51 protein-coding genes, 1 tRNA gene and 2 pseudogenes (2 of these 54 cut by a window edge) are annotated in these 57671 nt (G+C 48.7%); 45 read left to right on the top strand and 9 right to left on the bottom strand.

Annotated elements, in window-relative coordinates:
- From C0977_RS03160 to dnaB, 6 genes are all read left to right on the top strand, one after another.
- A protein-coding gene (locus C0977_RS03160) for a ribonuclease J (RefSeq protein ID WP_101912421.1) crosses the window boundary here: on the top strand, nucleotides 1–108 show its 3' portion. It extends 1554 nt beyond the left edge of the window; 108 of the gene's 1662 nt are visible here — the last part of the coding sequence; the start codon falls outside the window, past its left edge; it ends in the stop codon at nucleotides 106–108.
- 79 nt (nucleotides 109–187) lie between these two features.
- Nucleotides 188–1147 (top strand): DUF2232 domain-containing protein, encoded by a 960-nt coding sequence (locus tag C0977_RS03165; RefSeq protein ID WP_101912422.1) that lies wholly within the window; start codon nucleotides 188–190, stop codon nucleotides 1145–1147.
- 17 nt (nucleotides 1148–1164) lie between these two features.
- Complete coding sequence (locus tag C0977_RS03170; protein ID WP_101912423.1) at nucleotides 1165–3174, top strand: DHH family phosphoesterase; 2010 nt, start codon at nucleotides 1165–1167, stop codon at nucleotides 3172–3174.
- The gene (gene rplI / locus C0977_RS03175) at nucleotides 3171–3617 is read left to right on the top strand and encodes a 50S ribosomal protein L9 (RefSeq protein WP_101912424.1); all 447 of its coding nucleotides are present in this window, start codon (nucleotides 3171–3173) and stop codon (nucleotides 3615–3617) included. The genes C0977_RS03170 and rplI overlap by 4 nt, the downstream gene beginning before the upstream one ends.
- A 3-nt stretch (nucleotides 3618–3620) precedes the next feature.
- Nucleotides 3621–5537 carry a Lon family ATP-dependent protease gene (gene lonC, locus C0977_RS03180; RefSeq protein WP_101912425.1) on the top strand — a complete coding sequence of 639 codons (1917 nt, stop codon included), beginning with the start codon at nucleotides 3621–3623 and terminating at the stop codon, nucleotides 5535–5537.
- A gap of 1 nt (nucleotide 5538) precedes the next feature.
- A complete protein-coding gene (dnaB, locus tag C0977_RS03185; protein ID WP_101912426.1) occupies nucleotides 5539–6873 on the top strand; it encodes a replicative DNA helicase in 1335 nt (444 codons plus the stop codon).
- 72 nt (nucleotides 6874–6945) lie between these two features.
- Here dnaB and queG read toward each other — a convergent pair whose 3' ends face one another.
- A complete protein-coding gene (queG, locus tag C0977_RS03190; RefSeq protein ID WP_101912427.1) occupies nucleotides 6946–7857 on the bottom strand; it encodes a tRNA epoxyqueuosine(34) reductase QueG in 912 nt (303 codons plus the stop codon).
- The gene (locus tag C0977_RS03195) at nucleotides 7850–8542 is read right to left on the bottom strand and encodes a GntR family transcriptional regulator (RefSeq protein WP_101912428.1); all 693 of its coding nucleotides are present in this window, start codon (nucleotides 8540–8542) and stop codon (nucleotides 7850–7852) included. Before C0977_RS03195 ends, queG begins: the two co-directional genes overlap by 8 nt.
- A 157-nt stretch (nucleotides 8543–8699) precedes the next feature.
- Here C0977_RS03195 and C0977_RS03200 point away from each other — a divergent pair, with 157 nt between their 5' ends.
- The 9 genes from C0977_RS03200 (at nucleotide 8700) to C0977_RS03240 (ending at nucleotide 16476) form a co-directional block, all read left to right on the top strand.
- Nucleotides 8700–9197: a hypothetical protein gene (locus C0977_RS03200; RefSeq protein WP_101912429.1), complete on the top strand. Its 498-nt coding sequence runs from the start codon at nucleotides 8700–8702 to the stop codon at nucleotides 9195–9197.
- A gap of 140 nt (nucleotides 9198–9337) precedes the next feature.
- Complete coding sequence (locus C0977_RS03205) at nucleotides 9338–10132, top strand: amino acid ABC transporter substrate-binding protein (protein ID WP_023052738.1); 795 nt, start codon at nucleotides 9338–9340, stop codon at nucleotides 10130–10132.
- Nucleotides 10133–10142: 10 nt separating this feature from the next.
- Nucleotides 10143–10940 (top strand): amino acid ABC transporter substrate-binding protein, encoded by a 798-nt coding sequence (locus tag C0977_RS03210; RefSeq protein ID WP_101912430.1) that lies wholly within the window; start codon nucleotides 10143–10145, stop codon nucleotides 10938–10940.
- Nucleotides 10941–11024: 84 nt separating this feature from the next.
- On the top strand, nucleotides 11025–11675 hold the full coding sequence (locus tag C0977_RS03215; RefSeq protein WP_023052741.1) for an amino acid ABC transporter permease: 651 nt from the start codon (nucleotides 11025–11027) through the stop codon (nucleotides 11673–11675).
- Between the two features lie 14 nt (nucleotides 11676–11689).
- The gene (locus C0977_RS03220) at nucleotides 11690–12457 is read left to right on the top strand and encodes an amino acid ABC transporter ATP-binding protein (RefSeq protein WP_023052733.1); all 768 of its coding nucleotides are present in this window, start codon (nucleotides 11690–11692) and stop codon (nucleotides 12455–12457) included.
- A 140-nt stretch (nucleotides 12458–12597) separates the two neighbouring features.
- Nucleotides 12598–14037, top strand: coding sequence for a glucose-6-phosphate isomerase (locus C0977_RS03225; protein ID WP_101912431.1), 1440 nt, complete (start codon nucleotides 12598–12600; stop codon nucleotides 14035–14037).
- A 209-nt stretch (nucleotides 14038–14246) separates the two neighbouring features.
- On the top strand, nucleotides 14247–14762 hold the full coding sequence (locus tag C0977_RS03230; RefSeq protein WP_145995061.1) for a hypothetical protein: 516 nt from the start codon (nucleotides 14247–14249) through the stop codon (nucleotides 14760–14762).
- Nucleotides 14746–15933, top strand: coding sequence for a secretin and TonB N-terminal domain-containing protein (locus tag C0977_RS03235; RefSeq protein ID WP_234987554.1), 1188 nt, complete (start codon nucleotides 14746–14748; stop codon nucleotides 15931–15933). The genes C0977_RS03230 and C0977_RS03235 overlap by 17 nt, the downstream gene beginning before the upstream one ends.
- 54 nt (nucleotides 15934–15987) lie before the next feature.
- The gene (locus C0977_RS03240) at nucleotides 15988–16476 is read left to right on the top strand and encodes a QueT transporter family protein (protein WP_023052736.1); all 489 of its coding nucleotides are present in this window, start codon (nucleotides 15988–15990) and stop codon (nucleotides 16474–16476) included.
- A gap of 41 nt (nucleotides 16477–16517) precedes the next feature.
- Here the strand turns inward: C0977_RS03240 and C0977_RS03245 are convergent, their stop codons facing one another.
- The gene (locus tag C0977_RS03245; RefSeq protein ID WP_159459020.1) at nucleotides 16518–17432 is read right to left on the bottom strand and encodes a ketopantoate reductase family protein; all 915 of its coding nucleotides are present in this window, start codon (nucleotides 17430–17432) and stop codon (nucleotides 16518–16520) included.
- Between the two features lie 155 nt (nucleotides 17433–17587).
- Here C0977_RS03245 and C0977_RS03250 point away from each other — a divergent pair, with 155 nt between their 5' ends.
- The 23 genes and pseudogenes from C0977_RS03250 (at nucleotide 17588) to C0977_RS03355 (ending at nucleotide 38890) form a co-directional block, all read left to right on the top strand.
- On the top strand, nucleotides 17588–19498 hold the full coding sequence (locus C0977_RS03250; RefSeq protein WP_101912434.1) for a heavy metal translocating P-type ATPase: 1911 nt from the start codon (nucleotides 17588–17590) through the stop codon (nucleotides 19496–19498).
- A 115-nt stretch (nucleotides 19499–19613) separates the two neighbouring features.
- Nucleotides 19614–20930: a hypothetical protein gene (locus tag C0977_RS03255; RefSeq protein WP_145995062.1), complete on the top strand. Its 1317-nt coding sequence runs from the start codon at nucleotides 19614–19616 to the stop codon at nucleotides 20928–20930.
- A gap of 117 nt (nucleotides 20931–21047) precedes the next feature.
- A pseudogene (locus tag C0977_RS11335) lies at nucleotides 21048–21430 on the top strand (polysaccharide biosynthesis protein).
- Nucleotides 21394–21609 (top strand): annotated as a pseudogene (locus C0977_RS11340) (polysaccharide biosynthesis protein); the annotation flags it as partial. The pseudogenes C0977_RS11335 and C0977_RS11340, both read left to right, overlap by 37 nt.
- 54 nt (nucleotides 21610–21663) lie before the next feature.
- On the top strand, nucleotides 21664–22896 hold the full coding sequence (locus tag C0977_RS03265; RefSeq protein ID WP_101912436.1) for a DegT/DnrJ/EryC1/StrS family aminotransferase: 1233 nt from the start codon (nucleotides 21664–21666) through the stop codon (nucleotides 22894–22896).
- A 53-nt stretch (nucleotides 22897–22949) separates the two neighbouring features.
- Entirely contained in the window at nucleotides 22950–23627 is a 678-nt protein-coding gene (locus tag C0977_RS03270) for a sugar transferase (protein WP_101912551.1), read from the top strand.
- Nucleotides 23624–24379 (top strand): glycosyltransferase family 2 protein, encoded by a 756-nt coding sequence (locus tag C0977_RS03275; RefSeq protein WP_101912437.1) that lies wholly within the window; start codon nucleotides 23624–23626, stop codon nucleotides 24377–24379. The genes C0977_RS03270 and C0977_RS03275 overlap by 4 nt, the downstream gene beginning before the upstream one ends.
- 11 nt (nucleotides 24380–24390) lie before the next feature.
- Nucleotides 24391–25152 carry a glycosyltransferase family 2 protein gene (locus tag C0977_RS03280; RefSeq protein ID WP_159459021.1) on the top strand — a complete coding sequence of 254 codons (762 nt, stop codon included), beginning with the start codon at nucleotides 24391–24393 and terminating at the stop codon, nucleotides 25150–25152.
- 14 nt (nucleotides 25153–25166) lie between these two features.
- Complete coding sequence (locus C0977_RS03285; RefSeq protein ID WP_101912438.1) at nucleotides 25167–26381, top strand: O-antigen ligase family protein; 1215 nt, start codon at nucleotides 25167–25169, stop codon at nucleotides 26379–26381.
- Nucleotides 26378–27241 carry a glycosyltransferase family 2 protein gene (locus C0977_RS03290; protein WP_023052729.1) on the top strand — a complete coding sequence of 288 codons (864 nt, stop codon included), beginning with the start codon at nucleotides 26378–26380 and terminating at the stop codon, nucleotides 27239–27241. Before C0977_RS03285 ends, C0977_RS03290 begins: the two co-directional genes overlap by 4 nt.
- Nucleotides 27241–27975 carry a 4Fe-4S binding protein gene (locus tag C0977_RS11200; RefSeq protein ID WP_101912439.1) on the top strand — a complete coding sequence of 245 codons (735 nt, stop codon included), beginning with the start codon at nucleotides 27241–27243 and terminating at the stop codon, nucleotides 27973–27975. The genes C0977_RS03290 and C0977_RS11200 overlap by 1 nt, the downstream gene beginning before the upstream one ends.
- 35 nt (nucleotides 27976–28010) lie before the next feature.
- Nucleotides 28011–28442, top strand: coding sequence for a Coenzyme F420 hydrogenase/dehydrogenase, beta subunit C-terminal domain (locus C0977_RS11345; RefSeq protein ID WP_101912440.1), 432 nt, complete (start codon nucleotides 28011–28013; stop codon nucleotides 28440–28442).
- A gap of 1 nt (nucleotide 28443) precedes the next feature.
- Nucleotides 28444–29496, top strand: coding sequence for a polysaccharide pyruvyl transferase family protein (locus tag C0977_RS03305; protein WP_023052745.1), 1053 nt, complete (start codon nucleotides 28444–28446; stop codon nucleotides 29494–29496).
- Between the two features lie 155 nt (nucleotides 29497–29651).
- The gene (locus C0977_RS03310; protein WP_101912441.1) at nucleotides 29652–30284 is read left to right on the top strand and encodes a CatB-related O-acetyltransferase; all 633 of its coding nucleotides are present in this window, start codon (nucleotides 29652–29654) and stop codon (nucleotides 30282–30284) included.
- Nucleotides 30285–30296: 12 nt separating this feature from the next.
- Nucleotides 30297–31700: a lipopolysaccharide biosynthesis protein gene (locus C0977_RS03315; protein WP_023052726.1), complete on the top strand. Its 1404-nt coding sequence runs from the start codon at nucleotides 30297–30299 to the stop codon at nucleotides 31698–31700.
- Between the two features lie 26 nt (nucleotides 31701–31726).
- Nucleotides 31727–32956 (top strand): nucleotide sugar dehydrogenase, encoded by a 1230-nt coding sequence (locus tag C0977_RS03320; RefSeq protein WP_023052766.1) that lies wholly within the window; start codon nucleotides 31727–31729, stop codon nucleotides 32954–32956.
- A gap of 21 nt (nucleotides 32957–32977) precedes the next feature.
- Nucleotides 32978–33871 (top strand): glucose-1-phosphate thymidylyltransferase RfbA, encoded by an 894-nt coding sequence (gene rfbA / locus C0977_RS03325; protein ID WP_023052748.1) that lies wholly within the window; start codon nucleotides 32978–32980, stop codon nucleotides 33869–33871.
- Between the two features lie 154 nt (nucleotides 33872–34025).
- The gene (locus C0977_RS03330; protein ID WP_234987556.1) at nucleotides 34026–34379 is read left to right on the top strand and encodes a four helix bundle protein; all 354 of its coding nucleotides are present in this window, start codon (nucleotides 34026–34028) and stop codon (nucleotides 34377–34379) included.
- Between the two features lie 107 nt (nucleotides 34380–34486).
- Nucleotides 34487–35509 (top strand): dTDP-glucose 4,6-dehydratase, encoded by a 1023-nt coding sequence (rfbB, locus tag C0977_RS03335; protein ID WP_101912443.1) that lies wholly within the window; start codon nucleotides 34487–34489, stop codon nucleotides 35507–35509.
- A gap of 54 nt (nucleotides 35510–35563) precedes the next feature.
- A complete protein-coding gene (gene rfbD, locus C0977_RS03340) occupies nucleotides 35564–36499 on the top strand; it encodes a dTDP-4-dehydrorhamnose reductase (RefSeq protein ID WP_101912444.1) in 936 nt (311 codons plus the stop codon).
- Nucleotides 36500–36502: 3 nt separating this feature from the next.
- Nucleotides 36503–37111, top strand: a complete 609-nt coding sequence (rfbC, locus tag C0977_RS03345; RefSeq protein ID WP_023052753.1) for a dTDP-4-dehydrorhamnose 3,5-epimerase — start codon at nucleotides 36503–36505, stop codon at nucleotides 37109–37111.
- A gap of 59 nt (nucleotides 37112–37170) precedes the next feature.
- Nucleotides 37171–38091: an NAD-dependent epimerase/dehydratase family protein gene (locus C0977_RS03350; RefSeq protein ID WP_101912445.1), complete on the top strand. Its 921-nt coding sequence runs from the start codon at nucleotides 37171–37173 to the stop codon at nucleotides 38089–38091.
- A gap of 34 nt (nucleotides 38092–38125) precedes the next feature.
- On the top strand, nucleotides 38126–38890 hold the full coding sequence (locus C0977_RS03355; RefSeq protein ID WP_234987557.1) for an HD domain-containing protein: 765 nt from the start codon (nucleotides 38126–38128) through the stop codon (nucleotides 38888–38890).
- Between the two features lie 202 nt (nucleotides 38891–39092).
- On the opposite strand, the gene C0977_RS03360 is transcribed toward C0977_RS03355, so the two are convergent.
- Nucleotides 39093–39803, bottom strand: coding sequence for a hypothetical protein (locus tag C0977_RS03360; protein ID WP_145995066.1), 711 nt, complete (start codon nucleotides 39801–39803; stop codon nucleotides 39093–39095).
- A 689-nt stretch (nucleotides 39804–40492) separates the two neighbouring features.
- On the opposite strand from C0977_RS03360, the gene C0977_RS03365 reads away from it, so the two are divergent.
- The gene (locus C0977_RS03365; protein WP_101912447.1) at nucleotides 40493–41803 is read left to right on the top strand and encodes an MFS transporter; all 1311 of its coding nucleotides are present in this window, start codon (nucleotides 40493–40495) and stop codon (nucleotides 41801–41803) included.
- 88 nt (nucleotides 41804–41891) lie between these two features.
- Here the strand turns inward: C0977_RS03365 and glmS are convergent, their stop codons facing one another.
- The gene (glmS, locus tag C0977_RS03370; protein ID WP_101912448.1) at nucleotides 41892–43721 is read right to left on the bottom strand and encodes a glutamine--fructose-6-phosphate transaminase (isomerizing); all 1830 of its coding nucleotides are present in this window, start codon (nucleotides 43719–43721) and stop codon (nucleotides 41892–41894) included.
- A gap of 587 nt (nucleotides 43722–44308) precedes the next feature.
- Between glmS and C0977_RS03375 the strand changes: the two genes are divergently transcribed.
- The 4 genes from C0977_RS03375 (at nucleotide 44309) to C0977_RS03390 (ending at nucleotide 46326) form a co-directional block, all read left to right on the top strand.
- Nucleotides 44309–45175, top strand: coding sequence for a vWA domain-containing protein (locus C0977_RS03375; RefSeq protein ID WP_023052735.1), 867 nt, complete (start codon nucleotides 44309–44311; stop codon nucleotides 45173–45175).
- 144 nt (nucleotides 45176–45319) lie between these two features.
- The gene (locus C0977_RS03380; protein ID WP_023052746.1) at nucleotides 45320–45781 is read left to right on the top strand and encodes a ribonuclease domain-containing protein; all 462 of its coding nucleotides are present in this window, start codon (nucleotides 45320–45322) and stop codon (nucleotides 45779–45781) included.
- Between the two features lie 12 nt (nucleotides 45782–45793).
- Nucleotides 45794–46063 carry a barstar family protein gene (locus tag C0977_RS03385; RefSeq protein ID WP_023052734.1) on the top strand — a complete coding sequence of 90 codons (270 nt, stop codon included), beginning with the start codon at nucleotides 45794–45796 and terminating at the stop codon, nucleotides 46061–46063.
- 65 nt (nucleotides 46064–46128) lie between these two features.
- Nucleotides 46129–46326, top strand: coding sequence for a zinc-ribbon domain-containing protein (locus C0977_RS03390; RefSeq protein ID WP_023052759.1), 198 nt, complete (start codon nucleotides 46129–46131; stop codon nucleotides 46324–46326).
- Between the two features lie 34 nt (nucleotides 46327–46360).
- Here the strand turns inward: C0977_RS03390 and C0977_RS03395 are convergent, their stop codons facing one another.
- Entirely contained in the window at nucleotides 46361–46966 is a 606-nt protein-coding gene (locus tag C0977_RS03395) for a hypothetical protein (RefSeq protein ID WP_023054542.1), read from the bottom strand.
- Between the two features lie 247 nt (nucleotides 46967–47213).
- Nucleotides 47214–47702 carry a hypothetical protein gene (locus tag C0977_RS03400; protein WP_101912449.1) on the bottom strand — a complete coding sequence of 163 codons (489 nt, stop codon included), beginning with the start codon at nucleotides 47700–47702 and terminating at the stop codon, nucleotides 47214–47216.
- Nucleotides 47703–47976: 274 nt separating this feature from the next.
- Here C0977_RS03400 and C0977_RS03405 point away from each other — a divergent pair, with 274 nt between their 5' ends.
- Nucleotides 47977–49143, top strand: coding sequence for an iron-containing alcohol dehydrogenase (locus C0977_RS03405; RefSeq protein ID WP_023054539.1), 1167 nt, complete (start codon nucleotides 47977–47979; stop codon nucleotides 49141–49143).
- 644 nt (nucleotides 49144–49787) lie between these two features.
- Nucleotides 49788–57023 (top strand): S-layer homology domain-containing protein, encoded by a 7236-nt coding sequence (locus C0977_RS11080; RefSeq protein WP_159459022.1) that lies wholly within the window; start codon nucleotides 49788–49790, stop codon nucleotides 57021–57023.
- Between the two features lie 149 nt (nucleotides 57024–57172).
- Here the strand turns inward: C0977_RS11080 and C0977_RS03450 are convergent.
- Both C0977_RS03450 and C0977_RS03455 read right to left on the bottom strand, forming a co-directional pair.
- A tRNA-Gly gene (locus C0977_RS03450) sits at nucleotides 57173–57246 on the bottom strand.
- 79 nt (nucleotides 57247–57325) lie between these two features.
- Nucleotides 57326–57671, bottom strand: the 3' portion of a protein-coding gene (locus tag C0977_RS03455; RefSeq protein ID WP_101912450.1) for a uracil-DNA glycosylase. Its footprint extends 311 nt past the window's final position; 346 of the gene's 657 nt are visible here — the last part of the coding sequence; its start codon lies off the right edge, out of view — the gene reads right to left on this strand; the stop codon is at nucleotides 57326–57328.

A 57671-nucleotide genomic window follows, 5' to 3' on the forward strand; every position in this document is an offset into this window, starting at 1 on the left:
CGCGAATGGGCCGTGATCAAGTCCCAAGTCCGCGATACGCTGAGCCGATATCTCTTTGAAAAAACGAGACGCCGCCCCATGATCTTACCGATCATCATGGAAGTTTAAAATATGATAGCATGACAGCATACAGCGGGGGTTTTTGCCTCCGCTGTTCTGAATGTAGAGAGAAAGACAGGATGAGACGATGGACGATATGAATGTAAAAGCAATGACGACAGCCGGGCTTTTGGCTGTCATAATGGTATTTTTAGGCGTACTGGGCTACGTGTCGCCTTTATTCGCGCTGATCGGTTATTTTGTGTTTCCCGTACCGATGATCATCGTTTTCCTGAAATTCGGCGCCAAGTGGGCAGCACTGTTCGCTCTTGCGGCAGGCCTTTTGCTGGCCTTATTTATTTCACCGCTTTTCGCGCTGATCATGTTTCTCTCCTTCGGAATCATGGGAACGGCCATCGGTTGCGGTCTGCGGCGGCAATGGCCGCTGGGGCGGCTGATCGCTCTTGCGGCAGGCGCTTTGTTGGTATTGACCGTTTTGTTGTCCCTGTTGACGTATGCCGTTAACGGCGTTAATGTGATTGCCGTTACGACGGATGCCTGGCGGCAGACCTTCGATTTGGCCTTGGCGTCGTACAGCAGCCGGGGGCTCTCGCCGGAGGAAGCGTTGGCATTGCAGGAACAGGTCGATGCGATCAAAGAAACCTCGGCCGTTCTTCTGCCGGCGGCGGCAGTAGTCAGCATGTTTATCTTGGCTTACGTATATATCAAGGCGGCCGTCATTATCCTGCAGCGGCTCCATCTTCCCGTTCGTCCGCTGCTGCCTATTCGTTATTGGGAAATACCGCGCATTATGGTATACTTATATGTACTGGCACAGGTCATGCGCTACTGGGGATCGACAAGATCCGTTGAGTGGCTCAACCTGACCGGTGTCGGTTTGAGTTTGGTTTCTTTTTTCTTTATTTCCATCGAAGGTATCGCTTTCTTTCTGTTTTTGGCAGAGCGCAAGTTTCACCTGAAGTCGACGGGGCAGGGAATGATCCTTGCCGCTTACTGTCTTTTTCTGCCTCTTTTGCAGAATGCGGCCTTCATCGGCGGGATTGTCGAGATGCTGCTGCAATACCGCAAGAAACACGGGGGTCTTTGACCCCGGGGAGCCGACGCATGTTTAAAAAACTATTGGGCAGTCCATTTGAAAGGTATTATCTGCTTGTCATTTCCCTTCTCCTGATGATCATTGCCGTGTATAACTGGGTAGTCGCCGCTTTGGCGGTAATCCTGATCATCGGCGCATTTTTCTTAAGCCGCAAAGATTCCAATGAGCGCAATCGCGAGATCAGCCGCTTTTTCGATGCCATTTCGCGCAGTGTCGATCAGGCGACGACATATGCCGTTCAAAATCTTCCCATCGGCATTGCCATCATTGACTCGGAATCGGCGCTTTGCTGGTCGAACAGTGTTTTCATGGACTGGTTGGCGGCTGTCGACGACGGACAGAAAATGAGTCAGATCATGCCGAATTTGAATCTCGATAAGGTTTGGGGAAAGTCGGGGTATTTTTTTGAAACGATCAATGACCGGTACTATCGCGTGGTTTACAAGTATCTGCAAACTGATGCATCGGAAGACGATAATTATTTGATCCTGTACTTCGAGGACATTACCGATACGGAACGACAGAAAGAAAATGCCCTGCAGACTATGCCCGTTTTTGCGGAAATTGTCATTGACAACATGGAAGAAGTGGGCAAGGGGATGTCGGCTGTACAACAGGCGACACTTTGGACCGACGTCAACAACTGCATTGTCGGAGAAATGACGGCGCTGGGCTGTTATATCCATGTATACGGCAATGAAAACTATTTTGTCTGCTTAACGAGGAAGGCCTTCGAAGGGTTGAAGAAAAATCATTTCGCCATCCTTGACAAGATCAGAGCCATTCACACCGTGAACCGCATTCCCGTTACTGTCAGCATGGGTGTGGCGGCAGTACCGGAAGAAACCTTTACCCGAGGCTTATCCGATTTCAACGAGCTGGCCGACAAGGCTCATGCCGGCGTTGACTTGGCTTTGGGACGCGGCGGCGATCAGGTCGTCGTTTATGAAGAATCGGGAGAGGTTCATTTTTTCGGCGGCAAGACGCAGTCCCTAGAAAAGAACACCCGCGTTCGCGCCCGTATTGTTGCCCAGGCCCTGCATGAATTGATCGATACGAGTGAAAACGTGCTGGTTATGGGACACGAACGGGAAGATTACGACTGCATCGGTTCCGCCATCGGCGTGGCTCATATGGCGCGTATTGCCGGTAAGTCCGTGCATATCGTCGCCAGTAAAGAAACAGATGCGATTCAGCCGCTGCTGGATAAAGTCAGCGAAGTGGAACTTTTCCGCAATCTGCTGATTACGCCGGAAACGGCGGAAATGATGTGCACCGAAAAAACGCTTCTTTTTATTACCGATACGCATCGGGCTGATATGACGGCGGCGCCGAAGCTTTTGGAAAAAACGAAACGCCGCGTCGTAATCGACCATCATCGGCGCAGCAGCGATTTCATCAAGAAGCCCCTTTTAACGTATACGGAGACGTCGAGCTCCTCGACGAGCGAACTCGTTACGGAGCTGATCCAGTATTTCAGGGATGATGTGGAGCTTGAGAAGGTCGAAGCAACGGCCTTATATGCCGGTATCGTCGTCGATACGAAGAGCTTTGCCGTGCAGACCGGCGTGCGCACTTTTGACGCCGCCGCGTATTTGCGGCGCAGCGGCGCCGATCCGACGATCGTGCGCAGTCTTTTCAGCTCGGATTTCGCCCTGGTCAAGACGAAGGCGCAAATGCTGGCCGACGCGGTTATTATGGACAGTATTGCCATGACGAATTGTCCGCCCGGCGTGGAGAACGCGCCTGTCGTATCGGCACAGGTGGCGGATATGCTGTTAGGAATCAATACGGTCGAGGCGAGCTTTGCTTTTTATGCGCTTTCTGACGGCAATCTCGGCGTCAGCGCCCGCTCTCAGGGCAATATCAACGTGCAGCTGGTCATGGAAGAACTCGGCGGCGGCGGTCACCGCACCGTCGCCGGTGCGCAGCTGAAAGGACTGTCTCCGGCAGAGGGACAGGCTGCCGTGCGGAAAGCATTGCAGCAAGTTGCAGAAAAGGAGAGTACAACGATATGAAAGTAATCTTATTGCAAGACGTAAAAAAATTAGGAAAAAAAGGGGAAATCGTCGAAGTTTCCGACGGATATGGCCGTAATTATCTGTTGGCGCGTAAGTTGGCGGCACCCGGTACGGCTGAAAATATCAACGATGCCAAACAGAAAAGCGCGGCGGCGCAGCATAAGGCGAAGGTGGCTTCCGACGAAGCGGTCATCCTGGCCAGTCAGCTGAAGAAAGTCGAATTGACGATTCCCGTGCGTACCGGTGAAGGCGGCAAGGTCTTCGGCGCCATTACGGGAAAGAACATTAGCGATGCCGCAAAGGAACAATACAACCTTGATCTGGACAAGAAAAAAGTAGAGATCAAAGAGCCGATCAAGGCCGTCGGGACGTATGATGTCATCATCCGTGTTCATCCGACGATTACGAGCGTGATCAAAGTTCATGTCACCGAAGGATAAGGTATGAAAGAGTTATTAGATAAATTACTGCAGCGCCATAAGTATCTGGAACCGACGGCGGAAGAGGAACTGCGCCGGCAGGTGAACGTATTGTACGGCGCTTTTACAGGTCTCATCGGTCCGGAAAAAATGGTTCTTCGCGCCAGCAAATATTCCGCTTTGGCCTACGTTCACTCCGAAGATCCCCGGCAGCGCCTGACAGGGCTGCAGCGGCTGATTTATGAAGATGCGTCATACGATAAGGTACCGACAGACGAAGAGGTCGTCGACGTGTTGAACGAGTTGGAAACTGTTTTGGCGGAGATGCTGGCGCGGCAGGCCGTGGAAGAACGGCTGGAAAAGAAGATTTCCCAGCGGATGGAAGAAAAACAGCAGGAATATGTCCAGGAAATCAAGATGCAGCTGATCCAGGAAGAGTTGCATGACGTCGAAACGCCGCAGACGAAGCAGAAGTTGGAGGCCTTGCAACGGCTCGATACGATCCAGTTGGCCGCATCCGTTATGGAACGGGTTCGGCCGAAAAAACTGTCGGCTATCGTCGGGCAGGAGCGGGCTGTAGAAGCGATGCAGAGCAAATTGGCATCCGTCTATCCCCAGCATCTGCTCCTTTACGGACCGCCAGGTGTCGGTAAGACGACGGCTGCCCGCATTATTTTGGACGAGGCCAAAAAGTTGCCGTTTACTCCCTTCGGCGCAGATGCGCCTTTCGTGGAAACGGCAGGTACGACCTTGCGCTGGGACTCGCGGGATATGACCAATCCCCTGATCGGTTCCGTTCATGATCCCATTTATCAGGGAGCGAGGCGGGATCTGGCCGAAACGGGTATTCCCGAGCCGAAGCCGGGGCTTGTAACGGAAGCACACGGCGGTATTCTCTTCATCGATGAAATCGGCGAAATGGATCCCATGCTGCTGAATAAATTATTGAAAGTATTGGAAGATAAACGGGTGAAATTCGAATCGGCTTATTATGACGAATCGGATCCGAATATTCCCGAATATATACGCAAACTCTTTGCCGACGGTGCGCCGGCGGACTTCATTCTCATCGGGGCCACGACACGGGATCCGTCGGAAATCAATCCGGCTATCCGTTCGCGTTGCGCCGAAGTGTTCTTCGAGCCGCTGGTACCGGCCGATATCGTTCGGATCATCGGCAATGCCGCTGCGGAGTTGGGGATTTCTCTGGCTGACGGCGTGGCGGAAAAGATCAGCACCTTTACGATTGAAGGGCGTAAGGCCGTCAATATTTTGGCTGATGCGTACGGTCATGCCGTTTATCAGCAAAAAAGCACGACGGATATACAAATTACGCTGGAGACCATTCAGCATATTGCTCACGTCAGTCGCTTAGTGCCGTACGTGCCGGAACGGGCGTCGTCGGCAGGCGTCATCGGCAAGGTCTTCGGCCTCGGCGTCGCCGGTTATCTCGGTTCGACGTTGGAAATCGAAGCTGTCGCCTTTCCGGCGCAGACAGCGGGCAAAGGCTATTTCCGCTTTAACGATACGGCCGGTTCCATGGCGAAGGATTCCATGTTTAATGCCGCCGCCGTCGTTCGCGCCGTGACAGGCAAAGAGCTGGCTGATTTCGACATCAACATCAATTTTATCGGCGGCGGCAATATTGACGGACCGTCAGCGGGAACGGCGATTACGACGGCGCTGATATCCGCCATTACCAAGGTGCCGGTACGCCAAGATGCAGCCGTTACGGGAGAAATTTCCGTACAGGGACAGGTTAAACCTGTTGGCGGCGTCTTTGAAAAAGCGTATGGCGCCAGCCGTGCCGCAATGAAGACCATTATTATTCCGGAAGAGAATAAAGAAGATATACCGGCAGATCATTTGGGGCTTGAAGTCTGTCCCGTCAAGACGATCGGCGAGGTCTTGGATCTGTTGCTCATCAAACAGGAGTCGTAAAATGGAACAACGAATACCGCCGCAGAATATAGAAGCGGAACAGGCCGTTCTCGGCGCGATGATGTTGGAACACGACGCGGCGACGTTGGCTGCGGAGAAACTGCTTCCCGTCGATTTTTACCGTGAAGTACACCGCATTATTTTTGAAGCGATGGTCAATTTGCACGGCGAACGGAAAGAAATCGACGTCATTACGCTTCCGGAAGAGCTGCGGCGCATGAAAAAGCTGGACGATGCGGGCGGCCTGGAATATGTGCTGAGCTTGCCGAATCTCGTGGCGACGGCTGCCAATATCGAATACCATATCAACATTGTCGTGGAAAAGTCATTGGCCCGCAAGCTCATTTCCACCTGTACCGATTTGGCAACGGAAGCTTACGACGGCGAGACGGCGGCGAGTGAACTGCTCGATAAAGCGGAGCAGAAAATCATGGGGATCTCCGACAGCAACAATCGCAGCGATTTCGCGCCCGTCAGCGACGTCGTCAATGAGACGCTCGATAAGATTACGAAGCTTTATGAGAATAAAGCGGGGCTGACAGGCTTGCCGACGGGATTTCGCGATCTCGACCTCCTGACGTCGGGGTTGCAGCCGTCCGATTTGATCCTCATCGCCGCTCGCCCCAGTATGGGGAAGACGGCCTTTACGCTGAATATTGCCCAAAACGTCGGGGTGCGTCAGCAGAAAACGGTTGCTTTTTTTTCGTTGGAAATGTCCCGGGAACAGCTGGTACAGCGATTGCTCTGCCAGATTTCTCATATTGATTCGCAGAAGCTCAGGACCGGGCAGCTGAACAGCGACGAAGAATGGGGAAGGCTGACGGAGGCGTGCAGTAAATTATACCAAGCGCCGATTTATATTGACGATACGCCCGGCATCGGCGTCGGAGAAATGCGTTCCAAAGCGCGGCGGCTGAAATCGGAAAAAGGCCTTGATCTGATTATCGTCGATTATCTACAGCTCATGCAGGGGCGCAATGCCGAAAGCAGGCAGCAGGAAATCTCCGATATTTCCCGTTCCCTGAAAGCGCTGGCGCGTGAGCTGAAAGTGCCGCTCATCGCATTGTCGCAGCTGTCGCGAGGCGTTGAGAGCCGGCAGGAGAAACGGCCCATGTTGAGCGATTTGCGTGAATCGGGGGCGTTGGAGCAGGATGCCGATATCGTGTCCTTCCTTTACCGCGAAGATTATTACGATAAGGAGACGGAGAATCAGCACATTACGGAAGTCATCGTGGCCAAGCACCGCAACGGCGCGACGGATACGGTGAAGCTCTACTTCAAAGGAGAGTACACGCTGTTTCTTAATCTCGATACGCATCACAGCGAAGAATTTTAATAACCAAAAAGGGATACGAGACGATCATCTCGTATCCCTTTTTGGTTGGGTTGCCGGCGGTTCGGCGTAATTTTATCCGGATGGACCTGCTGGAAAAGGCGGCGGTGTTTCCCCGTTTTCTTTCAAATACGCCAAGTTGCGCAGCAATATTTTTTTACCGCGCCAGGCAAAGGCGCGGTTGCCGTAAGCGGCGCGGAACTGGCTGTTCGTAATGGATTCCAAGGCGGCGGCATCGATGTGCGTCAGCAGCTGCTCCCTGAATTCAGGCAGCGGCGTTACCGGCACGTCCCGATTATGAGGGCAGACGCGCTGGCATTCATCACAGCCGAAGACGAGGGGCGTTTTTTGTATAATCGCGATTTCCGCAGGGGACAAGTCGCCTTTTTTTTGCGTTAAATACGATTTGCAACGCTCATAGGTGTAGGATGTGCCGGTAAAGCAATTGCCGGGGCAGGCGGCGGCGCAGGCACCGCAGTGGCGGCATTCGCGCTGGTTCGGCGCGTCGGCGTCCAGGGGCAGGGTAGTCAGCAGGCTGCCGATGAAGCAGTACGTGCCGTAGGTTTCGTGAATGAGGCAGCGATTGTCGCCGAAGAAGCCGAGGCCGGCGCGCTGGGCCAAATAGCGATCGGCTAAGGGCGTCGTATCGATGACGGCGACTTGCCGGCTGTCGGGGAAACGGCGGCGAATGGCCGCGTCGAAGCGTGCCAGATAGTCACGAATAATCTGATGGTAATCGCGGCTCTGGCAATAGAGGGAGAGGTTGGCCTTGCCTGCCTTTTGGCCGTGGTAGTAGGGAAATAAGACGACGATAATGGCACGGCATGCCGGCAGCAGGCGCTTCGGTTGCCAGCGGTCCTCGCCGTGGCCGGCGGCGAGAGGGCAAATCGGCTCGGTCGACACTTCTGCCGGCAGTTCGGCGGTGGCAATACCGATGCAGTCGAGCCCGAGTTCCCGTCCCAGCGCTTTGATGAGGCGACTATCCATGGAGAGAGTCGCTTTCCTTGATTTCCGGCCTGACGATATAACTGTACGCGGAGGTATAACAAATATGCAGGTGGTGGCGCATGGCGATCTCCGCTTCTTCAGCGCTGTGCCGTTCCAGGGCGGCGGCGATGGCGGCGTGTTCATTGGCTGCTTCGGCGACGCGGCTGGTACGGCTGTAAAGGGAATTGATGCCGGTTCGCTTGATATTATCCCGAAGTTCCTCTACGACGTATCGAAGAAGGGAGTTGCCGGATGCCTCAATAATGGTATTATGAAACTCCGTGTCGCTGAAAATGAACTCCTGGTATTTCGGACTGTCATATTCCGCCAGTTTGCGCTGTTGTTCTACAGACAGACGCAGTATCTCCAGCTGTTCCGACGTGATATGGGAACAGGCCAGCTGGACGGACAATACTTCCAGTGCCGTGCGGATCTGAAAAATATTAGTTAAATTTTTGGCGTCCAAACTTTTGACGATAATTCCCTTCTGCGGAATATAGCGGACCCAGCCTTCTTTCTGCAAACGCAGCAACGCTTCACGCACCGGCGTGCGGCTGACACGCAGTTCATCGGCGAGCGTCCGTTCCGAAAGCAGGTGACCGTCTTGATACTTTTGATCGAGCAGGCGTTTTTTGATAATCGTGTAGATTTGATTTTTTAATGACTGCGCATGATAATTGACCATACGGACCTCCCTTTGGACGTAATGGAGAAAAAGACTGGCATTCCCCGGGTAACTACATTATACTATAGTTATACAGCGTCGGCAGCCGCTTTTTTCGTTTTCGCCGGACTGCTGATTATTTCAGGCGAACTGATCTCCCGTCAAGGCAGGCGAGCTTATGACCCAGGAAGACCTGACCAAACGCTTTTCGTGCGGTGCAATTGAAAAAGAATATGAAAAAGCGCGTGCCCTGTCCTTCATGTTTCAGCTGGCTTTTACGGCCGTAGGTATTTATTTTTTCTGGCTCATGCTTCCGGAACGGACGATTGCCGCCAAGTTGGACAATATTGCCGTCTTGTGTTTTTGCCTGTGGCAGATACACCGACAGCGGGATATTCTCTGCTACACGACGGCCAAAGGACTGATCGTGCGGCGTCAATGCACGTCGGCGCGGGATCTTCTGAGCGGACAGCTGCACCCGGAAAAGCAATTGCTCTTCGTTCCGTATCGGGATATTTTTGAAATTGCCGATACGTGGCGCGAATTTCGCTTGGGACAGCCGATAGAGGGCGGCCTTGTAATTTTGCCTGTTCAGCTTCAATTTCTCTCCGGAAAAGATAAGCGGGAAATATTGGATCGCATTCGTGATGGGGCAGAAAAAGATGAGGAAGAATGAGAATTACAGAGAGATCAAATGAAATCAGGTGAAATCAAAAAATAACAGGTATGTTTCGCCTCCACTTTATTCTTTACTATTTTAATGAGATAAAGTAAAATAAAGAAGCATCATCAGTAGGCATTGTGGAGGCGATATACATGGGATGGAAGCGGTATGCGGCGTTTGCCGTTGTCGGGGTGGTTCTTGCCGGCGTGCTTGCCGGTTGCGGACAGGATAAAACGGCTGCTGGCGGTCAACAGAAGCGTGCTAAGATCGTTATCGGCTTGGATGATAATTTCCCGCCTTTCGGGTTTCATGATGAATCGGGCGAACTGGTCGGCTTTGATATTGATATGGCTAAAGAAGCGAGCAGGCGTCTCGGCATGGAGGTGGAATTCAAGTCCATCGATTGGGACAGCAAGGAAGCGGAGTTGAAGAGCAAGAATATTGACGCCATCTGGAGCAGTCTTTCCATCACGCCGGATCGGGAAAAGAATATCCTTTTCTCCCGAGCCTATGAAAACGGGCCGCAAATATTGCTGGTACGCAGTGATTCGACGATCCGCGGCAAAGCTGATCTTGCCGGCAAAATAGTCGGGACGCAGCAGGGAAGCACGGGACTGGAAGCGATTGACGCGGAGCCGGAACTGAAGAATTCTTTTAAGGAATTGAAACAATATTCCGATAATGTGACGTCTTTCATGGATCTGGAAGTCGGCCGCATTGATGCCGTCGTCGTTGCCAAGACGACAGCAGGATATTTTATGAAGAAAAACAAGGCTGATTTCCGCATTATCGACGTAGGTTATCCCGCTGTTCCCAGTGGCGTCGGCCTGCGCAAGGAGGATACGGCGTTAAAAGAAAAGCTGGATCGTGTCCTGGAAGAAATGCACAGCGACGGGACGGCACAGAAATTTTCGGAAAAATGGTTCGGTATGGATATAACGGTATAGGAGGCAGAAGATGAGACTCAAAAAAATGATTTGTGCAGGATTGTTGACGGTTGCGGCAGTATCGTTATTGACCGGCTGCGGCGGCAGCGGCGCGAAGCAGGCGGAACAAAAGTTGCCGGATAAATTGGTTATCGGACTGGATGATAATTTCCCGCCGATGGGATTCCGCGATGACAGCGGCGCGTTGGTCGGCTTTGATATCGATTTGGCCAAAGAAGCTTCCAAACGGTTAGGCGTCGAAGTTGAATTCAAGCCGATCGACTGGGACAGCAAGGAAGCCGCTTTGAAGAGCAAGCAGGTGGATATGCTTTGGAACGGGTTGACGATTACAGAAACACGGGCGCAGCAGATCGCCTTTTCCAAGCCGTATATGAAGAATTCCCAGCTCCTCGTTGTGCGCAGCGATTCACCGGTTACCGACAGGGCCGGTTTGGCCGGCAAGGTTATCGGCACGCAGGAAGGCAGCAGCTCTGTTGACGCTCTCGATAAGGTTCCCGATTTTAAAGGTTCGCTGGCTGATGTAAAATTGTACGGTGATTTTGTAGCTGCCTTTATGGATCTGGAAGTCGGCAGGACCGATGCGATTCTTGTTGACAGTGTCGTCGGCCGGTACTACATGAGCAAAAAAGAAGGCAAGTTCAAGGTTATCGACGATCAGATGGGCAATGAAGAATTCGGCGTCGGCATGCGTAAAGAAGACACGCTGTTGCAGGAAAAAATGAATGACGTGCTGAAGCAGATGGGTGAAGACGGCACGCTGACGAAGCTGTCGCAGAAATGGTTCGGCGAAGATATTACGATTAAATAAATACAGGAAAATACACACGTTTGAAGCGCGATGAGGGACGATTTCAGCCCCTCATTTCGTGCGTTTCGGGTAAAGGAGAATCCATTGGAATATTTTTTTACGATAGTGCCTTCCGTTGCTGCAGGGCTGCAGATTACACTGAAAATTTTTGCGATTACCATCGTCCTCAGCCTGCCGCTGGGAATCATCATGGCCGTCGCCAGATTGTCCCGGATCATGCCGCTGCGCAAATTTATGGGGGCGTATATTTATATCATGCGTGGTACGCCGCTGATGCTGCAGATCCTGTTTATTTATTACGGCCTGCCGTTCATTATTGAAGGGCTGAAGCTGCCTGATTTTCCGGCGGCTATCATCGCTTTCGTGTTCAACTATGCCGCATATTTTGCCGAAATATTTCGCGGCGGGATTCAGTCCATTGATCGTGGACAATATGAAGGCGCTAAAGTTTTGGGGATGACCTATGTCCAGACGATGCGCCGCATCGTTCTGCCGCAGGTCATCAAACGGGTCCTGCCGCCGGTCGCGAATGAAACGATCAATTTGCTGAAAGATACGTCTCTGGTTTACATCCTGGCGATGAATGACATTCTTCGCATTACGCGGTCGATCGTACAGCGCGATTTCGATACGACGGCGTTTATCGTTGCCGCCGTGTTCTATCTCTTTTTCACCTTTATTCTGACCAACGTTTTCGGCTACCTGGAAAAACGCTATGCCGTATATGATGAATAGGAGGAGCCGCAAACATGAGTTTTATTGAAATGAAGCACATTAGAAAAAGATTCGGATCGTTAGACGTGTTAAACGATGTTTCCCTTGCCGTCGATGCCGGCGAAGTCATTTCCATTATCGGGCCGTCAGGCAGCGGCAAGAGTACATTTCTTCGCTGTCTTTGCCAGCTGGAGACGATCGACCGAGGTGAAATTACCGTTGACGGCCGGTGCATGGCGCAGCAGCCGGCAGACGGCGGCCACTCCGTTTATGCGCCGGCTGGTGAGGTGCGGGCCATCTGCCGTCGCATGGGCATGGTTTTTCAGCACTTTAATCTCTTTCCGCATATGACGGTTCTGGAAAACATATTGGAAGCGCCGCGCGTCGTCAAAGGCATGAAAGACGAAGAGATTCTTCCCGTCGCCGAGGCCTTGCTGCGCAAAGTCGGCCTTTGGGAAAAAAAGGATACCTACCCGTCCCGTCTTTCGGGCGGACAGAAACAGCGCGTGGCTATTGCCAGGGCATTGGCCATGAATCCGGATATCATGCTTTTTGACGAGCCGACGTCGGCCTTGGATCCGGAGCTGACAGGCGAGGTTCTGCAGACGATCAGGCAGCTGGCGGACGACGATATGACCATGATCATCGTGACCCATGAAATGGCCTTTGCCAAAGAAGTGGCCGACCGCGTTCTTTTCATGGCGGACGGCATTATTCAAGAAGAGGGAACGCCGGCGGACGTATTCGAACATCCGCAAAACGAACGGACAAAAAGCTTCCTGCAATCAATGCTTCATTTTTGAGAAGAAACCGCACTGCAGTCGGTGCGGTTTTTTTATCGCGGCCATGTAAAAGGATATTTACTGTATGATAACGTATACGTATGCTATAATATACGGTAAAAGAATGGATAGGTATTCATAACAGAAAGGCAGTGATTGCCATGGCCAGCATTACGTTACAATCAGGATTTACCTTCGATGCGGGGACGTTATACGGACCTGACGGCGTTACGGAAGAAGAACTGTCCGCATTTGAAGAATGTTGCGGCAAAGCGCATACGGCGCTGATGGATATGCGCAGAAAGGGGACGATCGACGGGCATCTGTCAAAAGACGGCGAGCCCGAGGCCGTACTCTTTACCAGATTGCCGTATATAGCTGAAGAGAATATTAATACGCCTGAACGCATCATGGCGCTGGAGACCTTGGGGCGGACGACGCGCAACCGCGTTGACGCCGTCGTTTTTTTCGGTATCGGCGGCTCCTACTTGGGCGGCAAAGTTCTCTTTGATGTCCATTGCGGCGCTTTCTGGAATTATCAGTCTACGGCGGAGCGGAACGGATATCCCAAGATCTTTTTCTCTGGAAATAACGTGGACTCCCGTTCCCTTGGCGAGATCATCCGATTCTTGCAGGGAGAGCGCAACGCAAAGCCTGCCTATACGGTCATGGCCGTGCTGCTTTCCAAATCGGGGTCGACAATTGAACCGATGTCCAATTATATGATTTTCCGCCAGGCCATGATGGATGCGTCGGTCGCGTTGGAAACCGTTGCCGTAACCGACCCGCATGTAGGGGAAAAAGAAACGTTGTTGCATCATCTGGCGGAAAAATCAGACTGGCCGATCTTTTTTGTTCCTGACGGCGTCGGCGGCCGGTTCAGCGTTTTTTCCGAAGTCGGCCTGATCGTGGCCGCTCTCATCGGCTTCGATATCCGCGCTTATCTGGACGGTGCCAGGGCTATGGATCAGGTCTGCCGGAACGGCGACTGGCATGAAAATCCTGCGCTCTTCAACAGTGCCTTGAAATATCTGGCAGGCAAGCTTCACGGCCGTTGTCTGGAAGTGCTGATGCCGTACGGCGATTGCCTGAAATCACTTTCGGAATGGTATGTCCAACTGCTGGCCGAATCTCTCGGCAAGCGGCTGGATAAGCGGCAGCGTGTCGTCAATTACGGCAGAACGCCGATCGTGGCCGTCGGTACGACGGATATGCATGCACAGACGCAGGAGCATCAGGAAGGGCCGCAGGATAAGGTCGTTCAATTCATTTCGGTGACCGACTGGGAAAATGATCTGGTCGTTCCCCATCTATACGACGAATATGCACAGTTGGAAGCATTCAGCGGTTTGCCGCTGAGCCGCATTCTGGAAAGCGCCCGCAGCGCTAATGCGGAGGCCCTGGCCAGTGACGGCCGTCCCAGCGCCAATTACATTTTGCCGCAGCTGAATGCCTACCATCTCGGCGAGCTGATGTACATGCTCTGCCTTTCCGTCGCCTATGAAGGCGAATTTGCTGCTGTCGATGCCTTCAATCAGCCGGGCGTCGAGATTTATAAAAAGTTTTTGGGCAGTCGGCTGAAGGCCCTGAAGGAAGGGTAAGGAAGTAATGAGAATCCTGGTTACAGGCAGAGCCGGCTATATCGGCAGTCATCTTGAAGAAAGTATTGCCGCTGCCTGGGCTTGGCATCAAAGTCATCCGGACGGGTATGATGATGCGGGCTGAGGTACGGCTTCTGATTCGGAAGATAAGGAACTGTTCGGTTCCACACGCAAGACGTTTACTCCCCTACGGAGTGATCCTGACCATCGTGTCGGGGATGGCGTTCTTGTGGGACGGGCCGCTGCTTGAAAAGAAAACGGTCATAGGGGAGTCGGAGATGCGCGAGGCGTCTCCGGCTCCTTTTTCTTACGCCGGAACAGAAGAGAAACGGAGCCAAGAGAAAAAGGAAAAAAGCGACGGTAACGGCGCGGCAAAGGAAACGGAAAAGACGGGGAAACTGATTTTTACGACATTGCCGTCATTGCGCCATCGGCCGCTGCCTGATCTGTTTGCCGCAGCGCCGGATCCGACTGAAGAGGCGGCTGTGCAGACGTTGCCGGCGGCAGTACAAGAAGGAGCCCAAAAAGGGACGAAGGCGTCTGCGCCGCCTGTTATTCTCGGCTACATGGCGCAAGGCGCGCGTCAGGTCGTGCTGCTTTCTGACGGTACGCTGACGGCGGCTTGCCGGGCCGGTGATCATTTTGGATCCTATACGGTGAGTTATATTACGGACGGTATCGTCGGTTTGACGAAAGGTGGCGAGACGATTGAATTGTATCGATAAACGTACGGCCCGGCGCTGGTTGGGACCGGTTTTGTTCTGGTGTGTTTTCTGTGGCAATCCGATTGCCGCCGCGCCCCTTTCCGTCGATGTCAGTGACGCTCCGATCCGTACGGTTCTGGAGGGATTGGCCAAAAGCGGCGGCATCAATCTCGTCGTTGACGATACGGTGCAGGGATCAATGACGCTGCACCTGGAAAATGTGACGGCAGAAGAAGCCATCAAGGCGATCGTTGCCGGTCAAAACCTTTATTATAACCGCGGCGGCGCCATCGCGTCGATTACGGCAGGGCGGGAACAGAGAGGGGTCAAACGGCTGTATACATGGGCCCTGCAGCATGCGGAGCCGGCAGAGGTGGCCGAGGCCGTCAGGGCGGCGATTCCGGCGGAGCAGGTCCGGACCTATGCAGGCACCAACCGCATCGTCATTGGCGGCACGCCGGCGGAAGCGGCGGCAGTCGGCAGACTGGTTGAAGTGCTGGATCGGGAAGCGGCGCAGGCCGATGTGGAAGTGGAAGTCGTATCCTTGACACAGGACGCGATGAAGGAGCTCGGCCTGGACTGGAGTTGGGGCGGCGTGCCGGGAGGACCCGGACGGAGCGGACTTTTTTCTTTTGAAGGAAAAGTACGGGCGTTGTTGACAGAAGGCAAGGCCAAATTGTTGGCCCGGCCGCATTTGCTTGCCGCCAACGGAAAAGAGGCGAAGATCCTCATCGGCGACCGCATTCCCGTCCTGACGGAGCATGAAAAGGGACAGGAAAGCGTCACGACGACGGAATATCGCGATGCCGGCATTCAGCTCGTCTATACGCCGCGCATTCATGACGACGGCAGTGTGACCGCCAAAATTGACGCCGAAGTCAGTACGCCCGTGCTGGTGCCGCAGCTGAAAGCCTATCGCATCGCTACGCGGCAAGTGACGACGGAGGTGCGGATGGAGCCGGGCAAGACGTTGGTTATCGGCGGCCTTATCAATCGTGAAGATGTCGAAAATTTCCGCAAAATACCGCTGCTCGGTGATCTGCCGGTCCTCGGCAGGCTTTTTCGCAGCCACTACCGCAGCCAGAAAGAGACGGAAATCGTTATCCTTATCCGGTTGCGGTCAAAAGAGGAGACAAAGGTGCCGGAAGAATACGATACGCTGCGACAACGGCGCGTGAATGTGGTACAATAGCGCAGGAAGTGTTTCTTGGTACCCACTTCACAAAAAATCAAGGAGGTTTTTCTGATGTCGAACCTGCGTATTCTCATGGTGAATGCCGTTATTGCCGCAATTTACGCCATTCTGACGATCGTGCTGGCGCCTGTCAGCTACGGCCCCGTGCAGATCCGCTTTTCCGAATTCATGACGCTCTTCGCTTTTTCCGACAGAAAATGGATTCCCGGTCTTGTCGCCGGCTGTTTTCTGGCGAATATGGGAAGTCCGTTCGGCTTGCCGGATATGCTGGTCGGAACGACGGCTACTTTTCTTGCCACCGTTGTCATGTCACGGTGCGCCCATTTGTTTGTCGCTTCCTTGGCGCCGGTCTTTTTCAACGGCGTACTGATTGCGCTGGAATTGGCCTATTTGACGGAAATACCGGAAGAAATTTCCCTTTGGGCGATGATGGCCTATATCGGTGCCGGCGAATTTTTATCCGTCTCTGTCAGCGGTATTCTGATCTATAAGGGGCTGCTGAAAAATAAGGGATTCGCCCGTTACTTTCAGAAGGCGTAAAATGAAAAATGCTTTCCTCCCGATGAAGAGGAAAGCGTTTTTTAAAACGAGGCGGAGCGCTTTTTCAATTCTGCATAAAAGCGTGTCGTAACGGGCAGCGTGAGGTGCAGTTCCGCCGCTTTTTTCAATACATGGCCGCTAAAGGTTTCCAATTCATTGGCCCGTTTCGCCTTGAAATCGCGGGCCATTGAGCTCGTTGCCGCAGCATTGCGTTTATCCGTCATGGAGCGGTAGATTTCGTCAGGCAGCGATGGCGACAGGCGAATGCCGGCGGCGACGCCGACACGGTGCGTTTCTTCCAGGAGATCATGAAATTCTTTCAGCCATTGCGGATGTTGCAGCAAGTCGCCTGTCGTCGCGTCGTAATAGGCGGTAATGACGTTGTAGGCGCAGTTGATAATATATTTATGCCACGCTTCGGCATCCATATCATCGGGGATCTGACAGTCGAATACGCCCGTTTCGTCGAGGAGGCGCCGCACTGTTTCCAAGGCGTCGGAATCGCCTTTACCGATACAAAGTTTGGCGTAGTCGCTGGTTTGGCGAATGGAATAATCCGTATCGTAAGCAGTGGTGATGTAAATCAACGAATCCAGGACGCGGCCCTGCGGCGTCTGCTTTTTGGTTACGTCATAGTGGTCGATGCCGTTCAGAACGGGGACGATAATGGTTTGTTCAGCAATGCAGGGCTGTAAGGCGGCCAATGCTTCGGAGAGAGAATAATTCTTGACACAGATAAAAATTACATCCTGGCGGCCGGCAGCAGCCGGCGTAGCCGTTACGAAGGGATGAAAGATGTGTTCTCCCATCCGTCTGCTGTGGACGACAAGGCCTTTTTTCGCTAATGATTCCCGGCGTTTTCCGCGGGCGATTAAGGTGACATCCTGACGGTGGGAACACAAAACGGCGGCAATATAGCCGCCGACACCGCCGATGCCGCTGACCATGCATTTCATAGAAGGACTTCCTTTCTTGTTGTCATTGTTACTAATTATACTGCAAAAAGAAAGTGATTCAAAGAAAAAAACATATGAACTATTGCGCATGTGTTTGTTCATGTGTTATACTACAACTAACATATAAACAAATAATCATATAAAAAGGAGATATTATGTGTGAAAAAATGTCGCAACAAGAACCGGTAAGCCGTTGCACCTGTACTTGCGGCTGCTGTGGTGAACAGGCGGAGGAAAGCGGAAAGAAACGGCTCTTGCCCGTCTTTGCAGGTATTTGCGCATACTTGGCGGCGTATATATGGCCGCTGCCGGACAAGGGCAGCCTATATCTTTACGGTTTTGCGTATCTGTTGATCGGTAAAGACGTTATTCAGGCGGCTTGGCGTAATATTCGCCGTAAAGACCCGTTTGACGAAAATCTGCTCATGGTCATTGCCAGCGGCGGAGCCTTTCTTATCGGCGATTGTGTCGAGGCTGTAGCCGTCATGCTTTTCAGCCGTATCGGCGAATTTTTGGAAGAACGGGCTGCCGGTAAGAGCCGCCGTCAGATCAAGGCGGCTATCGATCTGAGGCCTGATGTTGTCTGCCGCATTCGAGACGGCAGAGACGTCGAAACGATCCCTGCCGCCGCCGCGAGGACGGGAGACCGTCTTCTGGTACGGCCCGGTGATCGTATTCCCTTAGACGGTATCGTGGCGGCAGGAGAGTCCGTCCTCGATATGTCCGCTCTCACCGGTGAAGCGCTGCCGCTGACTTGTCGTGAAGGGGACGGTGTGCTGTCGGGGGCAATAAACAAGACCGGCGTGATTGAGCTGACGGTAACGAAGGAACTGGCGCAATCTACGGTCTCGAAGATTTTGCAAGCCGTGGCGGCTGCGGAAGCGCAAAAACCGCGACTTGACCGGTTTATTACCCGGTTTTGTCGGCTGTATACGCCTGCCGTCGTAGCGGCGGCGATAGTGACGGCCGTCGTGCCGTCTCTCGCCGGCGGGCAGTGGCATTATTGGCTGTACACGGCACTGACCTTTTTGGTCATCAGCTGCCCCTGTGCCTTGGTGATCAGTATTCCGTTGGCTTTTTCCGCCGCTATCGGCGCGGCGGCCAAAGGAGGAATTCTGTTTAAAGGGGCGGCGGCACTGGAACGGCTGCATGAAGTCAAAACCGTCATTTTTGATAAGACCGGGACACTTACGGAAGGTCGCTTTTCCGCGCAACGTGTCTGCGCTGCCGGCAGGTTCACGGAAGCGGCCGTTCTGGCCGCGGCGGGAGCCGTTGAACAGGGATCGCAGCATCCGTTGGCCAAGGGAATCGTGGCTGCGGCAACTGTCGGCGGCCGTACACTCTCTCCGGCGCTCCGCAGCAGAGAATTCGCCGGAGAAGGCGTTGTTGCCATTGTCGACGGTCATTCGGTCGCCTGCGGCAGCTTGCGGCTGCTGCAGCGGCTCGGTACGGCGGTACCGTCCGTGGCGGCGGCAGGAGCGGCGGTCATCTTCGTCGCCGTCGACGGCGAATATGCCGGCCATATTATCCTTACGGATACGGTAAAGGACGATGCGGCCGCAGCCGTCAACGGCATTAAGAAGCTCGGCCTTTATACGGCAATGGTTACCGGTGATCGTGCGGCGGCGGCAGGCGTCGTGGCCGGAACGCTCGGTATCGATCAGACGCTGGCAGACTGCCTGCCGCAGGACAAGGTCGCGGCGTTGTCGTCGCTGCGGCAAGAACGGGGGGCCGTTTTCTTCGTCGGTGACGGCATCAACGACGGTCCCGTTCTTTCCGGCGCCGATGTTGGCGGCGCTATGGGCAGCGGCGCCGACATCGCTGTCGATGCGGCTGACGTCATTTACATGCACGGCGCCGTCAGTGCCGTTCTTCGTTCACTGCTACTATCCCGGCAGACGCTTGCCGTCGTTCGGCAGAACGTCGTGTTTGCCCTTGGGGTGAAAGGCCTGGTCATGCTGGCCGGTCTTGCCGGATTCGCTTCCATGTGGGGTGCCGTTTTTGCCGATGCCGGTGTCGCCGTTTTATGTATTGCCAATTCGGTTCGCATTTTGTATCAAACGTGATATAGTAGAGAGGAAGAACGCCGCAATCTGTTCTTCCTCTTTTTTTCGCAAGAGAAAAGGAGCGAAAGCGTCCCGTGAAATGCTGTGGGGAAGAGATTACTGTTGAGGTGAACGTATGATGAATAAGCAACGATATCTTGTCGCCGTATTGGCGGCACTGACCGTTATCGGTACGGCCTTACCCGGTTTTGCCGCAGAAGGGGGCGGTTTATCGGACCGGATTAAGGCCGTTTTGGCCGGTTACGATGCGCGTAACGGCGCAGGCAAGGAAGAAACGGGTAAGGACGGTAAAAAGGATGTGCCGGCCGAGCTCTTTGTGTTGCCGGAAAAAACGGTTGACAATATGAAAGCGACGTGGCTGATGGATGGGGCGACTGTTGCGCGAAGTGATCGCGCCATCCACGCCTTTGCCATGGACCGCAGCGTCGTGTTGGCAAAACATGGCGCCGCTGTGGTCTTGGAACGACTGAAGATCGACAAGGGTGGCGATACGACGAGTGAAGAAGGCGGCCGGCATAATGGGCAGAATGCAGCCGTTCTGGCTGTAGAGAGCAAGGTGAAGCTGGACGGTTCATCCGTTTCGTCCGCTGCAACGGGCGCCGCCGCCGTGGCGGTCGTCGGTACTGACGGCAATGTGACAGTAAGGCGGAGCCGCCTTTCGACGGCAGGAAAGGATTCCCCGGCCGTTGCCGTGTTGCCGGCGGCTGCTGCGGAGCTGACCGACAGCGAACTCGTGACGCGAGGGCGACAGAGCGCCTGTCTGTATTCGGCGGGCAGCGTCACGGTTGCGGGAACTAAGGGCTTTGCGGCAGCGGGGCCGATTGCGGTGCTCAAGGACGGCGGCCGTATTTCGCTGGAAGACAGCAGCTTTTCCGGCACTGCAGAAGGCGTTATGCTGGACGGCCCGGCAGCCGAAGGCGGCGAGGCTTCGTTCGAGGCGAAACACACGCGCCTGGAAAATACCGGCGCCGCGCCCTTATTCCGCGTCGGGAATATGACAGGCCATATTTATCTGGAAAATACGGTGTTGCTGTCCGCCGCTCCGGCGGTCGTTGCCGTATGCGACGGCGGTGCGTTGACGCTGGCGACGGCAAAGCAGTCCTGGTCGGGAAACGTCGTGGCTGATAAAACTAGTACGGTCATGGTGTCACTGCAAGACGGCGCGGTTTGGACGGGAACGATGAACGGTACGGCAGAAGCGGAGAAAGCTGACGTCAATCTGGACCGATCCTCGCAGTGGATATTGACCGGTCCTTCTCATGTCACGGTGCTGAGCGATGCCGACAGGAGTCTGCAAAATATTCGCAGCGGCGGGTACGACCTCTATTACGACCGACAAGCTGCCGGTAACGACTGGCTGCACGGGCGGACCCTTGATCTGCCCGGCGGCGGTCAGCTGTTACCGCAGCCCGTACGGGACGCCGTCACATGACCGGCGGGAAGAGCGGCGCGCTGCAGGAAAGAAAAGAGCTTTCATTTTCCCTGTTATTTTATGTAGTGATAATATATAATAGCTTTATAAAAAGTAAGATATTTTTAGGCTGTTAATTTGATCAATGTGATGGGAGCAACCAAGCAGATGGCGGCAAAAGTATGCCGGGCCATGAACCGGTTAGGAAAGATCGGATTCGTTGTGGTCCGTTTCGGGAATGTGCTCGGCAGTCGCGGGAGCGTAGTGCCTTTATTAAAAAAATTGCGGAGGGAGGACCGGTAGCAGTCACAGATCCGGCAATGTCCCGGTATTTTATGACGCTTCTGGAAGCGGGCGTCTTAGGAAAAGGCGGAGAGCTGATCCTGTTGGATATGGGAAATCTCCGTAAAAATTATTGTTATGGTACGAAATATGATTCAATTATCGAGTTATATTCCGGATGTGGATATAAAAATGCACCGGTCTTCGTCCGGAAGAGAAGCTGTTTGAGGAGCTTTTAACATCACAGGAAGGCACACGAAAGACAACCCATGAAAAAATATTCGAGGCAAAAGTGGCTAAGATGGAGTCTGAATGGCTGGAAGATACATTGAGCGCCCCGATAAGTACCAAAAATGATTTAGAAACCATTCAGACGTTAAAGGAAATAACTTCCACTTACCAACCTAATCATAAATGAGGAAAATAAATTGGCATAAAAAATGTGTTTTATAAAGTGAATGAAAAGGAGAAAATGATGAAAAATAGGAATATTTCATTTAGCCCGCCAGATATGAGTGATTTGGAAATACAGGAAGTGGCAGAAGCCTTGCGTTCCGGATGGATAACTACCGGGCCGCGTACAAAAAAGCTGGAAGAGCTGATTGCCAAGTATGTTGGAGTCAATAAGGCTGTTTGCCTGAATTCTGCCACCGCGGCAGAAGAACTTAATTTGCGGATCCTAGGGATTGGGAAAGGTGATGAAGTTATCGTTCCCGCCTATACTTATACATCTTCTGCGGCGGCAGCCATCCACGTAGGCGCCACTATAAAATTTGTAGATTCACAAAAAGATTCGATAGAAATGGATTACGATCAGTTAGAGCAAGCGGTTACAGATAAGACAAAAGCTATTGTTCCGGTAGATCTCGGTGGGGTGATTTGCGATTATGACCGTATTTTCGAGATTGTGAATAAGAAGAGAGGACTTTTTAAACCAAGTGGAAACACTGATTTGGGGAAGAGAATTCAGGCGGCTATCGGCAGAGTGGTGATTGTTGCAGATTGTGCCCACGCGTTAGGTTCTGAGCGTCAGGGAAAAATGGCAGGGGCAATTGCAGATTTCAGCAGCTTTTCTTTTCATGCTGTGAAGAATTTCACTACGGCAGAAGGAGGGGCTTCTACATGGCGTAGTATTCCCGGTATCGATGATGAGGAAGTTTATCATTGGTTCCAGCTATATAGCCTCCACGGGCAGTCAAAAGACGCTCTTCATAAGATGCAGCTCGGAGCGTGGGAATATGATGTCGTAGCGCCTTTGTATAAATGCAATATGACAGATATCATGGCAGCAATCGGTTTGAAGCAATTTGAGAGATATCCTAAGCTGTTGGCCAGACGAAAAGAAATTATTGAACGGTATGATGCGATGTGTGATGAATTGGGAGTTTTGCATATCAAACATTTTTCGGAAGGGCAACGCAGTTGCGGACATCTGTATATTACTCGTATTCCTTGGGCGGATGATTGTATGCGGAGAAATATTATTACGAAAATGGCTGAACATGGTATTGCCTGCAATGTTCATTACAAACCGTTGCCAATGATGACTGCTTATAAAGATTATGGATGGGATATCAAAGATTTCCCTAATGCATATAATCTGTATAAAAATGAAGTTACGCTTCCTCTTCATACGAAATTGACCGATGAAGATGTAGACTATGTGATTCATTGTTTCCAAGGAATCATTAGGAATACTAAATAGGCGGATCAAGGAAAATGTTTAAACGAGAACTTTTGGAATGAGGTGTTCTTGTGCTGTGCCAATGGGATGAACTTCCGATGGAAATGCAGAATCCGGAAGTAAAGATTTATTATGATATTCTTGTCAAAAAAAGAAACCAACTTTTATTAAAGGCTGTTTTTGATAAAATAACGGCACTGTGCCTGTTAATTTTTCTATCGCCGGTTTTTCTGTTACTGGCATTGTTAATCAAAGCTGACAGTAAGGGGCCTGTCTTTTTTAGGCAAGAGCGCGTTACCCAATATGGCCGGCCTTTTCGAATTTATAAGTTCAGAACGATGGTGGATCATGCAGAAAAATTAGGAACCCAGGTAACAACCCAATCCGACAGCCGTATAACAAATATAGGTAATAAACTCAGAGGGTGCCGTTTGGATGAATTGCCCCAGCTTATCAATATTCTTAAAGGAGAAATGAGTTTTGTCGGGACGAGACCTGAAGTTATGAAATATGTAAAGGCATATACTCCTGAAATGATGGCAACATTATTGCTGCCGGCAGGTGTTACAAGCGATGCAAGTATCGCATATAAAGACGAGGAGAAGCTTTTGGCGGATACGGATAATGCAGATGAAACATATATTCAGGTGGTTCTTCCTCAAAAAATGAAGTTCAATTTGCAAAGTATAAAAAATTTCAGCTTTCTTAATGATATTCTGACTATGTTTCGGACAGTGGGGGCGGTTTCATGATACAAAAAGGATTAGTTTCCATAATCACTCCTACATACAATTGCGGAGCTTTTATTGGAGAGACGATAAAATCGGTACTTTCTCAGACCTATGAAGATTGGGAGATGATTATTGTCGATGATTGTTCCACAGATGATACGGAAAATATAGTAAAAGAATATACGGAGAAAGATGATAGGGTACGATATTATAAGCTGAAAAAAAATTCAGGACCGGCAGTAGCAAGAAATGAAGCCATGCACCATGCAAAAGGAGAATACATGGCCTTTTTGGATAGTGATGACTTATGGATGCCGGATAAGCTGGTACGGCAAATACGATGGATGGAATTAAATGGATATCCATTTTCAAATACGTCATATGAACAAATTGATGAGAGAGGGCAATCCTTGGGGAGAGTGGTTAAGTCGATAGGAAAGACCGGCTATAGCCGTTTATTGCTGGATTGTCCTGTGGGGAATTCAACCGTTATGTACAATGTGGAAAAAATGGGGTATTTTGAGGTTCCGGACATAAGGAAGCGCAATGATGATGCTCTTTGGCTTAAAATGCTGAAAAAAGAGAAATATATGTATGGAATGCCGGATGTCCTCATGAAATATAGGATACGGGGAAATTCCGTTTCCAGTAATAAATTTAAATTAGTAAAATATCACTGGATTCTTTATCGCAATATTGAGCACCTATCCGTATGGAGGTCATTATTCCATATAGGATATTGGGGAATCATAAAAGTTTTAAGGATAAAATAATTAGAGACGGAATGATGAAAATACAGGTGCTGGTTGCTACGATGCATCAAAGAGATCACTCTTTGCTAAACAAAATGAATATACAAACGGATGCCATTATAGGAAATCAGTGTGATTTTAATTCAATTGAGCACTTTAATTGGCGCGACCATCATATTGCTTATCTGAACTTTGCGGAACGTGGGGTTGGATTGAATAGGAATAATGCCTTAATGCGTGCGGATAGTGAGATCTGTCTATTCGCGGATGACGATATGGCCTATGTAGATGGATATGCAGATATTGTAAGAAGGGCTTTTGAAGAAAATGGGGATGCAGATGTAATCATATTCAATGTATACGAAGAAAGAACGACGCGTTTTAAAATACAAAAACGCACGCGAGTGGGGTATTTAAATTATCTGCGCTACGGAACTGCCCGCATTGCAGTTAGGTTAAAAAGTATTAGAATGAACGGTATTTATTTTAATCAGTGCTTTGGCGGAGGAACGCCTCATTGCCATGGGGAGGATAATCTTTTCCTGACTGCCTGTCTGGATAAAAAGTTGAAAATATATGCAGTTCCTGAATATATAGCAACGCTTACAAATGAAAGAGATTCAACTTGGAATAATGGATATGATGATAAGTATTTAAGGGATCAGGGTATTCTTTACAAAATGATTTCTCCCAGATTTTGGAAACTGCTTTGTTTGCAGGATGCCATTAGACATCGTTCTTTATATGGAAGAGGAATTGCAGAATTATATTTCCTTATGACTGGACATAAATAGGTTTTGAGGTAATTATGAATAATAATGATAGAAAATTAAGTAATTTCAGTACGTTATATTTTTTTATTTCTATGTTAATCTTTCTGGTTTTTGTGCAATCCGGAAAAGCTTTAAATGATAATATTGATATTCCGCATATCGTAGTTGGATTTACGCCACTGATGATTGTGATGGCTTTCGGCCTGTTTATGCTTGCAGTTATAGTTTTGCGGAAAGGGAAAGTCTTATTAGACATGATATCTCTCATCATGTGTATTAGATTGATTTTTCCTTTAATCCCTCTTGTTTATGAGCCACAGGCTTCTGAATTTGTCGGGAATTATGCGATTCTGATTATGGATATATTAATTTATTTAATTGCGGCAAATAGCATAGTTGATTTTAACGGACTAAAAAAAGCTGTATTGCTTGTTTTCTTATTGATTTGTGTGCAAACTTGTGTTGAAGCATTAATTGGTACATACACATTCTTCGATGATACCTATTTTTATAAAAATGATCTTGTCATACCTGTTGGAGGAAGTAATGCCATAGCTGCCAAAATAATACCGTTATTTGCTTTTCTTTACTGTGCGGAAACTGGGAAGAAAAAAAGAATCGCCTTGCTTTTAATCATGTTAATTTCTGTCATTATCACGAAATCACGCGGAGGAATGATTGTTGCTTTATTGAGTTTAGTTATAATGCATTCTTGGGGGAAAAGGCTGTCGTTTAAAACAATTGTGTCTTTTTTTATTATATTGACAATAGCTTTGGCAGCGGGAATTTATTTTTTGTTTGATACAAATATCGGAATGTTGGCTTTTTCCTTATCCGACAGTACAGTGATCGGGAGACAAGACTTGTTATTATACGGAATTTCTTTGTTTTTTGATCATCCTCTGTTAGGGAATGGCTTTTCTGATGAAGTTGTTTTTTATAATCCACATAATTATATTTTGTATACATTAATGGCGTTTGGCCTTGTGGGGCTACTTCTTTTCTGCGTGCTCATGTTTTTTGTCTTTAAGTCGTTTTGCGGATATTCTGCAGATCTTTTTGTTAGAGGGTCTGTTTGCTTTTTGCTGTGTGTCCTTATGGAAGGATTGGGGGAAATTGTTCTTTACTCTTATATTTCTGATTTTATGTTGTGGTTTATTTTAGGAGCAACGATGTCTAGGATAAGAGCTATAAAACTAAAACAAATGCAGTCTGTCTCAGGGGTGACTGATGGAGTTATATCTATATGATTAATGTTTTGGTATTAAATTATAATGATGCAGACAGTGTGATGAAACTGGTAAACTGCATAGAAACTTACAAATGTATTGATCATATTGTCATTGTGGATAATTGTTCTCAGGATGATTCTTTTCAAAGATTAAAGAGTATAGTGGATAATAAGGTTGATTTAGTATCAAGCGGGCATAATGGTGGTTATGGAGCAGGTAATAATTTTGGAATCCGATATATTGCCGATCACTATCAATCGAATTATATCCTGCTTTGTAATCCAGATGTGATTATCAAAGAAGATGTCATCATTAAATTGGCGGGATTTTTGCAGACACACGATGATTATGTGATGGCAGCGCCCTTTATGCTGGATGCGGAAAAACAAAAACAATATAACACAGCCTTTAGAATTCCAGAGAAATGGGAATATATTTTTTCATTAGACGTTTTTATTTCTAAATTGACGAAATCTTTCCATTACAAAGGGATTGATTCAATTAGAAGTGAGTATAAAGATGTGGAAGCCGTTTCAGGATCGTTGTTTTTGTTGGATACGAATAAGATGCTTACATATGGAATGTATGACGAAAATATATTTTTATATTGTGAAGAAATTGTTTTGGCCATAAAGTTAAAAAAAGCACAGTTAAAAACGGCGTTACTTCTTACGGAAACCTTTATCCATAATCATTCTGTATCAATTGATAAGTCCTTTCATTCACAGTATGCAAAGCATACGCTTTTAATGAAGAGCAAATTGTATGTGATTAAGAATTATTATAATAGCAATCGTATTGAAAATTTGCTTGCATATTTATTATCCCGGATATCATTGTTGGAAGTCATGGTTATTTCTAAAATCAGAGGTAAATAATGGCAGATAATATTTGTAAGAACTTTAGAAAAGAAGAGTGCTGCGGTTGCGGAGCCTGTGTCAATATTTGTCCGACGGGGGCATTGTCTTACGGAAGGGATCAGTATGGATTTACTATACCGCAGATAGAGGAGAGCAAGTGCATATATTGCGAGAAATGCATAGATGTTTGTCCATTTATTCAGTGCAAAAATGGAGAGGGTGCCCGAATTCCGTTAAGGACATATGCAGCCTTGAACAAAAGGGCAGATGAAGTTTTTCGCAGTACCTCCGGCGGTATTTTTATCGTATTGGCGAAGGAAGTTATTTTACGTGGTGGCATAGTAGTCGGATGTACCATGGATTCGGCGTTCAAGGTGAAACACATCATTGTCTCTACCGAGGATGACTTGAAGAGTCTGCAAAAATCCAAGTATGTACAAAGTGATATGGGATACATTTATCGTGAAGTAAAGCGGACATTGTTACAAAAAAAGAAGGTGCTGTTTTCCGGTACACCTTGTGAGGTTGCTGCAATAAAGAGATTCTTGGGAAATATGGATACAACTGATTTATATCTGGTGGAAGTGGTCTGCCACGGAGTACCGAGCCAGGAGTTTTTTGATGACTATATAAAGAATTTACATGATGTAGCGGGCGGACTGAAAAAATACACCTTTCGTATAAAGCGTAAAGCTGAAAACGGAATGAATTGGTTTTTCTCTTATCAAAGGAAAATGGGGAAAGCGTCATAAAAAATTGGCCGGAAGACAGCTTTAACTATTATTATATGAAGTCATATTCCTATAGGGATGGTTGTTATCAATGTCCGTTTGCACGAGAAAGACGACAGGCGGATATTACATTATGTGATTATTGGCATTGGGAAAAATATCATGAAACAAAGTTCTCCCCTAATGCAACGGTATCCGGTGTTTTGGTGAATACAGAAAAAGGGGAAAATCTATTTGAGGTATTAAAAGACCATTTTCAGATGGAGGAAACAAAATTCGATGATATTATCCGCCATAACGGGTGCCTGCAAAGGCCGTCCCCTTGTCCGGACGGAAGAAACAATGTGCTCAATACTTGGAAGATAAAAGGGTATGGATATTTAGATCGTGAATTCAGGAGAAAATACAAACGACAAATATGGAAGTATTCTGTCATGAGACATGTACCAAATTCTGTCATTCGTGTCTTGCATTCATGGAGAGGTTGATATGGATATAAAAATAATCACGATTCATGCCATGCATAATCCGGGATCCGTGTTTCAGGCGTATGCACTGCAGAAATACTTAAGTAAACAACATAATGCACAAATTATTGATTATCGCCCAGGCTATTTTTACAGTGAGGGTTCAAAAATTAAGTTGTGGACTAAAAAGATACTTTTTTCAGGATCTTATGGAAGCCGAAATAAGAAGTTTAATCAATTTATTCAGGAAAATTTGGTGTTGACATCGTTATATACGGATTATAATCAGTTGGAAAACGGAAATTTACATGCAGATGTGTTTATGGCAGGCAGTGATCAACTGTGGAATACGGATTTTCCCTGTGGGCATGATAAGGCGTTTTATTTAGAATTTGTGAAACAGGGAAAGAAGGTTTCGTATTCTACTTCCGTTGGTAAGGAAAATATCGATTTCTCAAATTTATCTGTTTTGAAGGGGAAATTGCCCTATTTTGATGCTTTAGCCGTAAGAGAGAAGTCGAATGCGGAATTTTTGACAAAAGAATTGGGGCGAAGTGTAAAATGGGTGTGTGATCCGGTGTTTCTGTTGGAAGCCGAAGAATACATGCCTTTTATTTCTTCTGAATCGCCGATAGAAGATCCTTATGTAGTCATTTATCTTTCAGGTGCAAACCGGATTCTCGATGAAATCGTGAATTATTATCATCAGCGTGGATTAAAAGTAGTTTTAGCAGGTGGATTTACCAGACGTTGTAAGTGTGATATCCATATCAAAGACGTGGGGCCGGAAGATTTTTTAAATCTTATTTATCATTCTCAGGCTGTAATTTCCAGTTCTTTTCATGCGACTGCGTTCAGCCATATTTTTCATAAGGAGTTTATTACATTGGTGCCCAAGGCCAATGGGGAGCGTATCTACAGTCTTTTAAGGAAATCAGGACTGATATACCGAGGTGTTGATTCTACATTGAATTGGAATTTGTTAGAAAAAGAGACAGATTGGAACAAAGTACAAAATAATTTGGAGGAATATATCAGAGAATCCAAAGAATATTTATCTAAAGTTTTGGAATAAAATGATATGTAATATTAAAAAGTTTATACTGTGAATTTCCCAAGATATTTAGTGAATGTTTTTTGCAGAAGAATGCGTGCGACGATAAATCGCAATGGATTAACATTTATTTAATTTCTTTATTAGTCGGGTTTGGTGCCGGAGTAGAATATTATATGATACAAATTTTGTTAACTTTTATAAAAGCAATTTTACAACGAAACCAATGGAGAAAATTAAATTCCCATAATTATACTACGGTTTCGCAATTACAGATTTTTAATCTTCACAAAATAAAAGTGGGGAAAGGAACTTATGGAAAGATTAATGCACATCTTTTTAATCATGAGGATGATGTAGTATTAGAAATCGGTAATTATTGTTCCATTGCGAAAGGAGTTCATTTTATCTGTGGTGGAGATCATTATTTCGATCATTTGATGACGTATCCGGTTTTAAATAAAGTTTGGGGAGAAGATGAGGCAATAACAAAGGGGAAAATAACAGTTGATGATGATGTTTGGATTGGTACAAATGCATTAATTTTATCTGGGGTTCATATTGGGCAAGGGGCAATCATTGCAGCGGGAGCAGTTGTGGTTAGCGACGTGCCGGCCTATAGTATTGTGGGAGGAGTTCCTGCGACTATTATTAAATGGAGATTCAGCCAACCAGTCATTGATAAACTCATTACGATTAATTTTGGCGGAATAGATTTTTCTTTTATTGATAAGCATAGAGAATTATTTACAGAAAAAGTTGATATGGATTTACTTGAAAAAGCAATTAAAGAAATAAAAGATAAGTAGAGGCGTTGATAAATGAATGTAACCCGACTGATCAGAAATATATCATATTCATTTTTCGCTAATTTTATTTCTTTGTGTGGATCTGTTATTATGACAATATTTGTTCCTAAGTTTATGCCAATTGTCGATTATGGTATTTGGCAATTATTCTTGTTTTATTTTTCCTATATGAGCTTTTTTCATTTTGGCTGGTCAGATGGAATTTATTTACGATATGCGGGAAAATCATTTGATGAATTGGATTCGAAGGTTTTTGCCGGTCAATTATATGGGCTTGTATGTATGGAATTATTGCTTGCATCATTAATCTGGCTGTTTAGTAAATATTTTGTTGAAGATTATACCAAACAGAATCTATTGCTTTATTCTGCGTTTTCATTACCATTTTTACATTTTAATGCAATGTGCGGCTTTATTCTTCAAATGACAAATAAAATTTCCGGTTATGCTAAAATTATCTTAACCGAGAGGGTCCTGCTACTTGCTATAGTGTTTTTGCTTCTGATTATTGGATATAATTCTTTTTATGATTTATATTATGCAAAAGTAATATCCCTTTTGGGAGCATCCTTATTTTGTGTAAAAATCTGTTATAGGCTTCTGTATTTTCAATTTACTTCACTTAAGGAATTCGTTTATGAAACGTTTATGAATATAAGTGCAGGGATTAAGCTTATGTTTGCGAATATAGCAAGCATGCTTATTATTGGTATTGTCCGTTATGGGGTCTCGGTAGGATGGGATGTTGTAACTTTTGGAAAGGTGTCATTGACTTTAGGTATCTCAAATTTTTTAATGATATTTATCAGTGCGGTTAGTGTCGCGTTTTTTCCTATATTGAAGCATGTGGAGGAAAGCAAGCTGGCAGGTCTTTATGTGAAACTTCGTAGCGGGTTGTCTGCTATCCTTTTGGCTCTACTGATTTTTTATTATCCGATAAGGTGCTTGTTGTCATGGTGGCTTCCACAGTATGAGGATAGTTTGGTGTATATGGCCGTTTTATTTCCTGTTTGCATATTTGAAAGCAAGATGCAATTGTTGGTTAATACTTATTTGAAGAGTATGCGGCAAGAGTTTCTGATGCTAAAAATCAATAGTATTGCAGTTATATTAAGTGCGATTGTCACTGTCGTATCGGTTGAATTGTTCCATAATTTAGATATGACAATCTTTTCAGTAGTATTTTTATATGCAATCAGATGTTTTTATGCAGAAGTAAAATTGCAAAAATTATTAGGACTACACCTTGGTAAAGACATGGTAGTGGAATGCTTATTGGTAGGCACATTTATTGCTGGCGGATGGATTTGGGACAATTTTATATGCATGGTTATTTATGGAGCAGCATATATGGCATATTTGGCGTGGAATAAAAAACAAATAACAAATTTAATTTCAATAATAAAGACTATATAAGTTTTTTAGAAGGAGAATTGTTTTTTATGAATATAGCAATTGCAGGTACAGGGTATGTGGGTTTGTCATTAGCAGTTTTATTGTCACAGCATAATCATGTGATGGCGGTGGATGTGGTTCCGGAGAAGGTGGAGCTGATTAATCAGCGAAAGTCACCGATTCAGGATGATTATATCGAAAGGTATTTGGCAGAAAAGAAATTGGATCTGACTGCGACGCTTGATGCGAAAGTGGCTTATAGTCATGCCGATTTTGTCATTGTTGCTACTCCAACGAATTATGACAGCCAGAAAAACTTTTTTGATACGAGCTCGGTAGAGTCGGTCATTCGACTTGTGATGGAATATAATCCTGATGCCGTCATGGTTATTAAATCGACGATTCCTGTCGGATATACAAAAAGTATCCGTGAGAAAACGGGCAGCAGGAATATTCTATTTAGTCCTGAGTTTTTGCGAGAAAGCAAGGCCCTTTATGATAATCTTTACCCGAGCCGTATTATCGTAGGCACTGACAGCGATGATGAACGTCTTGTGGAAGCGGCGCATACGTTTGCCGGACTTTTACAGGAAGGTGCGATAAAGAAAGATATTCCCACGCTTTTTATGGGATTTACAGAAGCGGAAGCGGTAAAACTTTTTGCAAATACGTATTTGGCGATGCGTGTTTCTTATTTCAATGAGCTGGATACTTATGCGGAAATGAAGAAATTGGATACGCAGCAGATTATCAATGGTGTATGTCTTGATTCACGAATTGGGGCATACTATAATAATCCTTCTTTTGGCTATGGAGGATATTGTTTGCCAAAGGATACCAAGCAGTTGCTGGCCAATTATTCGGAAGTTCCTGAAAATCTGATTGAAGCAATCGTCCAGTCAAATCGGACACGCAAGGATTTCATTGCCGGACAAGTGCTGGAAAAAGCGGGATATCATTGCAGCGGTGACGAACATGCGGAGAAAGAAAAGCCTTTAGTGATTGGGGTCTATAGATTGACAATGAAATCCAATTCAGATAACTTTCGACAGAGCAGTATTCAAGGAGTCATAAGAAGAATTAAAGCTAAGGGCGCTAAAATCATTATTTATGAGCCGACCTTGGAAAATGGAAGCATGTTTTTTGGAAGTATGGTTGTGAATGATTTAGACAGATTCAAAAAAGAAAGCCAAAGCATCATTGCCAATCGATATGACAGCAGCCTCAATGATGTCAGGGATAAGGTCTATACGAGGGATATTTTTGCAAGAGATTAAAGAATGTAAGGGAGAGGCTTTATGAAGGGAATTGTTTTAGCCGGCGGCAGCGGGACGCGGTTGTATCCATTGACGATGGTGACATCGAAGCAGCTTTTGCCGATTTATGATAAACCGATGATTTATTATCCCTTGTCTACGTTGATGTTGGCCGGGATTCGGGATATTCTGATTATTTCTACGCCGATGGATTTACCTAATTTTGAACGTCTTTTAGGAGATGGCTCAAGATATGGTATCCATTTGAAATACAAGATACAGCCTTCTCCTGACGGATTGGCACAGGCATTTATACTGGGTGAAGAATTTATTGCCGGAGAGCCTTGCGCCATGGTTCTGGGGGATAATATCTTTTATGGCGCCGGGTTGACAAGGTATTTGAAGGGGGCGGCAGAAGACGCACAGCATGCGGCAGGTGCGACTGTTTTCGGATATTACGTGGATGATCCGGAACGTTTTGGCGTGATTGAATTTGATAAACAGGGGAAAGCGATTTCGATTGAAGAGAAACCTAAGAATCCAAAGTCTAATTATGCAGTGACCGGATTATATTTTTATGATTCCAAAGTATGTGAGTATGCGAAGCAGGTCAAACCGTCAGATCGTGGAGAATTGGAAATTACGGATTTGAATAAAATGTATCTGGATGATGGAAACTTGCAGGTGGTCACTCTGGGACGCGGGTATGCGTGGCTGGATACCGGGACCATAGATAGTCTAAGTGCTGCTGCTGATTTCGTCCGGGCGGTGGAAACGCGTGCGGGAATCCATATAGCGGCGCTGGAGGATATTGCATACCAGCAGGGCTGGATAGATAAGGCGACATTGGAAGAGAGTGCTGAAAAGTATGGAAAGAGCCCGTATGGACAATATCTGAAAAAGGTGGCCATGGGGAAGATTCTGTCGGAAGTGTGAGTATAGAAGGCAGACATCGGAGGACAGAAGTCAGAAGGAGAAAGCTAGAAGACAGATGTCAGAGATTAGATGATAAAATATGATGGAAATCGTTTAATCTATGCATTTTTATATGGACTTTGCTGAGTGGTGATTAATAAGGGGCTTGAGAATCATGAATTTCCAGAAAATGATTGTTTGGCAGAAATCCATGACTCTTGCTGAAAAAGTATATGAAGCAGTGAGATTTCTTCCGAAAGAAGAGTTGTTTGCTTTGTCTTATCAAATGCGGCGAGCAGCGGTTTCTGTTCCGTCTAACATTGCTGAAGGTGTTGCACGTGCTACAAAAAATGATACAAAGTATTTTTTGACGATAGCACGAGGTTCGGTAGCTGAGTTGCAGACTCATATTTTAATTTGTAAAAGGCTGAAATATATAGAAGAAGAGCAAGCTCGGATTCTGTTGGATTTAGCGGATGAAATACGAAAAATGTTATCAGTATTGATTAATAAAGAAAATTTGATATGAAGCTGGATGTGATAAAGGCTTCCTATGTTATTTAGTGTCTGCCATCTGATATCTTTTCTCTATTAAATCTGACATCTCTTATTTCTATTAAGAGGAAGGAGATAGACATGACGATTATTGTTACCGGGGGCGCCGGATTCATTGGCTCCAATTTTATTTTTTATATGATGAAACAGCGCCCGGAGGATAGGGTGGTTTGTCTGGATAAGCTGACCTATGCGGGGAATCTTGCCACTTTATCTTCTGTTATGGATAAGGATAATTTCCGCTTTGTGAAAATGGATATCTGTGACAGACTGGCGGTGTATCGATTATTTGAAGAAGAGAAGCCCGATGTGGTCGTTAATTTCGCTGCAGAATCCCATGTAGACCGGTCTATCGAAAATCCTGAGATATTCTTACAGACGAATATTATCGGCACAGCTGTATTGATGGACGCCTGCCGTAAATATGGAATCATGCGTTATCACCAGGTATCGACGGACGAGGTATATGGTGATTTGCCCATTGATCGTCCGGATTTATTCTTCCATGAAGATACGCCGATCCATTCTTCCAGTCCGTACAGCACATCCAAGGCTTCTGCAGACCTTCTGGTCATGGCCTATCATCGCACATATGGGCTGCCTGTCACGATAAGCCGCTGCTCCAATAATTACGGGCCTTACCAGTTTCCGGAAAAACTGATTCCGCTTATGATTGTCCGTGCGTTGGCAGAGGAGAAGTTGCCTGTGTATGGAGAAGGCCTGAATATCCGTGACTGGCTGTATGTGGAAGATCACTGCAAGGCAATTGACTTGATTCTCCAAAGAGGAACATTGGGAGAAGTTTATAATATCGGCGGGCATAATGAAATGAAGAATATCGACATCGTTCACCTGATTTGTGAGTATTTGCAGAAGCCCCTTTCATTGATCGAGCATGTAACAGACAGGAAGGGACATGACCAACGGTATGCGATCGATCCGACGAAGATCCATCATGAATTAGGCTGGTTCCCTGAGACCAAGTTCAAGGACGGCATCGGGAAAACGATTCAATGGTATCTGGACAATCAGAACTGGTGGAAGGAAATAGTATCAGGAGAATATCAGGGATATTATCAAAAAATGGATGAAAATAAAAAGTAATTAAGATCATTAAAAGCCATTGCAAATGGGGAAGATTCTTGAGCGGAGGGAAGCATGAAGGTATTTGTGACGGGTGTGACCGGGCAACTTGGACATGATGTGATGAACGAATTGGCTAAACGGGGGTATGAAGGAATCGGAAGTGCCGTAGAACCTGTTTATACAGGCATTCAGGACGGTACGGCGGTTACCAGGATGCCGTATATTTCCTTGGATATCACGAATCAGTCGGACGTAAGGGCTGTGTTGGAGAATGTCCGCCCTGATGTGATTATCCATTGTGCGGCATGGACGGCCGTCGATGCGGCGGAGGATGAAGATAAAAAAGCGCTGGTGAAGGCGATTAACGTGGATGGCACCAGATATATCGCGGAAGAAGCAAAGAAGTTAAATGCCAAGATGGTTTATATCAGTACGGATTATGTGTTCAACGGTCAGGGAACGAAGCCTTGGGAACCGGATTGCAAAGAGTACGCACCGCTTAATGTATATGGGGAAACAAAGCTTGGTGGAGAGCTGGCGGTTTCAGAACTGCTGGAGAGATATTTCATTATCCGTATCGCGTGGGTGTTTGGCACGAACGGAAAAAATTTCATCAAGACGATGCTGAATGTGGGGAAGACGCACGAGGAGGTTCGTGTTGTTGATGATCAGGTCGGGACGCCTACATATACGTTAGATCTTGCCCGTCTCTTGGTGGATATGGTGGAAACAGAAAAATATGGTTATTACCATGCGACGAATGAGGGTGGCTTTATTTCCTGGTATGATTTTACCGTGGAAATATTTAAGCAGGCCGGATATACGACAAGGGTTGTGCCGGTTACGACAAAGGAATATGGAGTTTCCAAAGCAGCACGGCCGTTTAACAGCCGGTTGGATAAACAGAAGCTTGTGGATTATGGCTTTACACCGTTGCCGGACTGGAAAGATGCATTGAAACGATACTTGCAAGTAGTTGCGGATCGTCGGGAAGGCAGGGAGAAGTGACATATGGGGCAGATAAGAGTAGAAAAAAATGTAGGCGGTATCGAAGGGCTGTGTGTAATCACACCGGCGATCCATGGGGATGATCGCGGGTATTTCATGGAAACTTATAATCAGAGGGATATGGAAGAAGCCGGTTTCCATATCCGTTTTGTTCAGGATAACCAGTCTATGAGTAAAAAAGGCGTCCTGCGCGGACTTCATTTCCAGAAACATTTTCCTCAGTGCAAGCTGGTGCGTGCTATCCGTGGCAGCGTTTTTGATGTTGCCGTAGATTTACGTTCCGAGTCTGTCACCTATGGAAAGTGGCATGGCATCGAATTGACTGCGGAAAATAGAAAGCAGTTCCTCATTCCTGAAGGGTTCGCCCATGGATTCTTGGTACTTAGTGCGGAAGCGGAGTTCTGCTATAAGGTGAATGATTTCTGGCATGCAAATGATGAGGGCGGTCTGGCATGGAATGATCCTGAAATAGGTATCATATGGCCTCAGCTGCAGGGAGAATATGCGGGAAATGCCGCAAGTGGCGGATATGCCATGGAAGATGGCACGCCACTCAATTTGAGCGACAAAGATCAGAAATGGCTGGGACTTAAGGATACGTTTAAGTTCTAAGTGATGAGGTTCCGGCAATGCAAGCGCGGGAATAGTTTATAAGATAAAAGGGGCATATTATGAAAATTTTAGTGACCGGCGGGGCGGGGTTTATTGGATCCCATTTGACGCGGCTGCTGATGGAGCGTGGCGAGGATGTCATTGTGTTGGATAATCTGGCTACCGGGCTTCGGGAGAATCTGCCTGCTGGGGTGATTCTGCTGGAGGCGGATGTTTGCAGTGAAGGAGCACGCAAGCTGATGGCGGCCGGCGGCTTTGATGCCATTGTTCATCTGGCGGCGCAGACGATGGTGGACGCCTCTATCCGGGATCCGCTGTATGATGAACGGAATAATATCGGCGGCATGGTGAATGTGCTGGAAGCGGCCAGGACGGGCGGTGTGAAGCGTGTCGTATTTTCTTCCACGGCGGCCGTTTACGGGGATGTGCCTGAAAGTGCGCTTCCGATACGGGAAGACCGGACGGCGAGTCCGTTGTCTTTCTATGGGCTCAGCAAAGTGGTTTCCGAAAAGTATATGGAGCTGTACCATCAGCTGTACGGTCTGGATTATGTGGTGCTCCGTTTTGCCAATGTTTTTGGCGAGCGTCAGGGAGAAGGCGGAGAAGGCGGAGTTATCAGCATATTTACAAAGAAGATTGCCTACGGGGAAGGAATTTCTATTTTTGGTGATGGCAATCAGACGAGGGATTTCATTTATGCCGGCGATATTGCCAGTGGGATTTATGCAGCGCTCAAAACGGATCGGGTGAATGAGGTATATAATCTCAGCACGGAAACGGAAACCAGTCTGAAGGAGCTGGTGCAATTGCTGGGCGATGTGGCAGGGAAGCCGATTCAACCGGAATTTTCCGCACCTCGTGAAGGAGATATTTACCGCTCTGTCTTGTCCAACCGGAAGGCGATGGAAGCCTTGAGGTGGAAGCCGGAAATGCCGATGAAGGAAGCCTTACGGCGCACATATGGGCATTTTCTGAAATAATTCATATATAGATGGGAGAAAGAAGTATTTGCAGATGGTGGCAATCAGTCGGGAAGAGGTCAGAAATAAATTTAATACGTATCTGTCCCGGTTTGACCAGACAGATGAAGCCATCCGGTTGAAGCTCGTCCATTCTTTTAAAGTGGGCGGGCTTTGTGCATGCATCACGGAAAGTCTGGGCTTGCCCCGCAGTGACGTAGATCTGGCATGGTTGATCGGCCTGCTCCATGATATTGGGCGGTTCGAGCAGGTGAGAAGGTACCATACGTTTGTTGACGGTCATTCTATGGATCATGCCGGGTATGGCGCTTCTTATTTGTTTTCAGAGGGACATATTCGCGATTTTCTTTCTGATGACGCGGCGGATGATATCATCCGCGAAGCGGTCGGACAGCACAGCGCTTATCGCCTGGAGGTGGATTTGACGGAAAGGCAACGGTTATTCTGCCAGATTGTCCGTGATGCGGATAAGATCGATATTTTCCGTGTCTATGCGGTGTACGCTTTCGGCAAGAAGAATATGCTCCATGTCAATATTTCTGATTTGGAAACATCAGCTGTTTCGGAACCTGTCATGGAAGCGGCACGCCGTCGGAAAGCGGTTCCCGCCGAACTTGCCCAGACGACGATCGACTTTTATGTAGGCATGCTTTGCCTGTATTTTGAGCTTGTTTATCCGATCAGTCCGGAAATTGTCAGGGAGCAGGGAAATTACAGGAAGCTTTTGGCGGTTCATTCCCGGAATGAGGAGACGGAAGAACGGTTAAATGAACTGCACCGTTTGATTGGCGAGGTATAGGCTGGAGTTTTACAAGCGTTGCGAAAGAAATAATTGGACAGACAAAACAGATTGTGGTTTTTCAGCAGGAGCTGAACGAGCACAATCTGTTTGTTTTGCCTTATTTAATATATGCAGTGGTTTTGCGCAGGAGGATGTTGTCCATTTTTTATGCCTGTGTCTTCTGCGTTGAATCCGCAGTTGGCTTCCGCGATGAGGTCTTTCATCGGTACGAAGGCGGCTTTGGCGAGGAAAATTCTGCTCTGCCGAAGTTGTTGTTGCTTAGATCGCAAGCTGTAAGGAAATCCGGCTTATCTGCAAAGTCAGCGGGACCCTGTATGCCGTTCCGGCGGGCTGTATATATGGCTGTACTGGTCAGTGATGTCATTTCCGGAATAGCTGCCCGGCTGTAAATATAATTTACGCTGATGGAATAGGCCTTCGGCTGGGGATGGAGGACCTTTCTGTAAGAAATACGGCGATTAAAACTGTACGTTTTTTCATTGTTTAACGAAAGGATGCGAAGATTTTTGATATATTTTTCGTGGGCATTCCCTTTCGGCGTGACGCAGTAGGAACCGGCAAAGCCATAGGGTTTACAGATATGGCTGACAGGACCGGCGCCCTTACCGGCATAGATGTGGGCTTCCCATTTTCCGGAACCTTGTAAATTAGGAAACGTAAGATACGGGTACTCCCCTTCCTCTTTACCCTGATTCATCATGACGTCTTTACCCATCGGGGACAAGGTGTCGGACGCCACCTCATAATACATGGAACCGCCGGAGGCGAGGGCTCCCGGATTTAGAATACCGCGTTTTGCGGCTACGATCTGCGCAAGAGCAGGGGACTGGGATTGGATGATACCGACAATCGTGCCAACGGGCCTGCAATTCGGCCAATAGGAATGTACTGTGAATAGGTATATCACCATTTCGAGGAATGTAAAGAAAGATATATATATGTTATTACAATGAGAAGCGCGTTCAAGCATCCCTTGATTACGTTGCCTGATCGAATATCGAGACAAGAAGGCATCTGCATAGAAAAACGCCAACGATTTCTTGCCGGAGTAAATAGCCTAATGTTGGGTGACACTTCATCAAACGCCCTCTTTTTTTCATTGCAGGAAAGGGTCGGCGCTTTCAGCCGGAAGCATGCGCGGAGCGAATTCATCATAATAGGTTAAATTTAAGATATAACGTTTAACTTTAAAACAATTTAAAATTATTAAAGTTTTTCCTTGACAAGGAGTCTTCTTCCGTGGATAATAAAAAGCAACTTTCCAAACAATTGCATCTGCGGCATAATTGCCGCTATAGACGATGAACGGGAAGAGCGCATTTTCACGGTGTAAAGAGAGTCCGTATTTGGTGAAAGCGGATCACATGGAGTGTGGCTGACATCGCCCGGGAGTTTCGGCGTCGACTTATTTTTCTAGAGAATATGAGGCGCAGACGTGTTTCAGCGTTAATGAACGTCTTGTCGGACAATGAGTATAATGACAGGGTGGTACCGCGTACATCGCCCCTGTCGCCGTTTCTTCGGAAATGGCGGCAGGTGTTTTTTTTAACAATTTTTGGAAAGCAGGGGGAATATTGTCATACAGAGGGGGATGTAGTGATGGAACGAGTATTGGAGAACAGAGCTGTACAGGCCGTAATGACGAACTTTCGCTGGAAGGTCGCCTTTCTTATTTTTATGATCAGCTTTGTCGCGTATATGGATCGTGTCAATTTGTCTGTCGCCACGCCGGTTATTATGCAGGAATTCGGTTTTACAAAAATGGATATGGGCTTTATTCAGACCTGCTTTTTTGCCGGGTATGCGCTGATGCAGGTGCCGGGCGGTATGTTGGCTGAAAGGCTGGGGCTGCGCCGGACGGGCGCGCTGGCCATTCTCTGGTGGTCCGTATTTACGGCGTTGACGGCCTTGGCGAAAGGGAAGATCAGCTTTGCCGCCGTGCGGTTGCTGTTCGGTCTCGGCGAAGGCCCGGTTTTTCCGTCTTTAGGCGCGGCGACGTTCAACTGGTTCAACCGACATGAAAAAGGCAAGGCCAGTTCGTCGATTCTGCTCGGCACTTTTTTCGGTCCCGTCGTCGGCCCAGCCGTGACGGTGGCGTTGATGGCAGCTTTCGGCTGGCATGCCGTGTTCTTGCTTTTCGGCGCAGTCGGTGTCCTGCTTGCTTATGTTTGGCATCATTTTGTCGTTGACAATCCGGCTGACAGCCCTTATGTAAATGAGCTGGAAGCCGATTATATCCATCAAGGGCGCAGCGCGGCCGCAACGGGAAAAACGGTAGCTCCGTGGGGAACTTTTCTTCGTTCGTCCCAATTCTGGGCCGTCGGCATTCAGTTTATGGTTGTCGACTACATCATGTATGTGTTTTTATCTTGGCTGCCGCTGTATCTGACGGAAGTGCACGGCTTATCGTTGAAAACGATGGGGATCTGGGCTTCTTTCCCCTGGGTTGCGTTAATGGCCATGGTTTTTGTTGCCGGGTTCATCTCCGATAAGATGGCTAACGGCGCAAACAGCGAACGCCAATATTCCATGCGTACCGTAACGGCAATGGCCGGTGTCGCCGTCTGTTCTCTCGGCCTTTACATTGCGGCTCATACGCCGAGTGCGGCGATGAATATTTTCTGGATGTCCGTTTCGTTGGGAGCCTTGGGATTTTCCATGAGCGCCAGCTGGTCGACGGTGATCTCGTTAGGCGGTCAGTATACCGGCTCCGTTTCGGGCTGGATGAATCTTTGGGGAAATATCGGCGGCGTTCTGGCCCCGATTGTAACGGCCTATTTCGTTACCAATTACGGTTGGAATGAAGCCTTTACGGCTACGTCTCTTTTCGGCATCGTCGCCGTCGTCTGCTGGTTTTTCGTCAAACCGGGAAAAATGCTGGTTCCGAAAAAAAGGCCGGCAGCGGAATAACGTATAAGATAGGGAATTATGTAGGGGTAAAAAAAGAGCATCTTCGGGGGAAGATGCTCTTTTCGCGTATTACGTTGATGACTGACGTTTATTCGACAGTGACCGATTTTGCCAGATTGCGCGGCTTGTCGACATCACAGCCTCTGGTGATAGCTGCGTAATAAGCCAGAAGTTGGAGCGGGATAACGGCCAGAATCGGCATCAGCAGTTCGTCGATTTCGGGAACGCGAATTACGTGGTCGACATATTTTACAAGCTCCGTGTCGCCTGCAGCGGCAATGCCGATGACGATGGCGTCCCGGGCTTTGACTTCTTTGATATTGCTCAGCGTCTTTTCATAAACGCTCTTCTGGGTAGCCAGGGCGATAACGGGGACGCCGTTGACGATCAGCGCCAGCGTACCGTGCTTCAATTCACCGGCGGCGTAAGCTTCTGCGTGAATGTAAGAAATTTCTTTCAGCTTCAGCGAGCCTTCCATGGCGACGTTATAATCCAGAGAACGGCCGATAAAAAAGGCGTCTTCGTTGAAACCGTATTTCTTGGCGAAGGTCTTGATCGGCTCGACGTCTTCCAAGGTGCGGCCGATCTGGTCCGGCAGGTTGCGCAATTCGCCGATCAGGGCCATGAGGCGGTCGGCAGGCTGTGTCTGTTTGATGGCGGCCATGTAGAGAGACAGCATGAAAAACGTAACGAGCTGTGTCGTATACGCTTTGGTCGAGGCGACGGCTATTTCCGGGCCGGCCCAGGTATAAACGACCTGATCGGCTTCACGGGCGATGGAGGAGCCGACGACGTTGGTTATGGCTAACGTCTTGGCGCCGCGCCGTTTTGCTTCTTTCAACGCCGCCAGGGTGTCGCTCGTTTCGCCGGACTGGCTGACGACGATGAGCAGTGTTCCCTCATCGATGATCGGATCGCGATAGCGGAATTCGGAAGCGATATCCGTTTCCACCGGAATGCGGACCAGCTTTTCGATGTACGTCTTGCCGACGAGACCGGCATGGTACGCCGTTCCGCAGGCAACGATAAAAATCTTGCGGAAGCCGTTCAGGTAAGCGGCGTCCCAGTTCAGTTCATCCATGACGATCCGACTGCCGTCTTTGGAGATGCGGGGCGACGTCGTATCGCGGACAGCTTTCGGCTGTTCGTGGATCTCTTTGAGCATGAAATGTTCATAACCGCCCTTTTCGGCCGTTTCAGCATTCCACGTTACTTCAAAGATCTTCTTGTCGAGCTTTTCTCCGGAAAGGTCGGTGACAGTGACGGCGTCCTTGCGGACGACGGCCATCTCTCCGTCGCTTAAGATATACGTTTTCCGCGTCCTGGTAATGATCGCCGGAATATCGGAAGCGATGAAATTTTCTCCTTCCCCGAGGCCGACGACAAGAGGATTGTCTTTTTTCGAGCAAATCAGAACGCCGGGATCGGCTTTGGACATAAAGACCAGCGAGTACGAGCCGTCAATGCGGTGCAGCACGTTTCGTACGGCCTTTTCAAAATCGCCGGCGTACAGATCAGCCAACAGATGAACGACGACTTCCGTGTCCGTTTCCGATTGGAAGACGTGGCCCTTTTTGAGCAACGCTTCCTTCAGAGGCAAATAATTTTCAATAATGCCGTTGTGGACGACGGCGAAATTCCCCGTGCCGTCCGTGTGGGGGTGCGCGTTGATATCCGACGGACGGCCGTGCGTCGCCCAGCGGGTATGGCCGATGCCGACGGTGCCGACAGGCATGTTGCCGGCAATCTTATCGACTAAAGATGCCAGACGGCCGACACATTTTTCCACGCGAATCGTCTGGCCGTCGTCGACGGCGATACCGGAGGAATCGTAGCCGCGGTATTCCAGCTTCGTCAATCCTTCGATTAAAAACGGGGCAGCCTGTTCATTACCGACGTACCCTAATATTCCGCACATGTGCAAGAACCTCCTCTATAAAATAAAGTAGATAAAGTTCCTGTTGATCTCGAGTCTGCTTTGTCCCCTCCGTTACCGAAGGGCTTTTACAGTTCGTATCGGCAGATCTTGCCGAGAGGCATCCGCTGACTGTTCGACGACCTCTTCCTCGTCTTCTTGCCTGAGTGCAAGAGCTAGCGCTGAGACAGATATGCTGTCTTTTTAATACGGCGCTGCCGGACATACAGGAAAATGAACGGCAACGGCGGAGCAGGGAAATAGTATATAACATTTCCTGATCCTGTCTCATTTTAATAGATTGTCCGATGATAGTCAAGATAAGCGGCTTCGGCCGGTTTTTTGCAGCCCTTTCCTGCCGGTCAGAAGGGGAAGATCGGCGGGATAAGACGAGAGAAAATCAGCCCATTGTCACAGTTGTGACACAAAAAGAAGACAACAGTTTATCAATTACAGGAAACAGGGACTTTCCGTATATGGATTTTGCAAAAAGCCTAACAAGGGGAAGCTCTTTATGATAAAATGAATGAACAATTAAAGATAGGAAGAAGATCGTGTAAGCGCTTAGCGTAAGAAAGGAGACTACTATCATGAAGATAAACAAAGTAAGCGCGGCTTTGGCCGTGACAACCGTATGCTTCGCCGTTTCCGCCGCCGCTCCCGCTGCGGCGCGGACCGTCGATATCGGCAGTCTGATCCTGGCCCAGCTCAAGGAAGCCAATCCGCTGACGCAAATCACGCAGTCGGCGGCGGATAACGGTTCGACGTCGACGACGGCGCCGGCGACGTCCGCGCCGGATCCGCAGGCCGCGGAGGTGACGAAGGTCCCTGCCGTGCCGGAAGAAAAACCGAATCATCTGGAAATGGTGCTTGTCTTGGACCGCAGCGGTTCCATGGGCGGGCTGGAAAGCGATACGATCGGCGGTTTCAATTCCATGATCGAAAAGGAACGGAAACTCGCCGTCGATGCCAATGTAACGACGGTGCTGTTCAATAACCATGCAGAAACGGTGTATGACAGAGCTAAGCTTGCCGATGTCAAGACGATGACCGATAAGGATTATCAGGTCGGCGGTATGACGGCTCTTTACGATGCCGTCGGCACGACGATACATACGGTGGAAAAGACGGCGGGCATTGCCGATAAAGGTAATAAAGTGCTTTTCGTGATCATTACGGACGGATTGGAAAACAGCAGCAAAGAATATACGCAGGATGCGGTCAAGCGCATGATTTCCGACAAGAAGGAAAAGGACGGCTGGGAATTTATTTTCTTAGGCGCCAATATCGACGCGGAAGCGGAAGCGCAGAAGATCGGCATTACGCAGGACAAAGCGGCCACGTACACGAACAACAGTGAAGGCGTTCGCGCCAACTATGCGGCTGTCGCCGAGCTGGCGCATTCTCTTGCTTATCATCGTGCCATTACGCCCAATTGGAAAAATAACATTAAATGAAAAAATCGGTTCCGCGACGCACGGCATGCCCTTATCGTGGATGACGCGGACAGAAGAGACGGCCAATATGAGCAAGCCGTCTCTTTCCGCGCGGCCGGCGGATAAGGCGTCGCTGTTCGGAACAGTACCGAAAGGAGGACGTTCGTGAAACGGATTATTACGTATGCTCTCATCGCCTTTGTCGCTCTTTTCGTTTTGGCCGGCTGCGGCAAAAGCAATGATGCGGCTGCCGCCAAACCGGCGTCTGCGGCAAAGCAGCAAGTCAGCGTGGAAGAACGGGGAACGTATACCGATAAGGATCATGTCGCCGCGTATATTCACGCCTATAAAAAGCTGCCGTCCAACTATATTACGAAAAAAGAGGCGCAAGCGCTGGGCTGGAAAGATAAGGGAACCTTGGATACGGTGGCGCCGGGCAAGAGTATCGGCGGCGACCGCTACGGGAACTATGAAAAAGCCGTTCCCGACAAGCAAGGCCGTACTTGGCGGGAATGCGATATCGATTACGTCAAAGGCAATCGCGGCGCCAAGCGTATCGTCTATTCCAATGACGGGCTGATTTATTATTCTGCCGACCATTATAAGGATTTTCAGCAGTTATATTGAGGAGAGTCAGCGATGAACGAATACCTGATAGACGCGGAGCGAATGAAGACAAAAGACGAGGCGCATCATTACTTGCAGCGTCTCTTCGCCTTTCCGGACTATTACGGCGCCAATCTGGACGCTTTACACGATCTGCTCGGCGAAATCGGCGAGGAAACGCTTCTCAAAGTGCCGCGCAAGTTGGCTGACGAAGCGTATTTGTCTGCTTATGGCGCAGCGATGCTGCAGGTTTTCCTGGCCGCCGCTGCTGAGAACGAGTTTTTAACGGTGCAGCTGGTATAGACTGCGCGAAATCCGGTCGGGATGGTCATCCTGCCGGTTTGTTGGAGCGAAAGGAGAGGTTGCTGATGAAATGTCCGCGATGCGGCAAGCCGGTTCCGCCAGGTGCAAAGACCTGCCCTTATTGCGGCGCGCCGTTGCCGCCGCCGGGCAGCCGCAAGGAAGAGGAGATGCCGAGCGTATCGGCAAAGACGACGGGAATCGGTGTTGCCGTCGTTATCGTCGTTGTGCTTGCCGCTGTTGCCGCTTTTGTACTGCTGCGCTGAACGGAAAAGAATACAAAAAAGGAAGACTGCGGTCTCAAAGCAGTCTTCCTTTTTTGTATCTGTCAGAACAGCCAACCCAATATTTTTCTGGCAACGTCGGCTCCCATTTTAGCCGCTTTGATGCCGGCCTTGGCCGGCGCCGTTTTTGCATCAATCCCTTTTTGGATAGCCTTTTTGGCGATTTTTCCGGCTGCATGATTGGCCTTTTTTCTTGTTCTCTCGGCGATTTTGGTATCCTTACCGTTTTTCTTCGTTTTCGCGGCGCCTTCATTACGGCAGATCGGGATGTGGTCTCTTGCTTATCGTCGCGACGCCCCTGAACGCCTCTTTCGCCGGCTAAGCCCGCGTCGGCGCGGAGCGGTCGCGTACTTGCTGCGGTCCCTGTCGGGACCGGATGCGGCGCCGTGTTGAACCGGTCGGCAATGGCGGGAGCGGGATGGATGTTATATTCATAAACAGGTGTTGCCGGTGTTTTTTTCGTTTGTTCTATGGCAAGCTCTTGCCGTAAATTCATTCTTTCCCGCAGAGACGGGAAAGAATGCTGCGCTTGCTCTTCCTGCATCGCTGCCGGCGTCGCGGCGGCCAGGAGAGGCAGCGGCGTGCTCAGCAACAGAAAAAGAGGGATGATGGCTTTGTTCATGATAGATCCTTTCCCATAACAAATGCCGGAACGTACCGGACAGACGACGGCGTAAGCGGTGCTCGAACCGACATACTATTGTTATAGTATATATACTGGGACTATGAAAATGCAAGTATTTCATAGAGGATGAACCCCGCTTTTTTAGTATGGCGAACAAGAGCATCTCGCCGCGATCGCGATATAGACCGTAGAATTCGCGCGGCGAGATGCTCTTGTTTTACATACATGACAGCTGAATTTGAAATTATCTTGTCTGAAAGAACGGCAACTTCTGTGCACTTTCATCCTTTTTTTCGTTTTTTTGCTTTTCCTTCAGCTTTTTTTCGTTTTCCTTATGTTGATCATTTTTTTTCAGATCGGTCTTGTTCGTCTGTCGATACTTATCATCTTTCGTGGCAACCGTATAAGACCGATTTTCTTTTCCCTCGCTGCGGCTGAGTTGGCCGGCGTTGTCGTTCCGGGTACGCGTGGCGACATGGGAGGACGGCGCCGTCTTGTTCGTACGGCCTGCTTGATCATGGCGATTCGTCGCTGGTTCTTTCTGCGCCGTGTCGTTGTCTTTTTTCTGATCGGCATTTCCATCTCGATAGGAGTAGGACCGGTTATCAGGCGAAACGACGGCTCGATTATTGCCGCTGTTCCATTCCGGTGAAGTCGGAGCCGCCGTGTCGGCTGCGTAGAGCGGCGCGGTCATCATCATTAACGCAACTAAAGGCGCCCATATTTTTTTCATGATGCAAACCTTCTTGTAAGAATGGGTTTATTCTAGCACGAAAGGAGACGGTTTTACAGCGAAAACGACGATTTACTCCAAGGTGTGAAAAGGTTGTAACAATAGACGTGAGATCGACAAGAATCTGTCATACAAGCCTCGCCGGTAAATAGCGGATAAAGGCGTATCTTCTTCTTGCGGAAAATCGGCTGTCAGTGTTTGCCATGAAGGGAAGATAATGCTATGATGAAATGGAAATCAAACTTGCATCCGGATAAACAGGGGGGAATGGATTATGTTTAATCTTTATATACCGACAAAGGTGCTGTTTGGCTGCGGGCAGCTGAACAATCTCCACAAGCAGACGATGCCGGGGAAAAAAGCGTTGATCGTCGTGTCGAACGGGAAATCGGTAAAAGTCAACGGCTATCTTTCACGGACGGAAGAACAGCTTCATCAAGCCGGTGCGGAGACGTTTTTGTTTGATAAGATTGAAGCGAATCCGCTGCATACGACGGTTACTGCCGGGGGCCATTACGCGGCGCAGGTAAAAGCCGATTTTCTGGTCGCCCTCGGCGGCGGCAGCGTGCTTGACGCGGCCAAGGGGATTGCCGTCGTCGCCGCCAACGGCGGCGATGTTTGGGATTATGTTACCAACGGTACGGGAAAGGGCAAAGCCATTGCCGCGAAACCGCTGCCGATCCTGGCCATACCGACGACGGCGGGAACCGGTTCGGAAACGGATATGGGCGGCGTCATTACCAACAGGGAAACACGTGAAAAAACGCCGATCAAGGATCTCTCCCTGTTTCCGCAGGTCGCTGTCATTGATCCCGAGCTGATGCTTACGGTGCCGCCGCGATTCACGGCGTATCAGGGATTTGATGCGCTGTTTCACAATATTGAAGGCTATATCGCCAATAAAGCCAGTGACATGAGCGAAATGATCGCCTTGACGGCGATTGAACATCTTGCCGCCTATTTGCCGCGAGCCGTTGCCGACGGCACTGATTTGGAAGCGCGGGAAAAGGTGGCCTTTGCCAGTTATCTCGGCGGCGTCGAAATGGTCGTCTGCTCGACTGTCAGCGAACACTCGCTGGAGCATTCGCTCTCCGCGTTTCATCAGGAACTGCCGCACGGCGCAGGCCTGATTATGCTCAGTGAAGCCTACTTTACCTATTTTATCGAACACCATGCCTGTGATGAACGATTTGTCCGGCTGGCGAAGGCCTTGGGAAAGGTCGATGCCGCCGTTCCGACAGACTTCATCAGCGCCTTGAAGACGTTGCAGCAAGCTTGCGGTGTTGCCGAGCTCAAGATGTCCGATTACGGCATCGTACCCGATGAATTCCCGGAAATGGCACGCATTGCGAAATCGGCCATGGCCTTTTTATTCGCCTCCGACCGTATTCCCTTATCCGAGGCGGATGTCGTCGAAATCTACGAAAACGCGTATCGATAAACGGGAGAAGTGATGACAAAAACGGTCTCGATGCCGGGTGTACCGTCAATAGAATAGCGATAAAGAAAAAAGCCTCCGTACGGGGGCTTTTTTCCTTATACAAAATATGCAATTAAGCGGTACTGTGATTACCGGTGAAAATGAATAAATATGTAAATGATCGGTGTGGCTATATAGATGCGTCCGGCCGACATCGGTCAGGTAAAGACGGTGCGAACTGATGAAAAAAAGAAAGTTTTCTGTTGGCAAGGCATTTACAGTGGAAGCATAGACACTGTCATTTTCTTTAAGTCGATAAGACAAAAACGGGGCGGCGGGAGCATTGGGGTATCGATGCGGTTTGGCGATATATTATTAAAATATGAAACATGTAACATTATTTAAGCTAATATTCGTGGTTAATACATAAGATTAATGCAATGGTACATTGTAAATTGATTATAAATTATAAAAAATATATTGCATTTTGAATGTGTAATGTGGCAAAATTTAGTCTGTAATGTTATATTGCGAGGACATAGCGTACAGGGAGGGATAAAAGGAAGAAATACTTACTTGCAAAAGCGAAAAAGAGCATGACTACCGGATTTTCGGACACTGGCAAGTTTTAGTATTTTTGACCCTTTATCTGAAGGAGGAAAAGAATGAATAAGATTTACAAAGTAATGTGGAGTAAGGTTAAAAATTGCTATGTAGTCGTTTCGGAAATGACAGGGATTGCGAAAAATCGGGGGAGGGGGGTAAGAGCCTCTAAACCCGCTCTGGGAGCGGTTTTTGCGGCTTTTATGCTGACCGTGGCTCCTGTCGGCGTACATGCAGCGCCGGCGACGAATCCTGCGGGAGAGGGGCCAGGCGTGGCCATTGGTACAGGTTCCTCTTCCAATCAGGCTTCATCAGTGGCTGTCGGAAATACGGCAGTAACCACAGGAGCGCAGGCATTGGCAGTCGGTTACCAGAATACGGCAGGGAGCATGAATGCTGTAGCCGTAGGAACCAGCAACAATGCATCACAAGGAAACGCTGTGGCCATCGGCGTGAAGAATACGGCGTCAGGTAGTAGCAGCGTAGCTCTGGGACAGTCAAATACGACGAGCGGTGTATCCAGCGTCGCCGTCGGCAACAGTAATCAGACTAAGGCACAAAATGATTACGCCTTTGGCGCAGGAAATATCATCACGGGCACGACGTCCTATGCGCTGGGAAATGCCAATAAAATCGGGTCGAATAACGCTTATGCCATTGGTGAAAATAATGTAAATACCGGTCTTCGTGCAACGACGGTTGGGAATAGCAATAAGGCGGGCGGGCAGGATGGCTTCGCAGCCGGTTATAATAATGTGATTGGCTCTACTTCTAAAAATGCCGTGACTATCGGAAACGGAGCGAGAGTGGGAGCGACCAGCGGGTCGGGAACGGTCGATTCGACGACGGGTTTGGTTACAGGGACTTACAATGGTGAAGTGGATGCTACAGGTGGCGTGGCTGTCGGAAATGCAGCGAATGTAATGGCTAAAAACGGCATGGCTTTGGGCGTATCCAGCAGTGCGACTGTTGACGACGGTGTGGCACTGGGAAGCAATGCTGTGGCAAATCGTGCAGCAGCAACCACAGATAGCAAAAATATCGGTTATGATTTTGGAACAGGCAAGGCTTCTACGATAAATAACGGAATTTGGAAGTCTAATAAAGGGGCTGTATCCGTAGGAAATGGTGCTGGAGTAACCCGCCAGATTACGAGCGTGGCAGCAGGCACGAATGACACGGATGCGGTCAATGTGGCACAGTTGAAAGGGATTTCCAACGGTTATTTCCATGTCAATACGACGAATACCGGCGTGGCGGCAGTAGGGAATAATTTGGGCACATTAACAGCTACAGCAGGAGCAGGTGGAATGTATTCCGTTGCTGCCGGTGTGAATGCGAAAGTACAGCAGGCAGCCGATAACGGCGTGGCTGTGGGTTATAATACGAATGCTCAGGCGGCGAACACCGTTGCTATCGGAAGTGGCGCAAGTGCATCTGCTACCGGCGTATCCGGTGTATCCGTCGGTGCCGCCAGCAGTGTGACAAAAGAAGGCGGCGTGGCGCTGGGGAGTGGCTCTGTAGCCGATCGCGCAGCCGGTTATTCCGTGTATGATCCTCTCAGCAAAAAAGTTATTACTGACGAAGCAAGCATCGCGGCCGCAATGGGAAAGACAGCACAATTGAATACGACCAATGATAATATCGCTACTGCCCAAGATAATTATGATAAGGCAAAGGCGACTTACGAATCGACTAATGCCGCCGCAGATAAAACAGCAATGGATAAAGCGCTCGCAGCCTTAAATGCGGCAAAGACAGCGAAAGCGGCCCTCCTATCCCCGTATCAGTCTGTTTCGGGCGCCGTATCGGTCGGGAAATCCGGCGTCACCCGCCAAATCATCAATGTAGCAGCAGGCAGCGCCGATACGGATGCAGTGAATGTGGCGCAGCTGAAAGCGGCGCAGGCGCATTTTTACGGAGTGAACTCCACAGACAGCACCAAAGGGAACTATAACGGAAACGGTGCGAAGGGAGAAAATGCATTGGCTGCAGGCGTAGAGGCCGCTGCAAATACAAAAAATTCCATAGCCATAGGAAATAAAGCACAAGTCTTGGGAAATGGTGGTAATGCTACTGGAACCAGCAGTATTGCTATCGGAGATAATGCCCTCATTACAACTAATGGACTTGATTTAACGAGCATTGCCATGGGTAAAAATGCAAAAGTTTTAAATGGCAGCGGGAAACAGGAAAAAGCGTTAAGCTTCATGCCAGATAACTATGCGTCTGGTAATCTTCCTATTAATGCGGATAAGTCAGCCGGCGGTATTGCCATCGGTACAAATTCGTTTGCCCGTACGGCCAGCATCCAGATTGGTTCGCATACTTTTGACGGATATACCATGGGCGGTACGGTGATTGATAACACGTCGCAAGCAAATATTGTGGGCATGACGACTATTGGTACGAATACGTACAATAAGGGTGCCTTGGCCAATATGTATGGTGCATACTCTGTTATCAGCGGAGACTTTACCGGTGCAGGTGGTTTCAACAGTTACTTCTATGGTTCTCAAAATTTCGGGGCCAATGTGGTCGGCTCCTTGAATAGTATCCGGTCTGCAGGGAAGAGTACCTCTAGCGGTATTGCCAATAGTATCGTTGGCTTAGCAAATATTACTGAGAATGCGAATGGAGCACTTATTTACGGTGCAGGAAATAAAATCAGTAATTCTGTGAGATCAATTGATGGTGTTAATACCTTAACAAGCTTATTGACTGTTGATGACATGTCCGATGTTTTACGGCAAGGGATTCAAAATTCTGATGGTGGCGGTGCGACGTTGGCCATCGGTGGCGGAAATACAGCGGATTATACACAGGCCTCCCAGATGATCGGTGTCAACAATACATTGAAGGGGGCAAGCGAATCGGTCAGCAAGTTCAATATGCTTGACGGTTTTAAGAACACGGCAACGAATGTAACCCATGTGACTGTCGTCGGTTCCCAAAATAAGGTGGAAGAGGGGACATCCGATATCCTCATTGGCGACAATCATACTGTAACGGGAACAAATGCCAACAATATCATTCTCGGCAGTGCCGATACGGATGCAGCTAAGGCGGCGATTAACGGCGTCAGCGAAACGGTCAGCATCGGTCATAATTCTGTGGCGTCTGCCAATAAAGCCATTGCCATCGGTACGGGAAATAAAGTGACTGCCGAAGGTTCCGGAGCCATCGGTGATCCGAATACAGTCAGCGGAACCGGTTCCTATGTACTGGGCAATGATAATACAGTGACAACAAAGAATGCGTTCGTCTTGGGCAACAAGGTCACAACGACAGCCGATAATTCCGTGTTCCTTGGTGACAGCTCTGCGTATGTAGCAAGCGGTGACACGACGAAAGGAATAGATAAGACCTATACAAGTGATACAGTGGCAGGAAATACCGTCAACTTTGCCGGCGGGGATAAAGTAGTCGGCGTTGTATCTGTCGGTTCTGCCGATCAGACGCGCCGTATCCAGAACGTGGCGCCGGGACTGATCAGCGCAACCTCCACCGATGCTATCAACGGCAGCCAGCTCAATGCGGTGGTAACCGGATTAAACAATTCCGTTGATGCGGCAAAGGCCCACTATTACAGCGTAAATGATATGGACGCTGCGCTTAAGAATTTGGGCAATTACGACAATGACGGGGCGCAGGGCATTGCGTCCATCGTGGCAGGCCTCGGTTCTTCTGTCAAAGTGGGAAGCAACCAATTTCAGGGAGCGACAGCCAGCGTATTTGGTACATTGAATACAGTAGATGCTTCTACGGGTGGAACTTTTGATGGCGTGGCCAACAGCATCGTCGGTGTGGCCAATACGACGAAGAATGCCAATGCAGCCCTCATCTTTGGCGCAGGCAATCTTATTACGAATTCTTACGGAGATGTAAGTCTTGATACAAGCGCGTTAGATACAAGCACGCCGGAAAGATTGACGGCATCACTGGCGGCAGCCGTGAAGGATAGCGGCGGAGATGTGCTGGTAATCGGCGGAGCGAACGCAGTAGACAATGGACAGTTCTCACAGGTGACAGGTATCGGGAATAAACTGACGGGCAAAACAACTGCAAGCCAGTACAATTCCATTACCGGTTCAAAGAATGAAGCGACAAATGTGCAGCATGTCACCGTGATGGGCTCTGAAAATAATGTGACAAATACGACGGGCACCCTTGTTCTTGGGGATAAGAGGACATTGACAGGCGCGGACGGAAGCATCGTCCTTGGCTCTTCTGCAAGCGGATTGACGACCAGTGTCAAGAATGCAGTAGCGATCGGCACAGACGCGAATGTGGCGACGGAAGGCGGCGTGGCGCTCGGAGCGAACTCGGTCGCTGCCATAAATAAAGGGGTGGCAGGATATGACCCCCTGACAGGAACCGTATCCACTAATACAGGGGAAACATGGAAATCGACAGCAGCTGCTGTTTCGGTAGGTGACGCAGCAAAGCAGATTACCCGCCAGATTACCAATGTGGCAGCAGGTACAGCAGACAGCGATGCTGTCAATGTGGCACAGCTGAAAGCGGTTAAAACGGCAGTGGATACGGCAGTAGAGGGAAGCAAGATCCATTTCTTCTCTGCAAAGGGTAGCAGCAGTGAAGCAAATTATAATAATGATGGTGCTACCGGTGACCGTGCTTTGGCAGTTGGCGCAGGTGCCAAGGCGGAAGGTTTGAAAGCGATAGCGCTTACCGGTGGGACGGCGAAAGGTGATTTCTCTTTTGCCGTAGGAAATGGTGCAACTGCAAATGGCTGGGGCGCTGTTGCGATTGGGGCCGGTACGTTAGCTGAACAACAGGGGACCGTGGCGCTTGGACATGGTGCAAAAGCATATAGCCTTGAATCGGTTGCTTTAGGCTATAATACGCAGGCAGGTGCGCCTGCCGGACAGCCGGGGGCTGGAAATGAAGCGCAGACTGCCATGGGCAGCGGTACAATCGCTACCGGTGGAGCGGCGACTGCATTCGGCTTTGAATCCGTGGCCAGCGGAGCTCATGCCATTGCCGGCGGTGATCAGGCTAAGGCAAGCGGTCAGGATTCCGTAGCATTAGGAAAAGGAACGGAAGCGTCCGGTACATGGTCTGTAGCCTTAGGGAATGATACGAAGGCTACTAATAATTGGTCAACTGCCATGGGGGTTGAAACGACTGCTTCCGGAGAAAGTTCCACAGCCATGGGGGTTGCAACACTTGCCTCTGGAGTTGCTTCTACAGCGATGGGAAGCGCGACACAGGCGACCGGCGCCGGTTCCACGGCAATGGGCGGCAGCACGATTGCAGCTGGCAAATTGTCTTTGGCAAGCGGCGCAAAATCACAAGCCAATGGGGATTATTCTACCGCTATGGGATTTAGCAGTCAGGCAAATGCAAAGAACAGCGCTGCCGTTTCCGGCGGCATTGTGGAAGAAACTGCGGAAAATTCCGTAGCTATGGGGAAAGATGCAAAAGCGATCGTGGCAGATACAGTGGCATTGGGAAGCGGTTCTGTGGCATCTACTGAAAAAGGTAAGGTTGGCTATGATGTTTTCGGTGTTGATCATTCCAATGATACCGATGGTGTATGGAAATCTACGGCGAACGCTATTTCTGTCGGCGACGCGGCAAATCAGATTACCCGTCAGATTACCGGTGTGGCAGCAGGTACAGAAGATACTGATGCTGTCAATGTAGCACAGTTAAAGGCACTGGAAAAGAAGACTAATGAGGCTGCCTCAGCGTCACAGAAGCATACTTCCGTGACGGCAGGAAAGAATATTTCTGTACAAGCGGGAGTGAATGCACAAGGTGGGGCTAATTATGAGATCAGCCTGAATAAAAATATTGATCTGGGAACCGACGGCAGCATCAAAGCCGGAAACACGATCATCAATCAGGACGGCGTCATGACGAATACGGTCAACGCGACAACGGTAAAAGCCGGAGATACGACGATAAATACTAACGGTATGACCATTACAGGCGGACCGACGATCACCAAGACTACGGTGGACATGAATAATCAGCAGATTCATAACGTGGCAGCCGGCACGTCCGCGAATGACGTGGCTACTGTCGGGCAAGTGGATCAGAAGATCACGGACGGTGTGGCAAATGCCTCTGTCACCGGCGGTACGATCGGTGCGGACGGAACGGTTTCGTTGACTAAAGGTGATCAGTCTGCGGTGACGCTCGACGGTAAACTGACAGATGTTTCCGCCAAAGCCGGGGAATATAGTATTGCCAATGGCACCGTAACGATCGGCATGCAGGATAATTATTCCGGCGCCGCTGCAGGGAACATCGTTATCAAAGACGTGGCGAAGGCCTCCGACTTGGCGACGGAAGAGGGTGACCGCAAAGCGGCCGATACGGCCATTACGGATACAATCGGCGCGACAAGCACGACGGCGCTGAAAGAGTCTTACAAGAACACCAACTACATCCAAAACAGCGGAACCTTAGCGGCTGCGGATAAAGCGCTGGACAGTCAGATCAAGACGAATGCCGATAATATCACCAATCTTGGCAATACAATCAACCACATGGGCAATCAAGTAGGCGAGCTGGGCGACCGCGTCAATAAAGTCGGCGCGGGAGCGGCGGCGTTGGCGGCCCTTCATCCGCTCGATTTCGACCCTGACGACAAGTGGGACGTTGCGGCCGGGTACGGAAATTACAAAGACGCCCACGCAGTAGCGGTCGGCGCTTTCTACCGTCCCAATGAAGATACCATGTTCAGCGTAGGCGGCTCCTTCGGCAATGGCAATAATATGGTCAATGCCGGCGTCAGCGTTAAGCTGGGACAGGGAAATCACGTTTCCACGTCCAAAGTCGCGATGGCGAAAGAAATTGTGGACTTGCGTGATGAAAATAAGGATTTAAAGAAGCGCTTAGATACGATGGAACAGAAAATGAATGCCATCTTGGGACTGTTGGATACAACCAAAACGGCGGATTTCCCTGATGTTCCTAAAAATCATTGGGCCTACGAATACGTATCCAAGCTTGCCGGGAACGGTATCTTGGAAGGCTATCCGGACGGTGATTTTTCCGGTGATCGGACGATGACCCGTTACGAGATGGCGGCAGTATTCTATCGGGCGTTAAAAAACGGCGCTTCCGTTGATTCGGATATGGACCGTGCCATGAATGAATTTGAACCGGAACTCCGGCAGATTCGCTTGGATCGTATCAGGGTGGATCGCGTTTCCGGGAAAGATAATGAACGGAACAAAGTGGAACGCGTCCGCGTGAATAACGAAAATGACCAACAGAATAAGATATACCGGGATGTATACGGCACCCGTATCAGTCACTAAAGACGGTTTGGCTCGTTTGGCTTGTCAGCGGTTTGAGCGGCTGATGAGGCATGCATACAAAACGTGTACCTGCATATGCAGGTACACGTTTTGTGCTTAGTATGTAAAAAAATCCCCTTTGCAGATCGATCTGCAAAGGGGGATTGGTATGGAGCGGATGAAGGGGATCGAACCCTCGTACCAAGCTTGGGAAGCTCGTATTCTACCACTGAATTACACCCGCATGCGAATTCTTATCTAGTATAGCAGATGAAGGCGGTAGTTGTAAAGTGTGGCAAGGCGTCAGCTTCGAAAAAATGGGGTTACAAGTGACGGTTTTGCCGCAAGGCGGCGTATTGCGCGAGCAGATCCGTTTTTGCCGGGCTTTGATAGGCGTAATCAGGTTGCGCTTCTTTTGCCTTTTCAACGGCGTTTTTTAAGTCATAGTAAACTTGCCATTTCGCTTCGACGAGATCGTGGCCCTGCTGCCGCAGGAGAAAGGCCGGGTGGTATGTCGGCATGACGGGGATGCCGTCATAGTCTAGCCATTTGCCGCGGTTGCGCATAATGCTGGCGGCGTGACCGCAAAAGTATTGGAAGGCGACTTTGCCCAGGCAGACGATAACGGCAGGCCTGACGATGGCGATTTCCTGTGTGAGGTGAAGGTTG

The organism is Megasphaera vaginalis (ex Bordigoni et al. 2020) (genome assembly GCF_900240295.1).
Lineage (GTDB): Bacteria > Bacillota > Negativicutes > Veillonellales > Megasphaeraceae > Megasphaera > Megasphaera vaginalis.

Coding starts and splice junctions, on each gene's coding strand:
- C0977_RS03165 (WP_101912422.1), top strand. CDS start 188: ATGGACGATATGAATGTAAAAGCAATGACGACAGCCGGGCTTTTGGCT.
- C0977_RS03170 (WP_101912423.1), top strand. CDS start 1,165: ATGTTTAAAAAACTATTGGGCAGTCCATTTGAAAGGTATTATCTGCTT.
- rplI (WP_101912424.1), top strand. CDS start 3,171: ATGAAAGTAATCTTATTGCAAGACGTAAAAAAATTAGGAAAAAAAGGG.
- lonC (WP_101912425.1), top strand. CDS start 3,621: ATGAAAGAGTTATTAGATAAATTACTGCAGCGCCATAAGTATCTGGAA.
- dnaB (WP_101912426.1), top strand. CDS start 5,539: ATGGAACAACGAATACCGCCGCAGAATATAGAAGCGGAACAGGCCGTT.
- queG (WP_101912427.1), bottom strand. CDS start 7,857: ATGGATAGTCGCCTCATCAAAGCGCTGGGACGGGAACTCGGGCTCGAC.
- C0977_RS03195 (WP_101912428.1), bottom strand. CDS start 8,542: ATGGTCAATTATCATGCGCAGTCATTAAAAAATCAAATCTACACGATT.
- C0977_RS03200 (WP_101912429.1), top strand. CDS start 8,700: ATGACCCAGGAAGACCTGACCAAACGCTTTTCGTGCGGTGCAATTGAA.
- C0977_RS03205 (WP_023052738.1), top strand. CDS start 9,338: ATGGGATGGAAGCGGTATGCGGCGTTTGCCGTTGTCGGGGTGGTTCTT.
- C0977_RS03210 (WP_101912430.1), top strand. CDS start 10,143: ATGAGACTCAAAAAAATGATTTGTGCAGGATTGTTGACGGTTGCGGCA.
- C0977_RS03220 (WP_023052733.1), top strand. CDS start 11,690: ATGAGTTTTATTGAAATGAAGCACATTAGAAAAAGATTCGGATCGTTA.
- C0977_RS03225 (WP_101912431.1), top strand. CDS start 12,598: ATGGCCAGCATTACGTTACAATCAGGATTTACCTTCGATGCGGGGACG.
- C0977_RS03240 (WP_023052736.1), top strand. CDS start 15,988: ATGTCGAACCTGCGTATTCTCATGGTGAATGCCGTTATTGCCGCAATT.
- C0977_RS03245 (WP_159459020.1), bottom strand. CDS start 17,432: ATGAAATGCATGGTCAGCGGCATCGGCGGTGTCGGCGGCTATATTGCC.
- C0977_RS03250 (WP_101912434.1), top strand. CDS start 17,588: ATGTGTGAAAAAATGTCGCAACAAGAACCGGTAAGCCGTTGCACCTGT.
- C0977_RS03255 (WP_145995062.1), top strand. CDS start 19,614: ATGATGAATAAGCAACGATATCTTGTCGCCGTATTGGCGGCACTGACC.
- C0977_RS03265 (WP_101912436.1), top strand. CDS start 21,664: ATGATGAAAAATAGGAATATTTCATTTAGCCCGCCAGATATGAGTGAT.
- C0977_RS03275 (WP_101912437.1), top strand. CDS start 23,624: ATGATACAAAAAGGATTAGTTTCCATAATCACTCCTACATACAATTGC.
- C0977_RS03280 (WP_159459021.1), top strand. CDS start 24,391: ATGATGAAAATACAGGTGCTGGTTGCTACGATGCATCAAAGAGATCAC.
- C0977_RS03285 (WP_101912438.1), top strand. CDS start 25,167: ATGAATAATAATGATAGAAAATTAAGTAATTTCAGTACGTTATATTTT.
- C0977_RS03290 (WP_023052729.1), top strand. CDS start 26,378: ATGATTAATGTTTTGGTATTAAATTATAATGATGCAGACAGTGTGATG.
- C0977_RS11200 (WP_101912439.1), top strand. CDS start 27,241: ATGGCAGATAATATTTGTAAGAACTTTAGAAAAGAAGAGTGCTGCGGT.
- C0977_RS11345 (WP_101912440.1), top strand. CDS start 28,011: ATGAAGTCATATTCCTATAGGGATGGTTGTTATCAATGTCCGTTTGCA.
- C0977_RS03305 (WP_023052745.1), top strand. CDS start 28,444: ATGGATATAAAAATAATCACGATTCATGCCATGCATAATCCGGGATCC.
- C0977_RS03310 (WP_101912441.1), top strand. CDS start 29,652: ATGATACAAATTTTGTTAACTTTTATAAAAGCAATTTTACAACGAAAC.
- C0977_RS03315 (WP_023052726.1), top strand. CDS start 30,297: ATGAATGTAACCCGACTGATCAGAAATATATCATATTCATTTTTCGCT.
- C0977_RS03320 (WP_023052766.1), top strand. CDS start 31,727: ATGAATATAGCAATTGCAGGTACAGGGTATGTGGGTTTGTCATTAGCA.
- rfbA (WP_023052748.1), top strand. CDS start 32,978: ATGAAGGGAATTGTTTTAGCCGGCGGCAGCGGGACGCGGTTGTATCCA.
- C0977_RS03330 (WP_234987556.1), top strand. CDS start 34,026: ATGAATTTCCAGAAAATGATTGTTTGGCAGAAATCCATGACTCTTGCT.
- rfbB (WP_101912443.1), top strand. CDS start 34,487: ATGACGATTATTGTTACCGGGGGCGCCGGATTCATTGGCTCCAATTTT.
- rfbD (WP_101912444.1), top strand. CDS start 35,564: ATGAAGGTATTTGTGACGGGTGTGACCGGGCAACTTGGACATGATGTG.
- rfbC (WP_023052753.1), top strand. CDS start 36,503: ATGGGGCAGATAAGAGTAGAAAAAAATGTAGGCGGTATCGAAGGGCTG.
- C0977_RS03350 (WP_101912445.1), top strand. CDS start 37,171: ATGAAAATTTTAGTGACCGGCGGGGCGGGGTTTATTGGATCCCATTTG.
- C0977_RS03355 (WP_234987557.1), top strand. CDS start 38,126: ATGGTGGCAATCAGTCGGGAAGAGGTCAGAAATAAATTTAATACGTAT.
- C0977_RS03360 (WP_145995066.1), bottom strand. CDS start 39,803: ATGGTGATATACCTATTCACAGTACATTCCTATTGGCCGAATTGCAGG.
- C0977_RS03365 (WP_101912447.1), top strand. CDS start 40,493: ATGGAACGAGTATTGGAGAACAGAGCTGTACAGGCCGTAATGACGAAC.
- glmS (WP_101912448.1), bottom strand. CDS start 43,721: ATGTGCGGAATATTAGGGTACGTCGGTAATGAACAGGCTGCCCCGTTT.
- C0977_RS03375 (WP_023052735.1), top strand. CDS start 44,309: ATGAAGATAAACAAAGTAAGCGCGGCTTTGGCCGTGACAACCGTATGC.
- C0977_RS03385 (WP_023052734.1), top strand. CDS start 45,794: ATGAACGAATACCTGATAGACGCGGAGCGAATGAAGACAAAAGACGAG.
- C0977_RS03390 (WP_023052759.1), top strand. CDS start 46,129: ATGAAATGTCCGCGATGCGGCAAGCCGGTTCCGCCAGGTGCAAAGACC.
- C0977_RS03395 (WP_023054542.1), bottom strand. CDS start 46,966: ATGAACAAAGCCATCATCCCTCTTTTTCTGTTGCTGAGCACGCCGCTG.
- C0977_RS03400 (WP_101912449.1), bottom strand. CDS start 47,702: ATGAAAAAAATATGGGCGCCTTTAGTTGCGTTAATGATGATGACCGCG.
- C0977_RS03405 (WP_023054539.1), top strand. CDS start 47,977: ATGTTTAATCTTTATATACCGACAAAGGTGCTGTTTGGCTGCGGGCAG.
- C0977_RS11080 (WP_159459022.1), top strand. CDS start 49,788: ATGAATAAGATTTACAAAGTAATGTGGAGTAAGGTTAAAAATTGCTAT.